Source organism: Gramella sp. MAR_2010_147, assembly GCF_900105135.1.
Lineage (GTDB): Bacteria > Bacteroidota > Bacteroidia > Flavobacteriales > Flavobacteriaceae > Christiangramia.
In genome coordinates this window covers 2,993,239-3,050,909 of record NZ_LT629741.1, presented here as the reverse complement: position 1 = coordinate 3,050,909, position 57,671 = coordinate 2,993,239, and the positions used below count along the sequence as shown (strand labels likewise).

At 38.5% G+C, this 57,671-nt stretch carries 43 protein-coding genes (2 of these 43 only partly in view); 4 read left to right on the top strand and 39 right to left on the bottom strand.

Annotated features, from left to right (window positions below):
* The 8 genes from BLT95_RS14520 to BLT95_RS13710 all read right to left on the bottom strand — a co-directional run.
* Positions 1-148 carry the beginning of a pectinesterase family protein gene (locus tag BLT95_RS14520; RefSeq protein WP_231896375.1) on the bottom strand. It extends 1,742 nt beyond the left edge of the window, so the window shows 148 of its 1,890 coding nt (coding positions 1-148); its start codon is at positions 146-148; its stop codon lies beyond the left edge, outside the window.
* A 20-nt stretch (positions 149-168) separates the two neighbouring features.
* Entirely contained in the window at positions 169-966 is a 798-nt protein-coding gene (locus BLT95_RS13740; RefSeq protein WP_089666711.1) for a rhamnogalacturonan acetylesterase, read from the bottom strand.
* Positions 967-969: 3 nt separating this feature from the next.
* A complete protein-coding gene (locus tag BLT95_RS13735; RefSeq protein ID WP_089666710.1) occupies positions 970-2,196 on the bottom strand; it encodes a right-handed parallel beta-helix repeat-containing protein in 1,227 nt (408 codons plus the stop codon).
* 11 nt (positions 2,197-2,207) lie between these two features.
* Positions 2,208-3,833, bottom strand: a complete 1,626-nt coding sequence (locus tag BLT95_RS13730) for a glycoside hydrolase 43 family protein (RefSeq protein WP_089666709.1) — start codon at positions 3,831-3,833, stop codon at positions 2,208-2,210.
* A gap of 15 nt (positions 3,834-3,848) precedes the next feature.
* Positions 3,849-5,102 (bottom strand): glycoside hydrolase family 88 protein, encoded by a 1,254-nt coding sequence (locus tag BLT95_RS13725; protein WP_172822598.1) that lies wholly within the window; start codon positions 5,100-5,102, stop codon positions 3,849-3,851.
* Positions 5,103-5,107: 5 nt separating this feature from the next.
* The gene (locus BLT95_RS13720) at positions 5,108-6,112 is read right to left on the bottom strand and encodes a DUF4861 family protein (protein ID WP_089666708.1); all 1,005 of its coding nucleotides are present in this window, start codon (positions 6,110-6,112) and stop codon (positions 5,108-5,110) included.
* Between the two features lie 24 nt (positions 6,113-6,136).
* The gene (locus BLT95_RS13715) at positions 6,137-7,504 is read right to left on the bottom strand and encodes a glycoside hydrolase family 28 protein (protein WP_231896434.1); all 1,368 of its coding nucleotides are present in this window, start codon (positions 7,502-7,504) and stop codon (positions 6,137-6,139) included.
* Between the two features lie 207 nt (positions 7,505-7,711).
* The gene (locus BLT95_RS13710; RefSeq protein ID WP_089666706.1) at positions 7,712-8,716 is read right to left on the bottom strand and encodes a pectinesterase family protein; all 1,005 of its coding nucleotides are present in this window, start codon (positions 8,714-8,716) and stop codon (positions 7,712-7,714) included.
* Positions 8,717-8,899: 183 nt separating this feature from the next.
* Here BLT95_RS13710 and BLT95_RS13705 point away from each other — a divergent pair, with 183 nt between their 5' ends.
* On the top strand, positions 8,900-9,949 hold the full coding sequence (locus tag BLT95_RS13705) for a LacI family DNA-binding transcriptional regulator (RefSeq protein WP_089666705.1): 1,050 nt from the start codon (positions 8,900-8,902) through the stop codon (positions 9,947-9,949).
* A 2-nt stretch (positions 9,950-9,951) separates the two neighbouring features.
* Here BLT95_RS13705 and BLT95_RS13700 read toward each other — a convergent pair whose 3' ends face one another.
* From BLT95_RS13700 to BLT95_RS13625, 17 genes are all read right to left on the bottom strand, one after another.
* Positions 9,952-11,127 carry a Gfo/Idh/MocA family oxidoreductase gene (locus BLT95_RS13700; protein WP_089666704.1) on the bottom strand — a complete coding sequence of 392 codons (1,176 nt, stop codon included), beginning with the start codon at positions 11,125-11,127 and terminating at the stop codon, positions 9,952-9,954.
* Between the two features lie 10 nt (positions 11,128-11,137).
* Positions 11,138-12,754 carry an altronate dehydratase family protein gene (locus BLT95_RS13695; protein WP_089666703.1) on the bottom strand — a complete coding sequence of 539 codons (1,617 nt, stop codon included), beginning with the start codon at positions 12,752-12,754 and terminating at the stop codon, positions 11,138-11,140.
* An 11-nt stretch (positions 12,755-12,765) separates the two neighbouring features.
* Positions 12,766-14,235, bottom strand: a complete 1,470-nt coding sequence (locus BLT95_RS13690; protein WP_089666702.1) for a tagaturonate reductase — start codon at positions 14,233-14,235, stop codon at positions 12,766-12,768.
* Between the two features lie 17 nt (positions 14,236-14,252).
* Positions 14,253-15,542, bottom strand: coding sequence for a TRAP transporter large permease (locus BLT95_RS13685; protein ID WP_089666701.1), 1,290 nt, complete (start codon positions 15,540-15,542; stop codon positions 14,253-14,255).
* Positions 15,539-16,006 (bottom strand): TRAP transporter small permease, encoded by a 468-nt coding sequence (locus BLT95_RS13680; RefSeq protein WP_089666700.1) that lies wholly within the window; start codon positions 16,004-16,006, stop codon positions 15,539-15,541. Before BLT95_RS13680 ends, BLT95_RS13685 begins: the two co-directional genes overlap by 4 nt.
* Complete coding sequence (locus BLT95_RS13675) at positions 16,003-16,953, bottom strand: TRAP transporter substrate-binding protein (RefSeq protein ID WP_089666934.1); 951 nt, start codon at positions 16,951-16,953, stop codon at positions 16,003-16,005. The genes BLT95_RS13680 and BLT95_RS13675 overlap by 4 nt, the downstream gene beginning before the upstream one ends.
* 38 nt (positions 16,954-16,991) lie before the next feature.
* On the bottom strand, positions 16,992-17,663 hold the full coding sequence (locus tag BLT95_RS13670) for a bifunctional 4-hydroxy-2-oxoglutarate aldolase/2-dehydro-3-deoxy-phosphogluconate aldolase (RefSeq protein ID WP_089666699.1): 672 nt from the start codon (positions 17,661-17,663) through the stop codon (positions 16,992-16,994).
* A gap of 41 nt (positions 17,664-17,704) precedes the next feature.
* Positions 17,705-18,730: a sugar kinase gene (locus BLT95_RS13665; RefSeq protein ID WP_089666698.1), complete on the bottom strand. Its 1,026-nt coding sequence runs from the start codon at positions 18,728-18,730 to the stop codon at positions 17,705-17,707.
* Positions 18,730-20,133, bottom strand: a complete 1,404-nt coding sequence (gene uxaC / locus BLT95_RS13660; protein ID WP_089666697.1) for a glucuronate isomerase — start codon at positions 20,131-20,133, stop codon at positions 18,730-18,732. Before uxaC ends, BLT95_RS13665 begins: the two co-directional genes overlap by 1 nt.
* 46 nt (positions 20,134-20,179) lie before the next feature.
* Positions 20,180-20,941 carry an SDR family NAD(P)-dependent oxidoreductase gene (locus BLT95_RS13655; protein WP_089666696.1) on the bottom strand — a complete coding sequence of 254 codons (762 nt, stop codon included), beginning with the start codon at positions 20,939-20,941 and terminating at the stop codon, positions 20,180-20,182.
* Between the two features lie 8 nt (positions 20,942-20,949).
* A complete protein-coding gene (kduI, locus tag BLT95_RS13650; RefSeq protein WP_089666695.1) occupies positions 20,950-21,783 on the bottom strand; it encodes a 5-dehydro-4-deoxy-D-glucuronate isomerase in 834 nt (277 codons plus the stop codon).
* Positions 21,784-22,178: 395 nt separating this feature from the next.
* A complete protein-coding gene (locus tag BLT95_RS13645) occupies positions 22,179-24,032 on the bottom strand; it encodes a right-handed parallel beta-helix repeat-containing protein (RefSeq protein ID WP_089666694.1) in 1,854 nt (617 codons plus the stop codon).
* Positions 24,029-28,225: a T9SS type A sorting domain-containing protein gene (locus BLT95_RS14360; RefSeq protein WP_157718069.1), complete on the bottom strand. Its 4,197-nt coding sequence runs from the start codon at positions 28,223-28,225 to the stop codon at positions 24,029-24,031. Before BLT95_RS14360 ends, BLT95_RS13645 begins: the two co-directional genes overlap by 4 nt.
* A gap of 31 nt (positions 28,226-28,256) precedes the next feature.
* The gene (locus BLT95_RS14355; protein WP_157718068.1) at positions 28,257-28,409 is read right to left on the bottom strand and encodes a hypothetical protein; all 153 of its coding nucleotides are present in this window, start codon (positions 28,407-28,409) and stop codon (positions 28,257-28,259) included.
* A gap of 36 nt (positions 28,410-28,445) precedes the next feature.
* Positions 28,446-30,002, bottom strand: a complete 1,557-nt coding sequence (locus BLT95_RS13635) for a DUF5123 domain-containing protein (protein WP_231896374.1) — start codon at positions 30,000-30,002, stop codon at positions 28,446-28,448.
* A gap of 31 nt (positions 30,003-30,033) precedes the next feature.
* Positions 30,034-31,827, bottom strand: a complete 1,794-nt coding sequence (locus tag BLT95_RS13630) for a RagB/SusD family nutrient uptake outer membrane protein (protein WP_089666933.1) — start codon at positions 31,825-31,827, stop codon at positions 30,034-30,036.
* A 13-nt stretch (positions 31,828-31,840) separates the two neighbouring features.
* Positions 31,841-35,095 (bottom strand): TonB-dependent receptor, encoded by a 3,255-nt coding sequence (locus tag BLT95_RS13625; RefSeq protein WP_231896373.1) that lies wholly within the window; start codon positions 35,093-35,095, stop codon positions 31,841-31,843.
* A 420-nt stretch (positions 35,096-35,515) separates the two neighbouring features.
* On the opposite strand from BLT95_RS13625, the gene BLT95_RS13620 reads away from it, so the two are divergent.
* The 3 genes from BLT95_RS13620 (at position 35,516) to BLT95_RS13610 (ending at position 37,837) form a co-directional block, all read left to right on the top strand.
* Complete coding sequence (locus tag BLT95_RS13620) at positions 35,516-36,529, top strand: LacI family DNA-binding transcriptional regulator (RefSeq protein ID WP_089666692.1); 1,014 nt, start codon at positions 35,516-35,518, stop codon at positions 36,527-36,529.
* 417 nt (positions 36,530-36,946) lie between these two features.
* Positions 36,947-37,312, top strand: coding sequence for a single-stranded DNA-binding protein (ssb, locus tag BLT95_RS13615; protein WP_089666691.1), 366 nt, complete (start codon positions 36,947-36,949; stop codon positions 37,310-37,312).
* Positions 37,313-37,387: 75 nt separating this feature from the next.
* On the top strand, positions 37,388-37,837 hold the full coding sequence (locus tag BLT95_RS13610; protein ID WP_089666690.1) for a JAB domain-containing protein: 450 nt from the start codon (positions 37,388-37,390) through the stop codon (positions 37,835-37,837).
* Positions 37,838-38,759: 922 nt separating this feature from the next.
* On the opposite strand, the gene BLT95_RS14575 is transcribed toward BLT95_RS13610, so the two are convergent.
* The 14 genes from BLT95_RS14575 to BLT95_RS13545 form a co-directional block, all read right to left on the bottom strand.
* Positions 38,760-39,092, bottom strand: coding sequence for a hypothetical protein (locus tag BLT95_RS14575; RefSeq protein WP_347584293.1), 333 nt, complete (start codon positions 39,090-39,092; stop codon positions 38,760-38,762).
* A 28-nt stretch (positions 39,093-39,120) separates the two neighbouring features.
* Complete coding sequence (locus tag BLT95_RS14515) at positions 39,121-39,657, bottom strand: type I phosphomannose isomerase catalytic subunit (RefSeq protein WP_231896372.1); 537 nt, start codon at positions 39,655-39,657, stop codon at positions 39,121-39,123.
* A gap of 208 nt (positions 39,658-39,865) precedes the next feature.
* Positions 39,866-40,672 carry an SDR family oxidoreductase gene (locus tag BLT95_RS13600; protein WP_089666689.1) on the bottom strand — a complete coding sequence of 269 codons (807 nt, stop codon included), beginning with the start codon at positions 40,670-40,672 and terminating at the stop codon, positions 39,866-39,868.
* Entirely contained in the window at positions 40,672-41,874 is a 1,203-nt protein-coding gene (gene uxuA / locus BLT95_RS13595) for a mannonate dehydratase (protein ID WP_089666931.1), read from the bottom strand. Before uxuA ends, BLT95_RS13600 begins: the two co-directional genes overlap by 1 nt.
* Before the next feature lie 136 nt (positions 41,875-42,010).
* Positions 42,011-42,784, bottom strand: coding sequence for a rhamnogalacturonan acetylesterase (locus tag BLT95_RS13590; protein ID WP_089666688.1), 774 nt, complete (start codon positions 42,782-42,784; stop codon positions 42,011-42,013).
* Between the two features lie 31 nt (positions 42,785-42,815).
* Positions 42,816-43,754: a DUF6807 family protein gene (locus BLT95_RS13585; protein ID WP_089666687.1), complete on the bottom strand. Its 939-nt coding sequence runs from the start codon at positions 43,752-43,754 to the stop codon at positions 42,816-42,818.
* Positions 43,755-43,762: 8 nt separating this feature from the next.
* Positions 43,763-45,082 carry a sugar MFS transporter gene (locus BLT95_RS13580; protein ID WP_089666686.1) on the bottom strand — a complete coding sequence of 440 codons (1,320 nt, stop codon included), beginning with the start codon at positions 45,080-45,082 and terminating at the stop codon, positions 43,763-43,765.
* A gap of 186 nt (positions 45,083-45,268) precedes the next feature.
* Positions 45,269-47,248: a glycoside hydrolase family 97 protein gene (locus tag BLT95_RS13575; RefSeq protein ID WP_089666685.1), complete on the bottom strand. Its 1,980-nt coding sequence runs from the start codon at positions 47,246-47,248 to the stop codon at positions 45,269-45,271.
* A gap of 87 nt (positions 47,249-47,335) precedes the next feature.
* A complete protein-coding gene (locus BLT95_RS13570) occupies positions 47,336-48,556 on the bottom strand; it encodes a Gfo/Idh/MocA family oxidoreductase (RefSeq protein WP_089666684.1) in 1,221 nt (406 codons plus the stop codon).
* 50 nt (positions 48,557-48,606) lie between these two features.
* Positions 48,607-49,950 (bottom strand): Gfo/Idh/MocA family oxidoreductase, encoded by a 1,344-nt coding sequence (locus BLT95_RS13565; protein ID WP_089666683.1) that lies wholly within the window; start codon positions 49,948-49,950, stop codon positions 48,607-48,609.
* 1 nt (position 49,951) lies between these two features.
* Positions 49,952-51,322, bottom strand: a complete 1,371-nt coding sequence (locus tag BLT95_RS13560; RefSeq protein ID WP_089666682.1) for a DUF1080 domain-containing protein — start codon at positions 51,320-51,322, stop codon at positions 49,952-49,954.
* 74 nt (positions 51,323-51,396) lie between these two features.
* Complete coding sequence (locus BLT95_RS13555) at positions 51,397-52,851, bottom strand: glycoside hydrolase family 28 protein (protein ID WP_089666930.1); 1,455 nt, start codon at positions 52,849-52,851, stop codon at positions 51,397-51,399.
* A gap of 74 nt (positions 52,852-52,925) precedes the next feature.
* Positions 52,926-54,605: a sulfatase gene (locus BLT95_RS13550; protein WP_197676988.1), complete on the bottom strand. Its 1,680-nt coding sequence runs from the start codon at positions 54,603-54,605 to the stop codon at positions 52,926-52,928.
* A gap of 64 nt (positions 54,606-54,669) precedes the next feature.
* Positions 54,670-57,671, bottom strand: partial view of a sugar-binding domain-containing protein gene (locus BLT95_RS13545; protein ID WP_089666680.1) — the 3' portion only. The gene runs 649 nt beyond the window's last position; the window shows 3,002 of its 3,651 coding nt (coding positions 650-3,651); its start codon lies beyond the right edge, outside the window; the stop codon is at positions 54,670-54,672.

Below are 57,671 nucleotides of genomic sequence, written 5' to 3'. Positions count from 1 at the left end.
GTGTTACCGGGTTGATAAAAGGATAATCCTTTTTAAGTTTTTCATAGGTAGTCTCAATTGTATATGGTTTTAGTTCCTGCTTTTCCTGTGCTGAAAGAAGCAGGCAGACCAACAGATTGAGAAAAAACAATATCGATTTAAAGTTCATACCAGGTTTCAATTTTCAAACTAATCCTTTAAAGCCAGTTCCTTCATTCCATCAAATACCAGCTGAGCTACCGCTTTAGCTCCTGCCGGTTGAAAATGGGTATTATCATCCTGCCCTTCCGGATAGGCTTCATATTTACCCGCAGGCAGATTCATAAAATAGTTACTGCTTACATATTCTTTCCCCTTCCTAGAGAAGTGATCCATAGACCGTTTATTAAGATCTATTAGCAATACATCCATTTCTTCGGCTATATCTTTCGCTGCCTGATCGTATTCCCCATGCACATTTTTAAGATTTTCGTCTTCCCAGGGATAATTCCTGGCAACTGGAGTAAGGATTATTGGTTGCGCTCCTTTTTGGCGCGCTTGACTTACAAATAATCTTAGAAATTCCTTATAGCCTTTAATATCCACATAACGTTTTGTTTTATTCTCTGAGGCATCATTATGTCCGAATTGCATCACGACTATGTCGTCTTCTTTCAAACTCCCAAATACAGAACGCCAACGTCCCTCCTGAAAAAAAGTTCTGGTACTTCTTCCTCCGCGGGCCCGGTTATCAACTATAACAGAATCTGTCTTTATGAGTCCGCTTATTTTAGGTAAACTGTCTGAAACCATAAACTGCTGAAATACCTGTCCCCAACCCATTAAAGGATATCTGGTTTTCATATAATTCTTTCCCGGATCATACTCCCCGGAATAATCGGCCATGGTAGAGTCTCCAATCAGGTAAACTGTACCTGGTTCCTCCTGAGATATTAATTCTATAGAGCCGAGAATTATAATTAATAATAAAGCTGCTATGCTTCTCATATTTTATTTTTCAGATTTTTTAGCTTCTAATGCACCTATCTCCGGAGCACTTCCATTATAATCCAGTCCATTTTTAATTCCTGCATCTACTAATTCGCTTGATAGTTTTGGTCTCATAAAACTGATCTCCGGAAGGCTACCATCTCTTTTCCTGGGAGCAGATAGTTCTGAGATATCTACAGACTGAAAATCATTTTTAGTTATTTCAAAATCCATCTGCCAGCTATTATTTTCAACCTTTTCAGTTTCCGCATTATATTTTCCAAACTCCCCTAACACTAGAGTATTTATGATCACGATCTTTTCAAGTCCATTCTTTTCAGAAAAAGCCAGATTTCGGCCATTCCCGGTAGCTGAACAGTTAATGACCGAAACTGTTCCGCGATTGCTGTTATGATCAAAACCGTCATTTAGATTGTTTACAGCAAAACAGCGTGTGTAAGAAGCATTATGCTTTCTATCCTTATCATCACTTCCCCCGGTTTTAAACCCATTCCCATCACCTTTTCCTGCGGAACCATCCTTTAAATATCCATTATTAAAAGCCCAGCAATTTTCATAGATTGTATTCACATTGTTGGCTTCTCTTAAATAACCGTCCCAGCCATCATCGAGATTATTCCAGGCACGGCATCCAATAAATCTGTTTCCAGATCCAACATCCATCTTGACAGCAAAGCCATCAGCATTCTCAAGTTTTGAATCTGCATTGAAAAAGGAATCACAGTTTAGAATAGTATTATTGGAAGCTCCGTCATCCAGTTGAAGTCCGGTATCTGAACATTCTGAAAAGCTACAGAATTCAATAATATTATTATTGCCGCGAATATGAAGACCATTATCACCTGCCTTGTAGAACTGAAGCCCTTTAATATGCCAGTTATCAGCTTTTAAAACTATTCCCTGGTTGGAAGAGTTTTCTTCCATTTCTGAAAAGTCAAGGAGGGGTCTCTCTTCGGAGGTATCACCAATGAGATAAATTTTACTGGAAGCCTCCCCTGAGTCATTGATATATATTCGTTCAGAAAATTTATAGGTTCCAGCATGAATAAAAATAGAGTCTCCTGGCTTTGGTTCATCCAAAGCCAACCTTAATTCTTCAGCATTAAAAACATTTATTATTCGATTTTCAATTCCTGAATTTTCCGCCTCATTTACTTCGCTGGTATTCTTAAGATTTATGCAGGAAACCGAAATTATCGCTGCAATAATATATATGAATACCTTCATGATTTTTTTGATTATTTGCTTATTCTAAAATTTTCTACATCAGCGTAACCGCCACGTTTGGCTTCCTGCGAGCTTACATTAAACAATCCTACTTTAGCACCGATCCATTTTCCCGGCTGGGCTTTAAATGAATTTCCGATCTTACTGAAATCCTTCCCATCCTCACTATAACTGAACTGGCACATAGCCTCGGGAGCGTTCACTTTAACCCTGAAAACCACTTCATTGGAATCGATTCTCTTTTCGGCAATTGTTACCTCTTCCTCCCCATCGATCGCGTCGATCGCCTGAGTCTGCTTTATAATAAACCCATCAGTATCGTGGGTAAGGGTAAGCGTCGCATAATCCATTCCCATTATGATAAGTCCGGCTCTTTTACCTTCTTCTGCTTCCTGTGGAAAAAGGCTGATCCTGGTAGTAGCCGTAAAATCCGGAGCAGGGAATTTCTGAAGTAAAAGATTTGGAGTCATCCACAGATTCTTATAATCATCCTGGAGCTTGATCGAAAATAGTCTAAGGTGATCCTCTCCAGGTAGCTTGGCGTGCCAAACTACATCCGGATTTGCGTGCCATTGCCATTGCAATCCAAGGCTATCTCCCTCAAATTCGGTACTTTCAACAGGAGTACCCACAGGATATTCCTTTCCGATATTGGGTTTCTTATGAGTTTTTACCGGCTCCCCTATTCCATTTCTATCTTTATCCTCTCCCATTACCGGCCAGTTACTCTCCCAGTTCATAGGCTGAAGATGAACAATCCTACCATAAGCTTCCAAATCCTGAAAATGATAGAACCAATCTTCACCTTCGGGAGTTTCAACCCAGGCTCCCTGGTGCGGGCCATTTATATCTGTACTACCCTGTTCCAGAACCACTTTTTCTTCATAGGGACCATAAATATTCTTTGATCTCAAGATCAGCTGCCAGCCCGTTGACACACCGCCGGCCGGAGCAAAAATGTAATAATAACCTTTACGCTTATAAAACTTGGAGCCTTCCACGGTAGGATGATCATCATGACCATCAAAAACATGCCTGCCGGCATCCAAAATCTTAGTCCCTTCAGCATTCATTCTATTTACGGTAAGCAAGCTCTTCACTCCTCTACGACTCCCGGCATAGGCATGAACCAGGTATGCTTTCCCGTCATCATCCCAAAGCGGAGAAGGATCTATAAGTCCTTTACCTTCCATGACCAGTACCGGATCTTCCCAGTTTCCATACGGATCATCGGTTTTTACCATAAAGATGCCATGATCGGGATCGCCCCAGTAGATATAAAGTTGATTGTTATGAGCTCTCATACTTGGCGCCCAAACGCCGTTTCCATGCTGCGGTACCGCAAAAGTTTCTGCAGGCACCTGGATTGGCAAGGCATAGTTGATCAATTTCCAGTTGATCATATCTTTTGAATGTAGAATAGGCAACCCCGGAGCAACATTAAAACTGGAGGCAGTCATATAATAATCTTCTCCTACCCGTACCACATCGGGATCGGAATAATCTGAGTAAAGAATTGGATTGGTATAGGTGCCATCCTCATTATCGGCTGCCCAGACTTCAGATTTATAAATATCTTGATTCTGGGCAGAAAGGTTAATAGAGAGTAATAATATGAAGGTGCTTAAATACCGCAATTCTTTATTTTTAGATTATTTATTTAATTGTAAACTTGCAAGGATAAAAGGCCCGCTTCCTTTAGGATCGTTGCTTCTTATTTCTTCATTTATGTAGTATTCATAAGAAGCATCGCGGTAAGGATCGCCCCCAAGGCCCGCCACAGCGCAAACCTGGTTTAGATTTACCACTCCGTTGTCTTCAACAGTGATGAGATTATTTAGAATTCCTTCATAAGCTTTTCTAGCTACTTCCAGATATTTTTCCGGCAGGTATCCTTTTTTTGCTGCTTTGACAAAAGTATAAGTGAACATGGAAGTACCGGAAGCCTCCAGGTAATTTCCTTCTCTGTCTCCCTGATCCAACACCTGGTACCAGAGTCCAGATTCTTTATCCTGGTATTTCGTAACCGATTCAGCAAACTGATTCAAATAGTTTACGATCTTTTCCCGACCCTCGTGATCATCCGGAAGATAATCTAAAACATCTACCATTGCCATTCCATACCAGCCCATCGCCCTGGACCAGAAATTTGGAGAAGTTCCGGTTTCTTTATCAGCCCATTTTTGCTGTTTGCTGGAATCCCAGCCATGATATAGCAAGCCGGTTTCCTCGTCATAGGCATATTCCTGAATAAGATCGAATTGATGGATTATATCATCATAGGCCTCTTCTGCTTCTTCCCCTTCACTATACATCTTAGTGTAGTGGGCATAAAAAGGATGCGCCATATAAAGTCCGTCAAGCCACATTTGCTCGGTATAACGCTTTTTATGCCAGAATCCCCCTTCTTTAGTTCTTGGCTGAGTATCTATCTGGCTTCGCAATAATTTCAATGCTTCAAGAAAACGATCTTCTTTAGTTTCAGGATAAAGATATAGCAGAGTATTTCCCGAATTAAGCATATCCAGATTCTGATCGCTCAATTTATAGGTCCTTATATCACCCTCATCGGTAACCATAGTATCGGCATAATCGTAGATATACTGGTAATATCTTTCATCTCCTGTTTCCTCATACACTTCTTTTGCTGCCTTTAAAACAAGCCCATTAGTATAGCTCCATTTAGGCTCATCGCGAAAATCAAGTTTAGAAGCTTCTGGAAATCGATGAATTTCTGATAACAGCATCCTTTCAGACCATTTTAAGTTTTCCGGAACTAATTTTTCCTGATCTGCAGAAGCAATTTCCGCACTTTGTTTTTCTTCATTTTCCTTACAACTTAAAAGGGTTCCGGCTATAAAAAGGAAAATCACACAGAAATGAAGTTGATCTTTCAGAATTCTCATTGAAATTATTTTGTAGTATTAGTTGAATTTAAATCCTGAAGCAACTTATCTATATGAGAGATAAAATCTTCCTTATTGGTAATCCCGCCCTTTTCCTGCTCCCAGGCACCAAGGAAATAGTAGGTGATCGTTTGGGTAGTAGGTTTAAAGATCACCAGATGATCGTCTGTCCCTTCAATTTGTTTATCCAGTTGCTCGCTATTATAAAAAAGGGCCATCCCGAGCTTATCAGTATCATTTACCAAAGTCTGTGCGCCGTAAGTTGCTATATAGCCCCATTTTCCATTTTCGGTTTGTTTCTTTATCAGTTCCGGACCATGTTTTACGATACCGGTAGTAAGTCCTTCGATCTCCTTGGAAGGGGTGAGCTCAGCTTTAGTGTATCTTCCTTCCGGAAATATGGAGAGTTTTGCATCCAGATCTATAGTGTCTTTTCCTGTAGTCCAATTGTGATATGAAATCTCTACTGAAGAACTGTTTTCAGAATTTTTAACAGCCGCCTTCGTTTTCTCTACATTCCTGAAATGAGCAACGGTATCGTTCAAATATCTTCCATAACCACCAATACCCATCGATTTTCCGGCTTTCAGAATATCGAGACCCCATGCAGCTTCTTCATGATAAGAGTCAAAGCCATCCTGTCCAACATAAGGCAAAACGAGCGTATCTACTTTTTTTCCGAAGATATCGATAGCATTTCTCCAGTCAAGATAGAGCCTGTAACCAACTTGTTTATTCTCCCAGCCCGGACCCTCATACCTAATATACCATGAATGATCTGTATGCTCTTTAGGAACCTCTAAACTATCCACATTTTCAAATTCACCGTTCATATACTCACGGCCTTCCCATGTGCCTCCTTTTTTCCTGGAAATCTCGGCGTATGTGTTATAAGATGGAGAAGATTCGGTTATATAATCACTTTCTCCAGCAACTTCTGTTTGCTTCTTTCCATCATTACAGGAAATGATAGCCAGAGCTGTTAATACAGGAATAAAATATTTTTTCATAATAAGTTATATAAAATGGAACGCTTAATATTCTTTACCGTTTATAGTAGTATTTACAAAGATCACAGGTTCGCAATTCTCAATGCTTAAAGGAACTTCTGTACTTTTAATGGTTACATTTTTAAGCCTGACATTCTGAACGGGTGATTGTTCCCTTCCTTTTATAAGTAAACCAAATTCACCTCCATTTTCCACCGTCACATTTTCAAGAAAAATATTCCTGATCTCCGGAATATGATCCCCTTCTTGATTGTCATAAATAGCGTAGTAGGTATTTATTTTTAATACCGCTTCCTTAACCTGTCCTACCTGAAGATCTTTCACATAAACTCCATCAACAAAACCTCCACGAATGGTATTGGTCTTGATACGTATTGCACGGTCAAGGTTAGGACTATCCATACGACAGTTTCTCACAAAAACATTTCGAACCCCGGCAGAGATCTCGCTTCCCATCACTACTCCTCCATGGCCATCTGCCATTTCACAATTCTCAATCACGATATTCTCACTGGGAATATTCACGCGACGCCCATCGTTATTACGACCTGATTTAATAGCGATACAATCATCACCCGTATCAAAAATGGAATTTTTGATATGAACATTTTTAGAGTATTCAGGATCACAACCGTCATTATTAGGACCATGACTACGTACAGTCACTCCATCAACCGTTATATTGTTACTTTTGATAGGATGTAGAATCCAGAATGGAGCATTGGTAAAAGTCACCCCTTCAATGAGTATATTTTCGCATTCGAATGATTCAAAAAAGGTTGGCCTTAGCTGATGTCCCTCTCCAAATTTTCTATTCTCCACAGGAACTCCATCAGCTACCATTTTTCTTAAACTTGGTAGGTTCTTGTCATCGTGCTGCTTGGGCTGTCCTTCCTGATATCCATACACATCTTTTCCAGCCCATGGCCACCAGTGATCGTTATCTGCCTGACCATTAAACACACCTTTGCCTGTTACCGCAATATTCTTTTGACCATAAGCATAGATCAAAGGTGAGTAATTCATCAACTCCATACCTTCATAAGAAGTATGCACCATTGGTAGGTATGCTGATTTATTTGTAGTGAAAAGAATCTCAGCACCCTCTTCCAGATGAAAATTCACATTAGATTTCAAGTGTATAGGTCCTGTTAAATATTTACCCGCAGGAACTAAAACTTTCCCTCCTCCCTGTTCATTACAAGCTGCAATGGCTTTTTTAAAAGCCTCGGTATTATCAGTTACTCCATCCGGATTCGCTCCAAAATTTGAAACATTGAAGATCCTGTCTGGAAATTCTGGAACCGTTATATTATTAATTATGTCTTCAGCCTTTTTCCAGGCTTCATCAGAATTGAAATCCTGAGCTCCGGCTTTACATGAAGCCAGCATAAATATCAATCCGAAAACTACTGCGTTGATAATAAAATTAATTACTGAATCTTTTTTCATATTTATTTTGTAATCGATTGCACTAAAATAGTAAAGCTATATCAGTTTACATAATTTTTTCTTTGAAAAATTATTAAAGTGTTATGAATCGATACTATTTAATATTAAATAAATATTAATAGCAACTGTAGATAATCAAATCTTTAGTTATTTAGCTAAACTTTCAGATGGAACCCAGTTGTCTTCCCCGGCTAACACTTTGTTTACGGTGAATTTCTCTATTTCATTCTCAGTTATTTCCTTTGCCCACTCTACCCTGGTATCTGAAGCACCTGGGCCTTTAGAATTAAACTCCGCATAAAAAGTGGTTTCTTCAGCATTAGGCTTATTCCAGTTATGCCAACCTTCAGGTTTGATCAAAGATGCCATTTCTGTATTTATAAAAACGGTTTGAGCGTAATCTCTCCAGGGCCTTCCGAGATAAAAACTGTTTTTTGGTGCATCACCTATGATCTTACAATCGATAAAAACGAAACCATTTTCTGCCTCTTTTTCTGTAGAAGCGGCAGTAATGTAATGGCCTCCTTCCTTGCAATAAATTTCGCAATTCTCAAAAACAGCAGTAGACCATCCGAAGATGAAATCCGTAGTACCCTCTATATAGCAATCTTTATAATACTGGCGGCTATCTCTTCCATGAAGATAAAGCGTATCTTGATTTCCAAGAAAACGACAGTTCAGAAATACTGCCCTATCGCCGTCAACTCTAACCGCAACAGCCTGGCCTACGGAGCCCGCATCATTCTGAAAAGTAAGATTAATTGCTTTAAAATTATCACCAAAAATAAAGAAGGATGTTGAGCCTGTTGTACCCATTTTCTCCTTAAATTGATTCAGTTTTTGAGCATAATCATCGAAAGTGAGAATGGTTTTTATATTATCTTCTCCAATAAAAGTCACATTTGTTTTCGAAGTTGGGAGTACAAGCTTCTCTTTATAAATTCCATTTTTAATGAAAACGCGGGTTTCAATTTCTCTAAAATCGGGGATTGCATTAATCGCCTCCTGAACGGTTTTAAAATTACCTTGGCCATCTTTTGACACAATAAAATGAACGTTCTTAGCATCTACTTTTTCTACATTCTGGCCTGTAATAAGATTGGCAAGTAGGATAGATAAAACAAACAAGTATTTTTTAAAAAATAAGATCATTTTTGTTTTTTTTTGTAATCGATTACTTAATTGAATGAATTTTCACTATTTTCCTAAAATAATTCTGAAGTTATAATAATTATGTAATTGATGAAATATTTTATTAAAGGATGAAAAATCATATTTTTGCCCCCTCTATTCAGAATATTTACTCAATTTACTCCAGGTACTAATCCAGCCTAAATGAAAAATAAAGAAAAAGTCACCATCTATGATATTTCAAAAAAATTAAATATCAGTGCTGCTACTGTTTCACGGGCTTTAAACAATAACCCTAAAATCAGCGAAAAGACCAGAAAACTTGTTGCAAAGACGGCTGCTGAAATGAATTACAAGCAGAACAGGCTTGCTCAGGCTCTTAAAAAAGGAAGAACAAACAACGTAGGGGTAATAGTCCCTTATATTAACCGTAGTTTTTTCTCATCGGTTATTCGTGGAATCGAAGAAGAACTAACCCCTCATGGCTATCACATTATTATTTGCCAGTCTCACGAAGAGGTGGCTAATGAAGCTGAGCAAATAAATGCCCTTTTAAATACACAGATTGATGGTATTTTTATGTCTGTTTCTAAAACTACACAAACTACAGAACACATAAAAAAAATACAGGAAGAAGGTACACCATTGGTGTTTTTTGACAGAAAGATAGATGTTCCCGGAGTTAGTTCTGTTGTGCTAGACGACTTTAAGGCTGGTTATATGGCTACTGAACATTTAATTAATGAGGGTTGCAGTAGGATCGCGCATCTTTCTGGTGATATAAACCTGGAGATCTACAAGAACAGATATGATGGCTATAGAGAGGCTTTAAAAAAGAACAATATCGATTTTAATCCTTCTTATGTGATTCAAACCAGTAGTAAAATCGAGTCGGGTATGCAAGCCATTGATGAACTCTGGCAATTGGAAGACAAACCTGATGCTATATTTTCTGCCGGAGATTATGCTGCACTAGGTGCTATCCAGGAATTAAAAAACAAAAATGTAAAAATTCCGGAGGATGTATGTGTTGTAGGTTTTAGTAATGAACCTTTTACGAAATACATGGAATTACCAATCACTTCTATGGACCAAACACCGCAGATGATGGGGAAAATTGCGGCCCAGGTTTTCCTTGAACAAGTTCAGGAAGATAAAACAATTAGTATAGAGAAAAGAGTGGTTTTGCCCCCTGAACTATTCATCAGGGATTCTTCCAATAGAAAATTAATTGGCCTGGAAAACGCGGTATAAGATTATAGCTGCGGAATTTCAACTTCCAGCCCTTTTCGCTCAGCTGAAAGATAGGCCGCATAGATCGTGCGAGTCACATCTGCAGCGAGAATACTATTACTTTCGGGCTCTGATCTAGAATTTATGCATTCATAGAATGCTTCCATTTCATGCTGATACCCATTAAACCAGGCTTCATCAGGAGAAATATTAGACCATCCCTGTTTGGTTCCGGTCTTTTCAACCACATAAATATCCTTAAAGTTTTCTTCTTCCGTATTGTAGGTTTGCATCGCATTATTAGGAGTGAGATTACATATCGTGCGATGATTATCTGCGTGCACTTCCAGATAATTCTTTACTCCTCCGTGGAGTAATTCGCTGGCGGTAATATCTGCTACCGTATTATCCTCAAAAACTATATGGGTAAAGGCATAATCTTCGACATCTGTATATGAATCCCTTAAATACTCATTATTCTGATAATTAGGTAACCTTGTAATATTATGAACCCGGCAGCTTACCGATTTTGGCCGAATTGGTTTGCCATTTTTAACTTTACCCTCTACCTGTTTAAGGTATAATGCTCCTGCCAGGGGATGGCAACCTTTTCCCATTAAAGTTCCTCCACCCGAAAGTTTCCATTTTCCATAAGCGGAAGAATGAGAACCGGAATGGGATTGCTGTGCCTGCATCCAAAGAATCTGGGACTTTGTTTTCTCAATTACTTCCCTTTCCTTCTGAATAGCAGGGGCATAAATCCAATTCTCGGCATATAAAATTTTTCCCTTGCTTTTGCTTTCAGCCTCCATGATTTTTTTAAGGCTCTCCAATGCTTTTTGAAGGCCGATTTCCCGAGAGAAAGTATCTCCTGAAAATTCCTCACTTTCTTCCCCAAAATAACCTGTTAGCGGTTTTTCAACGATCACATATTTATCTTTTGCCAGGATCTCTACGATCAGGTTCTCATGAGTTACCGGTGGAGTACATACATGAAGTACATCTGCTTCTGCAATTAAATCTTCTAAAGAATTAAAAGCAGTTAAATTTTTCTCATTACAAAAAGGCTCTAGGTTTTCACGGTTTCTGGAGTACGCGCCGATAATATTCAATTTCACCCCGTATACTCTTTTAAGAGATTCGAAGTGAAACCGAGCTGCAAATCCTGATCCTATAATTCCAACCTTTATCGCTTGCATTTAATTAGTTTTATAATGAAACTCCTCTTTTCCAGGGGATAAAATCATTTTGATTTAGCTGGTCCGCTTTAGACTTAATTTCTCCACTAGCCACCTGAATAATATATTCGAAAAGTTCTTCTCCCATTTTCTGAATGGTCTTTTCTCCTCTGATCACCGCTCCGGAGTCTACATCAATAATATCCGGCATTCTGCGAGCAAGCGTTGAGTTAGAGGACATTTTAATGACCGGTGCAATAGGATTTCCGGTTGGTGTGCCCAGCCCGGTGGTAAAGACCACGACGTTTGCTCCAGAACCTACCATCCCAGTGGTACTTTCAACGTCATTGCCCGGAGTACACAATAAATTAAGTCCGGGTTTAGTAACGTATTCTCCATAATCGAGCACCGCTGCTATAGGAGAAGTTCCTCCTTTTTTAGCAGCACCAGCAGATTTCATGGCATCTGTTATTAGGCCGTCCTTAATATTTCCAGGAGAAGGATTCATATCGAAGCCAGAACCTGCCGCCTCAGCTGCATTTTCATAGGATTTCATGAGTTGCATGAATTTTTGTGCTGTCTCGTCATCGGCACATCTATTGACCAGTTCCTGCTCTACTCCACATAATTCAGGGAACTCAGATAATATTGGAGAACCGCCCAGAGCCGAAAGTAGATCTGATGCATATCCCAGTGCCGGATTTGCTGATATCCCGGAAAATCCATCGGAACCTCCACATTCAAGGCCCAGTTTTAGCTTGGATAGTGGCGCCGGTTCACGCTTGATCTCATTGGCCTTTTTTATTCCCTCAAAAGATTCCCTAATGATCGTATTCAACATTTCATCTACCGTCCCCATCTGCTGCTGTTCATAGATAAACACAGGTTTTTTTATCTCAGGATTTATATCGTTCAGGGCGTTTTTAAATATATCTATCTGCAAGTTCTGACAGCCAAGGCTTAACACGGTGGCTCCAGCAACATTCGGATTATTCACATATCCTGCTAAAAGCTTGGAAAGCATTACTGAGTCCTGTCTTATTCCGCCGCAACCACCCTGATGGGTGATAAACTTAACTTCAATATTATCAAAGACTCCCGTTTCTTCTTCATCAAAATCCACGTTGGTATCTTCATCCTTACCGTTGATCAGGTTTCTAAGAAGCTGGCGTTGTTTTGGAGATTTATGAAATGAGAATTCTTTTTCAAATACATCTTTTAAAAGCTCAATATTTCTGTTTTCACAGAAGACTAGCGGAAAAAACAACCAGATATTAGCTGTTCCAACCTGTCCATCTTGCCTGTGATAACCTTGAAAGCTACGGTCTTCCCATTTAGAAATATCAGGCTTTGTCCAGTCTGAGGTCTCTGTTTTTTTGAAAGTCTTGCTGGCTTCATGCTTCACATTATCTACCGTTAATACATCGCCGCGTTTGATTTCACTGGAGGCTTTACCCACAAGTACCCCATACATATAGATCTTAGCCCCTTTGGCAAGATCTACCATGGTGATTTTATGCTTAGCCTTAACATTAGAAAGTATAATTACCTCTTCTCCTTCAAATTCAATTTTATCGCCCTGAAATAGATCTACAAGCGCAATTGCAACATTATCATTCTTATTTACTTTGATCAGTTTATTTTTCATATCCAGTATTTTTAAGACGAAGGGAACTTTTTGGAGAAAAGTTCAAATCCGTCTTTAATTCCTTTAGTATCTATAACCTCCAGGGCAAAAGCTATCTTTTCTTTTAACTGTGGCAACTCATTAAGGTCTAATCCCCAAAAATCCTCTTTCCCCAGAACGTGCTCAGCAATTTCATTGTAACTATGTAATTCCCATATTTTTTTCATAATCGAAATTACCTTTTCATCGTCTTTTACGGGAAGAGCCTGGCCTTTCCATTTACCATCATAGAACCTTATAAGGCAGGCAAAAGCAAAAGTTAATCGCAAGGGTAATCGATTGTATTTTTTATGAAAACCTAATAGACTGGGAAGTACTCTAACCTTAAATTTAGAGATGCTATTAAGAGCTATACTTGCCAGCTGATGTTTTATAAATGGATTTCTAAATCTATCAAATACTTCCGCCGCAAAGGAATTCAGTTCTTCTTCAGACAGTGACAAGGTAGGATTGATCTCTTCAAAAACAGCTTTTTCTATAAATTCTCCCGTAAAATTATGATCAACCGTTTCCTTAACCGTTTCATTTCCAAATAATATTGAAAATGGTACCATCGTAGTATGAGCCCCGTTAAGTATGCGCACCTTCCTGGTACGGTAAGGTTGGAGATCCTTTACTATTAAAACATTTTCATCGATCTTATGAAATGGTATTTTCGATTTTAGTTCCTCTCCACCTTCGATCACCCATAACAAAAATATCTCTGCAGAAACAATCAGTTTATCTTCCAGCTCCAATTGTTCCTCGTATTCCTCTATATCATCTTTTGGAAATCCGGGAACAATTCGGTCTACAAGAGTATTATGGAAACTATTATTTTCGTTGATCCATTTTACAAAATCATCTTCAAGTTTCCATGATTCAGCATATTTTAATATGATTTTCTTAAGATTATCAGCATTATGATTTATAAGCTCACAAGGGATAATAGTTAGTCCTTTCGCTGGATCGGCCTCAAAATATTGAAACCTCTTATATAGGAGCGCGGTTAGCTTGGCAGGAAAACTTTGATGAGGATATTCCTCTAGTTTATCATTTGCATCATAGGCTATCCCGGCTTCAGTAGTATTGGATATAATAAACTCCAGCTCTTCTTCTTTAGCAAGGTTTAAATATGATTCATAATCTTTATAAGGATCATAGGCATTCTGGATGCAAGAGATAGTTTCATTCAACTGGATCTCTTTACCCTGCTTTATCCCTTTCATAAAAAGATTATAAAGCCCATCCTGTTCATTAAGTACACTTATCATTCCTCCGGCAAGAGGCTGGATCACGGCAACACCGGCATTAAAGTCTGCTTCCTTATTCAACTTATTGACCAGGTAATTTACAAAGGCTCTCAGGAAGTTACCTTCCCCATACTGAACTATTTTAATGGGAAGCTTCTCAGTAATCCCCGCATTTTCTCTATTTAGTCTCTTCGTTTTAATATTTTCCATTTTCAGAATATTAAATTTTAATCAAATAATTCTGGTAACCAAAGACTGATTGCCGGAATAAAAGTTACCATTAACAGTACTATTGCCATGACCACATACAATGGCAGTAAGGGTTTTATTACTTTCTGGATCGTCGTTTTTGCCACTCCTACCCCAATGAACAGCACGGAGCCTACTGGTGGCGTACAAAGTCCCACACAAAGGTTCATCACCATAATTATCCCGAAATGAACAGGATCTACTCCCAAGTTTTCCATCACGGGTAAAAATATTGGGGTGAAAATTAGAACAGCAGGAGTCATATCCATGAAGGTTCCTACGAACAACAATAACAGGTTAATGATAAGAAGAATCACATATTTATTGTCACTAAGTGCCAATAAAGCTTCACTAACCGTCTGAGGAATATTTTCATAAGACATCACCCAGGACATACTCATTGAGGTTGCGATAAGCAGCATCACAATGGCTGTTGTGCTTATTGAGCTTAAAAACACTTTATGAAGCATCTTTCGACTCAGTTCTCCATATATCATAGAAAGAACAAAACAATATAGAACGGCAATTCCAGAGGCCTCCGTAGCGGTGAATATTCCTGAGACAATCCCTCCAATAACCACTACTAATAATAATAAACTGGGCAGGGCCTTTAGAAAAGTTGAAATAATCAGCCCGAAACTACTGGTATTTCCTGCTGGATATTTCTTTTTCTTGATCCAAACAGCTGCCACTAACATCAGGGCCAACCCCATCAATATTCCCGGTAAATATCCCGCCAGAAACAATGACGCGATAGAGACTCCTCCACTGGCGAGTGAATATACGATGAGTACATTTGAAGGTGGTATTACCAGCCCAGTGGTAGAGGAAGTTACATTTATAGCTGCCCCAAATTCACGGGAATAATTTTCTTTTTCCATTGGAGGTCCAAGGATCCCCCCAATCGCTGATGCTGCTGCTACAGCTGAACCGGAGATTGCACCGAATAGCATAGCTGCTATCACATTCACATATACCAACCCCCCGGGTAAGGATCCTATAAGAGCTTTTGCAAAATTTATCAAGCGGTTTGCTATCCCTCCCTGGTTCATTATCTGGCCTGCCAGGATAAAGAAAGGGATTGCCAGTAAAGAAAAACTATCCAATCCTGTGGCCATTCTTTGAGAAACAGTCGTAAAGGCGGCTAAAGAATCTATACTTGCTAACATGGTGAACAGACACGATAATCCAATAGACCAGGCTACCGGCACCCCGATAGCAAGAAGAACCACAAAAGAGATTACCAGTATTAAAACTTCAGATATCATACTAAATACTTTTCCGGGTTCATAATTTCATTGAACTTATAGAATACAACCAGAATACCACTAATGGGTACCACCAGGTAAACCAGGTATAACGGAATTTCCAAAGCTGCGGAACTCTGTCCCAGTTCATAATTAACGTAAACCAGGTTTCCTCCACCAATAATAAGAACAGTAAGTCCAAAGAATATTATTAGAATATTAATTAAAATTCTTAGCTTCTTTTTGTTCTTCTTTTCTAATTTTTCTTCAAGTAAATTTATAGCAAGATGCTCCTGCTGGCCGGCAGCATATGCCGCACCGAGAATCCCTATCCAAATAAGTAAATATCTGGCTAACTCCTCTGTAATCGAGCTAGGGGACTGCATTACATATCGTGAAAATACCTGCCATAAAACTGCCATAACCATTATGGTTAACAGGATAACCAGAATGGTTCCTAGTACCTTATCCAATCTTTTTTTCATTTAACCGCTTGTATTTCTTCAATAATATTTTTCATCTCTGGATCCAGTCCAAATTCATCATACATAGGTCTAACCATGCTCCTAAACTGCTCCTTATCAGCTTCTATAACTGTTACCCCGGCCTCCTTAATCTTTTCGAGGGCTTCCAGTTCAGCTTCACGCCATAATTTCTTCTGATATTCAGAAGATTCCATAGCGGCTTCCTTAAGCCATTGTTTTTCTTCCGCTGAAAGTTTATTCCAAACAGGAGTTCCAATCACCAATTCATCTGGCAGTGCAGTATGCTCATCTACCAAGAAATACTTGCATACTTCATAATGCCTGGAAAGATGAAAACTCGGAAGATTATTCTCTGCCCCATCTACGATTCCTTGCTGAAGTGCCGTATATAATTCACCCCAGGCGATAGGGGTTGGCGAACCTCCGAGATTTTTCACCATATTAATAGCGGTTTGACTTTCCATCACCCTGATCTTAAGTCCTTCCAGGTCTTCAGGGGATTCTATAGGGGTTTTGCTATAGAAACTACGGCTCCCGGCATCATAAAAGGTGAGTCCTTTTAATCTTTTATCTAAACTGGAATTAAGAAATGCTTCTCCAATCTCACCTTCCAGAACATTGAATCTATGTTCGCGGTCACGGAATAAAAATGGAAGACCAAATACCTTAAGTCCAGGGGCAAAATTCTCCATTACTCCTGTAGATACTTTTGTCATTCCCAGGCTACCAATTTGGAGCAGCTCAAGACATTCTCTTTCAGAACCCAGTTGCTGATTAGGATAAATATCTATTTGCATTCTTCCTCCAGATTTCTTCTTTACCCTTTCCCCCATAAAGGTCATCGCTTTATGAACCGGATGACTGGTATCCAGACCGTGGCCAAGCTTTATGATACGAGTATCACTGTTCTTTTCACAACCAAATGTTGTAAAAATGAAAAGAAGCATAAGAAATGTTCTTTTAAATATATCCTGTTTTCTCACGCTCATTTTCTTAAACTTTGTACGATCTCAATGGAAGATTTTACCTTCTTTGAAATAGCTTCATAATCATAATCTCCATTTTCTTTCTGAACGAAAAGCTTTGATCCGATCCCTACACAATGAACTCCCGACTCAAACCATGCTTCCAGGTTTTCTTTGGTAGGACTCACGCCTCCTGTGGGCATAATACTACTCCATGAAAATGGACCTTTTACAGCTTTTACAAAGGATGGTCCACCCACCTGACTTCCCGGAAATATCTTTACCACCTCTGCACCTAGCTCTTCGGCATACGAGATTTCAGTTACCGATCCGCAACCCGGCATCCAGGCTATTTTTCTCCGATTACAGGTTCTGGCCATTTCAGCATTTACAATTGGAGAAACTATAAAATTCGCTCCAAGTTGAATATATAATGAAGTGGTTCCCGGATCTATCACAGAACCTACACCCAGCATCATTCCCTCGAAGTTCTTCTGAACATATATATTTAATTCATCAAAAACCTTATGGGCAAAATCACCACGGTTCGTAAACTCAAAAACCCTGGCACCTCCCTGGTAACAGGCCTCAACTACTTTTTTGCAAACCTCGATGTCGGCATCATAAAAAACAGGAACGATTCCCGTTTCTTTCATAGTCTGAGCCACCTCAATTCTAGTATATTTTGCCATTTATGTGATTTCTATCAGGATTTTATCCTGTGATTTGTATTTTATCTTTTGATTCTTCCGCCGGTCTTACCTTCCATTACCTCTAAAACCTCATCTACACTTACCAGGTTAGCATCTCCAAGAATGGTGTGTTTTAAGGCACATGCGGCATTGGCAAATTCAAGTGTTCTTTGATCATCATAATGCTGAAGACCATAAATGATACCTGCGGCATAAGCATCTCCCGTTCCTATTCTATCTACCACAGAGGTTATCTCTAATTCGTTGGTAGCAATATAATTTTCTCCGGTCCAGGCCTGGCCGTATATCTTCTGCCAGGAAGCACTTAAGCCGGTTCTAACTTTGTCGAATACTTTTTCGATGGAAGTACACTCCTCCATTAATCTATTACTGGCTTTGATGAAATTCTCCTTATCAAAAGAAAAATCAGTTCCCAGAATCTCATTGATCTCATTTACCCCACCAATAAATACGGTGGAATAAGACACTAGTTCTTTTAAAATCTTATGGCCATCTTGCCCGTATTTCCACAGATTACTGCGGTAAGCTGGATCTGCCGTCACCACAATCCCCTTTTCTTTAGCGACTTTTAAACCGTCTTTCAAAGTTAAATAAGCACCTTCAGAAATTGCAGGAGTGATGCCGGTCCAGTGAAAATGAGTACAGCCCTCAAAACATTTCTCCCAGTCCACCTGTTCCGGTTTAATATGAGCAAAGGCACCATGCAATCTATTGTAGGCTATCCTGCTGGACCTAAGGCCGGAACCTACTTCAAGAAAATATATTCCTAATGGGTACGCCACTTTATTTACAGCGGTAACATCTATTCCCGCTTTTCGCATTGCTGCGATGGCTGCGTCTCCTACCAGATCATTAGACACATTCGTGATATGTTGTGTTTGCAGATCAAAAAAAGAAAGGGAGGCCGCAACATTCATTTCGGTACCACCGAAGAAAAAATCCATCTGGTGTGCCTGTTGCAGTTTTCGATGCTCGGAAGGCGATAGCCTCATAAGCACTTCCCCGAAAGTGACCACCTTTGCTGTATTTGATTTATCCGGCTCCATTAAAAGTCAAAATATTCTTTAGCATTATGATAGCTAATGTCGGCGATGGTTTTTCCTACTAATTCTAGATCCTCCGGTAATTCACCTTTTTCTATTTCCTCACCAAAAAGATTACATAATACTCTCCTAAAATATTCATGCCGGGGATAAGAAAGAAAACTTCTGGAATCTGTAAGCATCCCAATAAAGCAGCTAACCAGCCCCATATTAGAAAGAGCATTAAGCTGCTTGATGATTCCATCTTTTTGATCCAGGAACCACCAGCCAGAGCCAAACTGTACCTTCCCTTTGATGCTTCCATCATTAAAGTTACCAATCATACTGGCAAAGATCTCATTATCGGCAGGATTCAAATTATATAGAATTGTTTTGGTAAGTTTATCCTTACCATCCAAAGCATCCAGGAATGAAGATAGATTTTCTGCCTGGCTGTAATCTGCGATAGAATCCCAACCAGTATCCGGTCCAAGTTCTTTCAGCATTCTTTTATTATTATTCCTCAGAGCCCCCAGGTGAAATTGTTGCACCCATCCAAATTCATGATAAGTTTCACTCAGGTATAATAAAATAGCCGTATGGAATTTTTCAGCTTCAAGATCGGTCAGATTTTTACCAACAATTTTTTTCTTGAAAATTTCATTGATCTCATCTGCTGAATAATCCTCAAAAGAGATATAATTTAGACCATGATCACAAAGCCTGCAACCATTAGCATGGAAATACTCAATTCGGCTGCGAAGAGCTTTTTTCAGGTCGTCGTAAGAGTTAATGGACACATTGGCCACTTTCCCTAACTGTTCCAGATAATTATTATAAGTTTCAGACTCAATAAATATAGACTTATCTGGTCTAAATGCCGTACTCACTCTTATGCTGAAATCACTATCAGCAAGTTTTTTATGATATTCCAGCGTATCTGTAGGATCTTCGGTAGTACAAAGTGTTTCTACATTCATCTTTTTCAGCAAACCACGACAGGAATTTTCTGGTAGCTGCAACTGTTTATTTACCTCCTCGTAAATTCGCTCTGCAGATTCTTCATTCAGCAATTCATCTATCCCGAAGTATCTTTTTAATTCAAGATGGGTCCAGTGATAAAGAGGGTTTCTAAGAGTATGCGGAACTGTTTTAGCCCAGGCCATAAACTTTTCTTTATCGGAAGCATTTCCTGTAATATATTTTTCATCCACCCCCATAGTTCTCATCGCACGCCACTTATAATGATCGCCCGCTAGCCAGACCTGAGTGATATTTTCAAAATTTCTATCCTCAGCAATATCCTTTGGTGGTAAATGATTGTGGTAATCTATGATAGGCTGCTTCTCGGCGTACTGACGGTATAAACGTTCAGCATAAGTGTTCTGAAGCAAAAAATTATCGGTAATAAAAGTATCTTTTTTCATCTTACTGGTATTCGTGTTATTCGTTATAGGGCCTTTAAAAAATTAATTAGCGCCCCATCCAACCGCCATCTACGGTTAATATTGCTCCACTCATATAATCACTGGCTTTCGAGGCCAGGAAAACAACAGGGCCTTTAAAATCTTCTGGCTTACCCCATCTACCTGCCGGAATTCTCGCCAGGATAGCCCCGCTTCTATCGGGATCCTTTCTTAGGGCTTCCGTATTATCTGTAGCAATATAACCAGGAGCAATTGCATTTACCTGCACTCCCTTTCCTGCCCATTCATTAGACAGAGCCATGGTTAACTGGCCTATAGCTCCTTTAGAAGCGGCATAACCAGGTACCGTTATTCCTCCCTGGAATGTTAATAAAGAGGCGGTAAAGATCACTTTTCCACTTCCACGTTTTATCATTTCCTTACCTAATTCCCTGGAAAGAATGAATTGGGCATTTTGATTTACCTCGATCACCTTATCCCAGTATTCATCTGAATGTTCTGCGGCAGGAGCTCTTAAGATCGTTCCGGCATTATTAACAAGGATATCAATGGTAGGGTTCTCTGACTTAACTTTATCTATGAATTCATGTAAAGACTTCCTGTTGGAAAAATCACACTGATATCCTTTAAATTTTCTTCCTTTTGCAACTACAGCATTTTTAATCTCTGATCCCGAAGTTTCCAGACTAGCCGAAACTCCCAGAATATTTGCACCCGCCTCTGCCAAAGCTTCGGCCATTGCAAAACCAATTCCTCGTTTACAACCGGTAACCAGTGCTGTTTTTCCTTCTAGAGTAAATAAATTCATCTTTTAATTTATTTTAATTCGTCAACAGATACTTTATCCATATCCCCATAATCCAGGTTCTCCCCAGCCATTCCCCAGATAAAGGTATAATTTGAAGTACCTGCCCCGGCGTGTATGGACCATTCTGGTGAAATTATGGCCTGGTGATTTTGAAGAAAAATATGTCTTGTTTCCTGAGGTTGCCCCATAAAATGGCTAACCGTTTGCCCCTCTTCCAGATCGAAATAGAAATAAACTTCCATTCGTCTTTCATGAGTATGTGGCGGCATCGTATTCCAGATATTTCCATCCTGAAGTTCAGTCATCCCCATTTGTAACTGACAGGTTTTTACTACCGAATTCACCAGCAACTTATTGATAACCCTTTTATTTGAATATTTTGAATCTCCCAACTCCACGATCTCTGCTTCCTTCTTGGTTACTTTTTTCGTTGGATAGGATGTATGGGCAGGAGCCGAATTAATATAGAAGAAAGGCTGCTCATCTGTAGCCTCAAAAATCACTTCTTCATTTCCTCTACCTACGTAAAGAGCTTCTCTATGGCCTAGTTCAAAAACTTCCCCGTCTACAGTAACTTTTCCTTTACCTCCAACATTGATAACTCCTAATTCACGACGATCAAGAAAATTTTTAGCTTTTAACTCATCAATGGCTTCAAGTTTCAGAGATTTTGTAACCGGAAAAGCACCACCTGCAATGTAGCGATCGTACATAGTATAGGTCAGTGATATTTGATCTTTAACGAACAAATCTGGTATTAAAAAATGTTCTCTTAATTCGTCTGTTGTATATCTTTTGACATCATTAGGATGATGTGCATATCTAAATTCTGAATGAGTCATAATTATAACTTTTTATTTAAATGCAATCGATTACACGAATATAATGATTTTTTTTAGTTTTTAAAGTATTCACAATTTTTTCATCAAAAAAAAGCAGGATTAGCAAACTAAAAATCAATTCATCATTTGAAATTCAGAGTTCCTAGTATTTCTACTGAACATTATTTTCTATCATGTTCTAATTTGTTTCTACGTATTCCTGATTCTATTATTTTAAAAAAAAGGTGCGACTATTGGCCGCACCTTTAACTAAAACTAATTTAAAAAACACTAAGCATTTTTAAACTTTAACTCCATAATTCACCAGAAAGATTACAGCAATCTTATTCTGAAAATTAATAGGCTACAGGCTGGTAACCAAAGTTAAAATTCATGTTATTCATATAAATTATATTTTAATATTCAAATGCTCCCAGATCTGGTGCAGCACCGTTAAATGGCAAACCTACATCCACTCCTGCATCTATTAGATCACTATCTGCTTCCAAGTGGAAAAAGCTCACATCAGGAAGGCTACCATCTTCTTTTCTAGGTCCGGTTAACTCAGTATAATCTATACTTTCATAGTCCTCTACTGAACTTTCCACTCCTTCTGTATCCCAACTATTATTAGTAACATCAAGTGTCGCAGCATTAATACTGCCAACTTCACCTAGTACATTACTATTCTTAATTATTAGAGAACCTAGCGGATTTGTACTTCCAAAACCATAATTGGTCCCGTTATCATAAGCAGAGCAATTGTAAAGCGTTACCTCGCCTCTATTGCTATTGTGATCAAAGCCATCAAATCTATTACCTACAGCTATTGACCTAATGTAAATAGCATTATGTTTAAGATCCTTGTCATCGCTTCCTCCGGTCTTAAAGCCATTACCATCTCCACCACTCACCGAGCCATCCTTTAGATAACCGTTTTTAATGGACCAGCAATTTTCATGAGTCGTTGTTACATTATCTGCATTCCTTAGATAACCATCCCAGCCATCATCAAGATTTTGCCATGCCCTACACCCAATGAACTTATTACCTGTACCTACATTTAGTTTAGCAGCAAATCCATCAGCATTTTCAAGAGTTGAATCGGCATTAAAGAAAGAATCGCAATTCAGAATGGTGTTATTTGCGGCACCATTATCTAATTGAAGCCCGGTATCTGAACATTCAGAAAAAGTACAGAATTCAATGAGGTTATTATTTCCCTTTATTTGCATACCATTATCACCGGCTTTAAACACATCGACACCTTTAATGTGCCAGTAATCTGCATTTAATTCTATCCCGCGGTTCGATGAATTTTCAGTCATCGAAGAAAAATCGAATTTTGGCCTGGTTTCATCTTCAGGATGTGCTAATAAAGAAATCATACTACCCGCAAGACCACTGGTACCGATATTAATGGTAGCATCAAAAGTATAATCCCCTCCCCTTATATAAATATTTTCACCCGGAACAGCTGCGGCAATAGCCTCTAAAATTTCCTGAGAAGTACTTACTACTTTCCCCTGAATAGAAGAGGTGTTTACCCCTGTCCTGAAGGAAAAAGTATTGCTAATAGCCGTATTTTTCCCGTCCGTAGTTTCCACGTGCCAGTAGTAAACGCTATTAGGTTCTACCTCTATTTCCAGGGAGGTCTCTGTAAGACCTTTCCATTCTTCCGGTGGTTCCTGATTTCCATCTACCGTATCTGCAAATAAAGTATAGGTCAAAGCATCTCCATCAGTATCGGTCGAGGTTGCATCCCATTCAAGGGTCACCTTACCATCAACCGGCGATACCATAGATCCAGAAGCAGGCGCCATAAGAGATGCAGGAAAAGGAACATTATTAGACCCAGGCTCGCCGGCTACATAAAACCGGTAAGCTTCTGAAGCGGTAGTTTCTTCTCCGTCATTCTTTGAAATAACTCTCCAGGTATAGGGGTTTCCCCTTTCCAGTCTAACTATGATTGCAGTTGTATTAAGATTAGGTCGCTGTGTAATTTCCTGGGTAGCCAAATTTGTGATCACAAGATCATAAGTGTCGGCACCACTGGCTTCACTCCATTCAAAAGCTACTTCAGCCATATTGGCTACAATATCGCCTATTTCACATTCGGTATTATCCTGCGGAAGTACCAAACTGGCCACTCCCGGGACTACATCATTAATTACCTCGGCATCATCGTCACTGGAACAGGACACCGTTAAAGCTGCCATGACAAAGATCATGAGAGCTTTGCAACAATGTATATTTATATAGTTTTTCATGATTTAATAACTTTTATGGTTTTATTTACCGTGGCCGATTTCAATAGAAGAAAATATATTCCGTTTCTAAAATTGGTAAGATCAAGTTGAATCACACGGTCCGAAGGAATTTCCTTTTTTTCTGAAATAAATTCCTGTCCGCTAAGGTTAAGCAGGGATACGTCTATATTAGTATCTGTCCCGTTTATATACACCTTTAGGTCTCCCCTGGTTGGATTAGGAAACAGCACGACCTCTTCAGAAAGTAAGACTTCCTTATTGAAAGTACCCTGACATTCTGAATCGGTGAAAATCGAAAACTCATTTTTACCGATTTCCAGGTCTAGAACTATGCTCGACTGTGTGGTAGTTGTAATTTTTCCGTTATGTGAAATTTTATACTCTTCTGCTCCATCCAGTGAAAAGCTTACCGTATTATTCGAATAATTTACCGAAGAATAAGCTGCGAGAGCCGTTGGGCCTTCTATAGTTACATTGAAACACTGCTCATATTCATCCTGACCGTCTACGGTCACACATATATCATAATTTCCTGCTGTAAGATTTTCAATATTAGCTGAAAAACCATTAGAAGAAGATAAAGTGGCAGCACCGCTACCTGTACCAGAAACTGAAACGTTATAAGTGTAATTTGTATCTGCCGCACTAATGCTAATAGCTCCGTCACCGTTCCCATTACAACTTACCTCCTGAACCGATATTGCAAAGTTATCTGCTGCCAGGCTAAAAACCTCACAACCAAATACATCTACAACCGTACCTTCTGGAGTATCCGGGCAATTATCCTCAAAATTGATGATTCCGTCTCCATCATCGTCATCACACACATCTCCAATTCCATTTTCATTAACATCTGCCTGATCTGGATTAGGAGTTGAGACACAATTATCATCAGCATTCAGAACTCCGTCCCCATCAATATCTCCAAATGGCCCATCGGGTTCAGCCTGAAAAACGATATCACTTGTGGTTTCACCTGTTATTTCCAGCGTATTCTCCGGAATAAAATAACCATCTACACCATCACTCTCTATGGTATACTGAACATTTGGTTCAAGTTTTACAGAATAGGTACCCGCATCTGAATCAATTATTGGTTTAGGAACATAAAGTGCATCAGCACCCGGATCTGGAGTAAATGTTAAGGTTAAATCCTCAATATTTCCATCCAGGCCAATAATAGAACCCGTAACAGGATAAATTTCGACTTTTTCTATAGTGATATCAAAAGTGGTTGTACTTTCTGAAACTTCTAATGAAGTCCCGCTAGAAATTACATATCCATCTGCTCCCGCCAGGGAAAGATCGTACTTAAAGCCGATTGGTAACTCAACCTGGTAGGAACCATCTGTTGGCACTGCATTCCAGGTTTTTCCTTCTTCAATAGAAAATACTATCGAATAGTCTTCAGGAATTCCTGGAGCATCAGTAAGATCTACGTTTCCTGATAAGTTAGTATAAGTGGCAGGCGTTCTAATAATTCTGAAATAGCTTGGCTTATCGGCCGTATCATAAATATGATAGTTTCCGTTTGCCTTTGCCACAAAACTTACTTCCTGAAGCTCACCACCCACACTTACCACGTCATTCTGGAGTTCAGGGTTTGCAATATTCTCAAAGTGAAGCTCCCCATTTCCATCCTGACCGAGCACCCAAAGAGTTACTTTATCATCTTCATTTAGCTCCAAACTCATAAAGCGGTCTGTAGCACCTCTGGAATTGATGTAAATTCTCCCTTTAAATTCTTCATATTCGTCTATGTTCTCGTCATATCGGGTCAAATTGGTGTTAGTGGTTCGTAAACGGTCACTTCCGCCTCCAGTAAAGCTAAGATCACCAGCTGTAAAATCTGGTAAAGTATTCCCAGAGCTTCCCGGTGTAATGGATTCATCATACCAGGAATTTATTCTTGCTTCGTTCAGCATATTGTTATACTGAGATTCATCCAGTTGAGTAGCCCCAAAATCCCAAACATCGGCCAGACCCTCCACATAAATTAAATCTTTAACTATACTGATATCAAATGAAGAAGTACTTTCCGTTACTTCAAGACTGGAATTACTCCCTATGGAATAACCTTCAGCTCCGTCCAGTGAAACCTCGTACTGATATCCAACAGGAAGAACTATACTATACGATCCTCCATCGGTAAAAGGAAGTTCCCATGACTTCCCAAGTTCATTTGTGAATACGATATTGAAATCTGATGGGATACCTTCAGCTTCTGCCACGTCCACGCTACCTGTTACTGTAGTATAGCTGGCACTTTTCCGTACGATCCTGAAGTAACTTGGCTTATCAGTATCGTCATAAATGTGGTACGTCCCTGCAGCTTTAGCCATAAAGCTAATTTCTGTAAGCTCCTCGCCCACGGCAATCACGTCATTTTGCAGATCAGAATCGGCTACATATTCAAAATGGATATTTCCGGTCCCATTCTGCGTAAGAGTCCACAGAGTAACCTTATCATCTTCGTTTAATTCAAGGCTGAAATATCTTCCCGTAGCTCCCGAAGAATTGATATATACCCTTCCTTTAAAATCGTCATATTCATCGATATTCTCATCATATCGGGTCAAATTGGTATTGCTGGTTCGCAGGCGGTCACTTCCACCTCCGGTAAAGCTAAGGTCTCCAACAGTAAAATCTGGCAAAGTATTGTCTGCGCTTCCGGGTGTAATTGAGGCATCATACCAGGAGTTGATAATATCTACTGACAATTGATTGTTGAATTGAGATTCCTCCAATTGTGTCGCTCCGAAATCCCAAACATCAGCCAACCCATTTCCTGAAGCTCCATCCTTTTGAATCAATAAATTCAGGGCAGTGTTTTCTATAATTTCTATGTTAGTACTGCCGGTGATTGAATACCCAGCGGCTCCTTCAAGAGAGATGTCATAAGTGTTACCCGCAGGCAGGTCTACCGTATAAGATCCTTCAGAAACGGAAGAACTCCAGGTATCACCACTTTCATTGGTAAAAACTATACTGTAATCACCAGGTATGTCTGAGGCTGCAGTAACATCTACATTACCGCTTACTGTAGCAAAAGTTGCGCTCTTTCTAAGAATCCTGAAGTAACTTGGCTTATCAGTATCATCATAGATACGGTAAGTTCCCGTTGCTTTAGCGGTAAAGTTCAATTTGGTAATTTCTTCTCCAACAGCTACCACATCGTTCTGTATAGAGGAGTCGGAAGCATTTTCGAAATGGATGTTTCCCGTGCCATTTTGGGTAAGTGCAAAAATCGTTACCTCATCATATGCCTCCAGATCAAGACTAAAAAATCTTCCCGTAGCTCCCGAGGAGTTTATATAAACCCTTCCTTTAAAATCGTCATGATCATCAATATTCTCGTCATACCGGGTGAGATTTGTATTGGTGGTTCGCAGGCGGTCACTTCCACCGCCGGTAAAGCTTAGATCTCCAATAGTAAAATCTGGCAAAGTATGTCCTGAAGTTCCTGGCGTTATGGATTCGTCATACCAGGAATTGATAATTTCTACTGATAGCTGATTGTTGTACTGAGACGCATCCAGTTGAGTAGCACCAAAGTCCCATACATCTTCAGCATTATCTGATTCTGCAGAACCGGTGCCGCTTTCTCTCATAATTCTGAAATAGCTCGGCTTATCACTACTATCATAAATACGATAGGTTCCGGCGGCCTGAGCAACGAAATTCAGTTCAGTGAGCTCTTCTCCTACAGCAACTACTTCGTTCTGCAAGGACGGATCGGCAACATACTCAAAATGAATGTTTCCCGTACCATTCTGGGTAAGTGCCCAAATGCTTATTTTATCATTCTCATCTAAATTGAGACTGAAATATCTTCCTGTTGCACCCGAAGAATTTATATATATTCTTCCTTTAAAATCTTCATAATCATCAATATTCTCATCGTAGCGCGTTAATGCAGTATTGGATGTTCTTAGTCTGTCACTTCCACCACCGGTAAAGCTTAGGTCACCCGCAGTAAAATTTGGTAAGGTGTTATCCGAACTTCCAGGAGTAACAGAGGCATCATACCACGAATTGATAATTTCTACCGATAATTGATTGTCATACTGGGTTTCGTCCAGCTGCGTGGCACCAAAATCCCAGACATCAGGCAAAGCTGAAGATTCCTGGGAGTACCCCGTCCCAATTCCCAAAAAAAGGAAGAGGCATAAAAAGTGTAATCGTTTCATCATTCCATAAAAGATTTAAGTTTAAAATTTAATCCTATCCTGGTTTTTGAATTGTTTTAATTTCTAAACAACTTTTAGTAAGCTGGCCAAAAAAAGGCCCCAGGTCATAATCCATTTTTGAACTATGATAAGTATCTAATACCAGTATTTCAGAAATATAAAAAGGGTGTGCTTCTTTACGATGCATACCCTTCTTATATTTAGAATTTACCTAGCATTATTTTTATCTCCAGCGAGGATCTCCTATCTGATTATCTATAAGTGTTTGATTTGTCACTGTAAAGTCTCCTGTAGATGGATCTACAAAACCTGGATCCAGGTTAAAAGGATTATTACTATCAAAAATGTACTGAGAATCATCAAAGAATCCTGGTGCATTAAAATAATTGTTATTGCTAAATGTCGGGGATTCATCTATTCCTTCCCTATCCGCATAACCTTCAGATTCAGTATTCGCAATAATTGTATTTCTAACGGTTACATCATTAGATACAAACCGAACGTATAACAATCTTCTGCTGTCATTATCGGAAACCGCGTATATCGTATTGCTGTCTATAAGAATATTAGCAGTTTGACCACTATCATTAGAAGTACCACTCGCATCCATCCTTATAAAGTCACGTCCCGGAGCAACATTATAAAAAGTATTTTCTATAAGGTTGATATTGAGTACATCTGAATTTCTGAAATCTATAAAATCACCACCTGAAGTGAATATATCGTATATAATGGAATTTTCTACCGTCAGATTTTGTAAGATGGCATCAGTTTCATTACCCGCAATAAAGGAACGTGAATAATTATGGATTACAGATCCGCTAATCAATAAGGAATTGTAATTCCCAGGTCCTGTATATCTTACTACATCAGAAAGGTCTTCTGAACCTTCACCCAGACCTTGTAAATTCAGGTCGATCAATTCAACATCATCTGCTCCGGCGACTAATTCGAAATTAAGTTGTAGAAGTGGTTTGTCGAAACTTCTTAACCCTCTAATGGTTAAAGATTTATCCAAAGTTACCGTTCCAGTTTGAGCTGTATAGTCACCCGGTTCAAGTACAAGAATATCACCTGCGACTGCATCTGTAATCATCTGCAACAGATCATCTTCCGGAGTAACTAGTTTACCATCCCCAATATCGATTCCAGTAGTAAAGGTTTTCACCCCTCTAATCTGACTACCATTGAGCAAGGTGGCGGTATATTCTGTTTCAGACTCGAGCCCGGTTACAGTGGCTATCCCTGCGGCTTTATCTTCAGGAGTAATCGTATAAGTAATATCTCCTGGACTTAAAGTGATTTCTGTAACCTCGCTATCTGGAATCCATCTAAGAATAGCTTCTTTAGCTTTGATGTCACCGTCTTCACCTTCTATAAATATCTGCTCGGTTAAAGTTCTGGCCGTGGTTACAGCCCAGGAAGAATCGTCAAGTCCTCTGTCACTAATAGCTTTTACCCTTATAGAATAAAGGGTTTCACTTTCTAAAGGTACCAGAACCGGTAACTCATTAGGATTCACCTCGACTGTTCTAACAATATTGTCGAATTGCAAAGAATCATTGGCAAACTCGACTATATAACTATTCGCATTTTCATTCACTGTCCAGTTTAACTCTACGTTAATTTGGTTCCTAACAAATGCGCTTAGGTTTACCGGAGCAAATTCCCGGTCTACCGGCAACTCTTCGATAAGCTCTTTATCGTAGTCACAAGCTGTGACCGCAGACGCAACCAGTAGCACTGTGAGCAAACTTTTTAAAATATTTCTTACTTTCATAATTTATAGATTAAATCTGTTTTATTAGACTCTAGTAACCGTAGTCGTTTACTAACTGACCATTACTAGCATCAATAAAGACCTGCCAGATCGGCCAAAATTGTCTATTATCTGGATCCACTCCCGGTTTATAAATGGTATTAATTATTTCATCCAGTGGCTGATCCCATGGGAATGCAGAATATTCAGGTCCAGGGTCAGAGGTCTCCCCTCTTTCTAAACCGTATACATCCAATGTATAACCATCTTCTTCATATTTGAAATAAACAGTAGTTGGTACATTTGCATAGTCCCCAGTTCTATTGTTCAAATCTGATAATTCCTGTTTTTCTTCGTCTAATTTCTCACTAAGTAGATTCCACCGAATAAGATCCATTTTTCTATCCATTTCTCCTGTGTACTCATATTTATATTCTTCAACGATAGCATCGAACATTTGCTCTTTTGAGCCTAAAGCATCAACATAGCTATCCACTTTTTCAGAATGCTGCTCTGAAGGAAATGCTCGACGGCGAATTTCCTTAAGGTAAGGTGCAGCAGCTGCAGGACCTTCTAATTCATTAGCCGCTTCCGCAGCAGTTAGAAGAATTTCAGCATATCTCATATAAATAAAATTCACACCATCATCGTTGGTTGAAGTCACATAGCGGTTCATCCATTCGTAACGGTATTTACCAAAATACCAGGTATCTATTCCTGTTAGTTCCTGCTGGGCAATTCCATCAATTGCAGCACCCCACTGGTAAGGAACACAGGTAACATCCCTTCGGGTATCCTCTTCATCAAAATCATAATACACCGTTGGCGTTGGCCCAGCAGTACCTCCTCTAGGTTGACCAGTAAACTGGTCTGCACTTCGGTGACGAACGGCAAAAGAAAATAAGACACGTCCACGACCATCTGCAAATGGAATTTCCCATAAAGATTCACCACCGGCATTTATATTTTCCTCATTGTACTTTCTCCAAAAACCTTCAAAAGAAGGTTCAAGAGAAGCTGTTCCACTATTGATAACAGCTCTGCACTCCTCCAATGCTAACTGATACATTTGCTGAACAGAAAGATCAGGGTCATTACTTCTTCTTACTCCATCAGGGTACTGCTGAAAACCACTAGCTACCATTGCCAGGCGCGCTCTAAAGCCTTTAACAAATGCTTTATTAATGCGCTCAACAGTTGTGGTTGCAGGACTTGCATTGGGCCAAGCTACCAATGTAGATGCCTCTCCTAGGTCTGAAATAAGTCTTTTATAAATAGTATCACGACTAGTTTTAGGTAAATACAGTGTCTCGGAAGTAATAGGTTCAAAGCGGGCAGGCACATCTCCCCATGCTTTCATAAGATCTGCATAGTATATTGCTCTATAAGTCAGTGCAGCCCCTAAAAGCTGTCCGAATTCTGTACCAGGCTCAGGATTCCCATAAGTTCTTAGACCTCTTATAACTATATTTGCTCGCTCAATACCCTGGTACATCAAAGCCCAGGCATTATTATCGGTGTTCATACGAGAGTTACTTGGTTTTGCATCGTAATATACCAGGTCTGCATCGGAGCCTTCATCCCCCGCACTATAATTGTATTCGACATCCGTATTAAAACCATAATAAGGAATAAAACGTCCTCTGTAAGAATTCGTCTGTCCCACGGGCTCCAATATTCCATCTACAGCTCCCGTCGCTAAATCTACTGTTGAGAATATAGTTGATTCATCTAAACTAGATTTGGCCGGTGCATCTAGAAAGTCTTCATCTAAAAAATCTTCCTCGCAGGATACTACCAAGCATAGTAAAAGAAATGCCGAACAGATTTTTATTAAGTTTTTCATTTTCATCTAATTTTTAAAAATTAAGGTTTAAACCAAATACCACTTGTCTGTTTCTTGGAAACGGAGAATAATCTACTCCCGGAGTAAGAGGGGTATTTCTTCTAGTAGACACTTCAGGATCAAGGCCTGAGTAATCGGTCAAAACAAACACATTATTTGCTGTGGCATAAAATCTTAGTGTTGTAATATTATATTTAGAAACGAGCGAATTTGGAAGGGTATATCCTAATGTAAGAGTGTTTAAGCGAAGAAATGAGCCATCCTCTACGGCCCAATCACTAAATACATAGCTTCGCATAGATGGAGACCACATAGTTGTATTTGCGTTAGCTGCGGCTAGTTCATCAGGATCGGTTATAAGTTGACCCGTTTCAGGATTAAGATTTGTCCATCTTCTTCCATCCTCCATTACACTACTTAAATTACGATACTGGCTATTTTCGTTGGCTGTGGTAAATTGAACTTTATTAGCATTATAAACATCGTTGCCAATACTATAATTAAAGGCTGCAGAAAAATCAAATCCATATGCATAGGAATTGATTACAAATCCACCCGTAACATCTGGATTAGCATCCCCAATAATAGAGTTATCATCGATATTCACTACTCCATCTCCGTTAATATCCTTTAATTTTAAAGATCCCGGCATAACTTCACCAATAACGTCACTATTGTCTACCACATCAGGTTTTAGTGTATAGGTATCTGTTGCAGGGTCAAAGTCAAAATCAGATACTTCATAACGCCCATCATTTTGATAGCCGTACATCGCTCCTACCGGTTGACCTTCCCAAACAGCATAATCACTACCAATTTGAGAGGATGCCCAACCTGAATACTCCTGATAATCTTCTAATGTCCCTAAAGAATTAATCTTATTCTTGTTCGCTGATGCATTGAGGGAAAAACTTATTCCATAATCTTCCTTAGTAATCGCATTAATATTCAGTGAGCCCTCAATTCCTGTATTTTGGATCTCACCTAGGTTTCTATATTGAAATTCGTACCCCGAACCTGGTGTTCGAAAGGCGAGCAATAAATCGGTAGTAGTATTTTTATAGGCCTCAACGGTTCCTCTCAATACCCCATTAAACATTTCAAAATCAATACCAGCATTCTGCGTTACAGTAGTTTCCCATTTAAGGTCTGGATTAGCCAAAACTCTGGAAGCTGACCAATATGTTGGAATTTCATTTAAATAAGTAGTAGTATTAGACTGAAAGGTTTGAACTGTTTGGCCTGCTGGAATATTGTTATTACCAGCCTCACCATAACTCAATCTTAATTTGAGAGCATCAAGCCAATCTACATCTTTTAGAAAATTTTCTTCTTTCATTTTCCATGCTACTGCAGCAGAGGGGAAATATCCCCAACGATTCTCACCAAGAAATTTGCTAGATCCATCAGCACGGTAAGTAGCCGTCACTAAATACTTACTTTTAAAATCATAATTTACCCTTCCAAAGAAGGACAATAGTTTATCATCGGGGCGATAAAAATTATCAACAGTTTGAGGAGTACCCTGAGTCGTTAACCTCCTGGTAGTATCAAAATCAAAATCTTTTGGAAAACCTTGAATTTCTGAAGTTTCTATGTTATCCCGGGTAATGATCATCTCTTCACCTAAAAGTAGTTTTAGGTTGTGATCTTCCGTAAGGAAGTTATTAAAATCATAATTAATGGTATTGGCATTCCTAAAACTTTCCCGCTTCCGATCACGATAAACTAGCGAAGGCAATCCCTGATTATTTGCAGATGGCCTATTACTCGAATAATACGTAGACCGGCCATAATACCTGTAATCCTGTTCAATTCGGTAATCCAGACCAAAATCTGATTGAAACCTAAGATTATCAATAATATTCCATCCAAAACTTCCCAACATATTATAATTCTTTCTAAGCTGTTGTCTTTGGTTATCATCAGTCGCTACAAAAGGATTTACCAAATAACCTGTTAAGGCATCGTCTGTATTTGTAGTAGTAAGACCTGAAATTGGAATTGGGGAGTATTGAACGCTATACTTCAATCGGGAATCTGCAGAAGATATCTCGTTTTGTTCGTTGGCACCTCCTCCATTGATCTCAGTATCTGAATATCTAACGGTAAAAGATAAATCTACCTTCTCCCCAGCCTGACTTTTAAGTGCCAAAGACAAGTTATCCCTTTTAAAGTCTGAGCCAACCATGATGGTATTTACATCGTAATGTGCATAATTAAAATTGAAGCTGGATTTTTCGGAACCACCTCTAATTGCCAAATCGTGGCTCTGAACTTCACCCATGTTACCATAAATTTGTTTTTGCCAGTTATTACCTTCCTTGCCTTCATATAGATCATAATCCTGCCATAGCCCAAAATATCTTTCATAAGAATCCAAATTCTCAGGATCGTCTAATAATGCATATTCATATTGCCATTTTACAAAATCTTCGGGTGAAAGAACATCAATGGTATTTGCTATTTTTTGAAAGCCATAAAATGAATTTACATTTACACTAATTTTACCGCTTACTCCATCTTTAGTGGTAATAATAATAACCCCATTTGCACCTCTCGAACCGTAAATTGCTGTAGAGGAAGCATCTTTCAAAACCGAAATGCTTGCAATATCTGTAGGACTTATATCACTCATACTCCCAACAGGAAAACCATCTACGATTATTAAGGGTGAGCCATCCTGAGTTAGAGAACCGTTACCACGAATTCGAATATTAACTTCGGCATCAGGTGAACCCTCAGTAGAAAGAACCTGTACACCAGGAAGTCTTCCTGTTAAAGCTTCAGCTACACTTGCCCTACCCTGCTCAGCCAATTCGCTTCCTGAAATAGCCACCACAGATCCGGTTAAATCCGATTTTTTCGTTGTACCATATCCAACCACTACAACTTCATCCAATGCATTGGAATCTACAAGTAATTCAATATTAATAGTATTTCTGCCTTCTGCATTAACTTCAAGTGTCTGAAATCCAACATAACTATAAACTAATACAGCATCTTCACCCGATACTTGAATTGAATACTCGCCATCAAAATTAGTTACTACACCATTAGAAGTACCTTTCTCTAATATAGTTACTCCTGCTAGTGGCATTTTCGAATCAGCAGCAAGCACGGTACCGCTAATTTCGGTATTCTGAGCAAAAATCATATTTGTTCCAAGCAGTATGCACACCATGAGAAAAGTATGCAGCTTATACTTAATCCTTTTTTCCTGGTTACCCAGAAAAACCGAAAACGTTTTAGTAAAAACCTGTTCCATAAAATTAGTTCGTTAAATTAATTAGTTAGTGCTCTTTCACTCATTTTTTAAACACTATCGGTTACTTCATCTTAAATAGATCGGATAACTATGTTAAAAATTGATTATCAGTTCCTTTGACAACAATGTATTTAAATATTACACCTTAAACACATTGATCAATTCTTAATTTTTTAACAATGCAATCGATTACGTAAATATATTTATTAATTATCAATTACAAAATTTTTATGGTTAATTTTTGAATTTTTCTAATATCTGAGCTGTAGAAATATAGAATAAGGCCTTTTAAATCCTATATTTTTCAGGAATCGAAAAAAATTCATCGAAAATTAAAGGAAGAGAGGCCAATAACGCTTAAAAATGTAATCGATAACATTTTTGTTGTTATCTTGTGAATCTTAAAGAATCATCGATGCTATGAAACAACATATAACATTGAAGGAACTAGCAAGAGAATTAGACCTTTCTGTAAGTACAGTCTCCAAAGCCCTTAATGACAGTTCGGAGATAAGTTCTTCTACAAAGAAAAGGGTAAGAGAACTAGCAGAAATTCATGAATATTTCCCGAATAGCTTTGCCCAAGGGTTAAAATTTAAAAAAACTAAAACCCTGGGGGTCATTGTCCCTGCTATTTTATCGAACTTTTTTTCAATGGTACTGGATGGTATTGAAGAGAAAGCTTCTCTACTAGGGTATAAAGTAATTATTTGCATATCCAAAGAATCTGTTCACAAAGAAAAACAGGCTATAGAAATGCTTATAAGGTCCCAGGTAGATGGAATATTGATCTCACCATCAAAAGAGACCCAGGCAACTTCAGAAATAAAACACCTGGGCTTTCCTAAACGCTTTGGAATTCCACTCGTAATGTTCGACAGACTGCTTGACGGTATAGAGGCCGATAAAATATCTATTAATGACACTCTGGAAGCAGAACTAGCTACACTTGAACTTATCAACTCCGGTTGCACCCAAGTTTCCTATTTTTCAGGTATTTCAAATACAAGCGTGAACGAAAATAGAATTGACGGATATACAAAAGCCGTGACTAAAAATGGCCTCCAGCAAAAGATCATTGAAGTGGACAGTGACAACTTTCCCTTAGAACAATTAAAAAAAATGCTTCACGAGAAACAATTGGACGGAATATTAACTTCCGATGAACTTACGACCATCCTTACTGCAAGAAATATCCTGAATTGTAATTACAGGATACCACAAGATGTCTCTCTAATTGGATTTACAAATGGAAAAATGGGAGAAACCTTTCTACCTTCTTTAAGCTCAATCGACCAGAAAGCAAACCAGCAAGGTGAGGTAGCAGTACATACATTAATAGATAGGATTGAAGGGAGATTACCAGCTAAAGAATTTGAAATAGTTCTTAAAGCTGATATTATTCATAGAGAATCGACCTTCATTCCTATCTGAAATTTTTATGTTTTTTAAATAAAAGCACGAATGCTATTATAGTAATTTTAAAATTCCTCTCAAGAATTTTTCCCCTCCATATTCCCTTAATACTCCTCTAGGTTATTTAAACTTTTACCCAGGCCTTCACTATACTTCCCTTTTTGGATTGCAAAATACCATGATTTAGAAGTTAGTCCAGACTGCATAACCGGCCGCTAAGCTTTCCCTTTTATAAGTCCTTCCTAATTCTAAATCCTGAAACTGTATCTGCATCAAAAAGGTAACAGTGAAGGCTCTACAGGAAGTAAATTTTAAAACAGCAACCATGAAATCGTATCAAATCAATAAAACTGAAGCGGAAAAAGAAAAAAAACAAAAAAGGAAAACGCTCAGGATACAATAAGTAAATCAATTATTCATTTAAATATTTCAATTATGAAAACGCTTAGAAACAAAGTTCAGTTAATCGGAAACGTGGGGAATGCCCCAGAGATCAAAAATCTTGAAAATGCTAAGAAAGTAGCCTCCTTTTCAATGGCCACCAATGAATTTTATAAAAATGCTAATGGCGAAAAAATACAGGATACCCAATGGCATAGTATCGTTGCATGGGGTAAAACCGCAGAGATTATTGAAAACTATGTTGGAAAGGGAAAAGAAATCGCCATAGAAGGGAAACTCTCCTCCCGCTCCTATGAAACCAATGAAGGTGAGAAACGATATGTTACTGAAGTTATCGCCAGTGAAATTCTTTTACTGGGAGGTAATAATGCCGGTAATGAAAATGGCCCCAGGTCGTAAGGCTTAAAATCAAAGAGGGCGTACTTGCTCAGGGTAACGCCCTCTTATCATATTAACACTTTAACATGATCAATTATGAAAACTAAAGTTAATGAAATCGCGATAAAGTATCAGGGAAATTTTAAAATATCCCAGGCTCCTAAAATAACCTCTTCCCTCTGTGCTACAGAACTTTTATTTAAAACATGGAATAAAGACCAGATAGGACTGCAGGAATGTTTTAAAATCATGCTGCTTAACAATGCTAATAAGGTGAAAGGAATTTTTCAAGTCTCTACCGGAGGAATTACCGGTACTCTTGTGGATCTTAGAATTGTATTTGCAGTTATTCTTAAAAGTCTTACTACCTCTATAATACTTGCACATAACCATCCCAGCGGCACCCTTAGACCTAGTATTGCAGATAAAAGAATCACCGAAAAAATAAAAAATGCAGCGATCCTTTTTGATATAAAAGTCCTCGATCATTTAATCTTAACCCCCGACGGTGACTTTTTTAGTTTTGCTGATGAAGGAATTCTATGAGCTCTTTTTTGTCCTAATTTTCTAAAGGTGGTCTTTTTAAGGTCATCTTTTTTCTTTTATAATATTCTCAATAAAATTTAGATTTCATTGAATTTTAAAAAATTCTTTGGCGCCAGCCATCTTAAAATCAGTTTTCAATCCTATTAAACCAACGCCTTCCAATTAACTTCTAAAAAATTCGGCGAGACCGATAAAAAGGAAAAGCAAGAGGGTAACCTGCGCTGCGAGGTTACGGCTGATTTTTCATTGGAGATACACTCAAATAACTGCTTTTGATAGTAAGGAAAATGTAAAGTAATAAAGGGCTTTTGGTTTTTTACTAAAAAACCCTCGCGGTCCCCATAAAACGGCAAGTTTTTTACTAAAAAATGGATAAAGGATATGAAAAAGAACACTTTACTACCTTAAAAATCAAAAATATGGTGGCAGAAAAAAGCCAATAATCTTTTTAATAATTCGGTCAATTTTTATCAAGAGAAAGACAATTCTCTTAAATAAAAACTCAAAATACTTATAGAGAAAACTTTAAATATTTATTCTTTTAGATACGAAAAATTAGGTTGCTTACTCTTTATTTATTTGTCATTAACTTTATTTTTAAATCTCTAGGATAAGGAGCAGGTTATGGCGTATGGTTTATAAAAATTGTAAAAATGAGAAAGACTTATAAAAAAACATAGCGGTTTCTGCCGTCTGATTAAAACTAAATTTGATAGATTCTTCCAAAATAGGACTTCGTTCAAGTGAAAGAAAAAACCCGATTGTTCTGTGTCATCAAACTTTTGGAAATTTCTAGTTCACCAGAGAATAATTAGTGTAATAATAGATATACGACCAATAATCCAAGTTTTAATAAATTTCCATAATAATCTTAAGGAACTGATATAACTTTTCACCTAAAAACACTAAATATCAAATTGAGTTAAATATAAACTTCAAGTAATTTTGTTTTCTCTTCCGGAAAAAATTCAATGATGTTCGATATCGCTGGTAATAATATACATTCGCCCATCTCCATATTTAAAGTATTACCATGAGCCTCTATATTTATCTTCCCCTCTACACATATATAGATAATAAAGGAATCGAGAAAAGAAAAATTCTTTGTATATCGTTTATCAATAAGGAGAATATTGGTAGTGAAAAACTTACAAGAGATTAATTCTGCAAAATTATCGTTGTTAAAAGAATATGATAAGTTAAAATTATATGAGTTGTCATAATCAATAGCTTGTTTTGCCTCTTCAAGATGCATTTCACGGCTATATCCATTAGAATCAATTCTATCCCCAATCGTAAATACGATATGTTATATCTGATGTTTGTTGAATTTCAGCTAAAACTATCCCGCCTCCAATGGCATGAATTTTTCCTGCTTTGATGAAATATGATTCTCCTCGATGAACTTTTTGGAAATTTAGTAAATCAACTAGGTTGTTATTCTCAATTGCCTGTAGCACTTCCGTTTCTTGAACATTTTTCTTTAATCCTAAATTGAGAAAAGAATCCTGCTCAGTATCCATCAAATACCACATTTCGTTTTTACCAAAAGAGTTATGCCTTTCTCTAGCTAAGTCATCATCCGGATGTAATTGCACAGATAAATTTTCATTAGCATCTATAAACTTGATTAATAAAGGAAATTCTTCTCCATAACGCTGGTAATTTTCTTTCCCTAAAAGTTTACCCTTAAATTGCTTAACCAGATCATTTAGACCCTTATTTTGGTAAATCCCATTTTCAACTTTAGTCACATTATTTTTTACTCCAGAAATCTCCCAACTCTCTCCGATATTATTTTCAGAGACGGGTTTATTCAATAATTATTTTAATTTATTTCCTCCCCATAATTTATGCTTACAAATTGGAGTGAATTTTATAGGATATACTTCCATCTAGAATTTTTTATTAATATGTATTTAAAATTGCGAAGAATTATGAATCCTAGCTCTAGTAATTTTCAACAAACTGTCAGGAGATCTATCCTGTAAAGTCAGGCTTAAATTATAAGGGTGATTTTTGCATCTTTTAAACGCCACTAAAAGCACCAAAACCTCCATCTACGGGGACTACGATCCCTGTCACGAATGAAGATTCTGAACTCGCAAGCCAGTTGGCGACTCCTTGTAATTCTTCCGGTTTCCCAAAGCGTTTCATAGGTGTTTGATTAACAATATTCTCTCCTCTTTCAGTAGGGCTGCCGTCTGCTTTTAATAAAAGCTCTCTGTTCTGATCACCAATAAAAAATCCTGGAGCAATGGCGTTTACGCGAATTCCATCACCATATTTCTGAGTCATTTCAATTGCCAGCCATTTTGTAAAATTATCTATAGCTGCTTTGGCTGTAGAATATCCCATTACTCTTGTAAGAGCTCGCTCCGCTGCCATTGAAGAAATATTAATAATACTTCCTCTTTTCTGCTCGGTCATGGATTTGCCAAAGACGATCGTGGGTAATACGGTTCCTTTTAAATTTAATTGGTTTACCTTATCGAAATCATCAATATCCAGGTCGAAAATAGTCTGTTTTGGAGTAATTGTCGCTCCTTTCATATTTCCACCTGCAGCATTTACCAGAATATCAATTTTATCAAATTCCTTTTCAAGAGCTTCTTTTGCCAATGTGAGCTTTTCTCGGTCTAACACGTTGGCTACCAAAGCCATTGCGGCTCCTCCTTTTTGTTTTATTTCATTAACCCTTTTATTTACAGTTTTCTCGTTCCTTCCCAAAATTCCTACTCGAATACCTTTCTCTGCAAAACCCATCGCTATGGCTCCACCCAGCACTCCATTTCCTCCAGTTATTACCGCTACTTTCCCTTTTAGATCTCTCATTATTTTAACGTTTGCATATAATTTAAAATTCCATATTCAAGTCCACGTATTTCTGCCAAACCCCGAAGACGACCAATTGCTGAATAACCTGGATAAGATTGTTTATCAAGGTCCTGAAGCATTTGATGTCCATGATCAGGCCGCATCGGTATAGGCTCCGTTAAGTATTTTTCTTTCATTTCATAGAAAGTCTTTACCAGACAAAACATCCCAGCACTTCCTTCGAGATGATTTGCTTCATAAAACCGGGCATTTTCCTCTCTTTGTACTGAACGTAGGTGCACAAAATGTATTCTTTTATAAAATTTAGTAATGATTTCGTTAAGATTATTCTCCTCTTTAGCTCCTAGACTTCCACTGCAAAAAGTCAGACCATTCTGTATTGAAGGGACAGTTTTAAAGATATATTCCAGATCTTCTGAAGTGCTTACAACTCTGGGTAGTCCCATTACCGCCCATGGCGGATCATCTGGATGAATAGCCATATTGATTCCGGCCTCTTCTGCAACAGGGATCACTTCTTTTAGAAAGTATATAAGATTCTCCCGCAACTCCTCTGCATTAATATTTTTATATTCTTTTACGCATTTTCTTAGCTTGTCGAGCGTAAAGCCTTTCTCATCACCTGGCAAAGCCATCATTAGACTATTTTTAAGTGTTTCTAATTCCTCATAACTCATTTTAGAGTATTTTGCTTTAGCTTCGGCAACCAAAGCTATTTCATAATCCTTTTCTGCATTTTCTCTTCTCAGAATAAAAAGGTCGAAGATTACAAGATCTTTTTTATCGTGCAGAAGCGCCGTACTTCCATCATCCAGTTTAAACTGAACATTGGTACGTAACCAATCCAAAACCGGCATAAAATTGTAGCATATTCTGGTAATTCCCTCCTTCCCAAGATTCCTCAGGCTTTTCTTATACTTTTCAATCAGTTCATCCCGTTCTGGTCTCCCCTGCTTGATATATTCATGAACTGGCAAACTTTCAACCACATTCCAGTAAAGAGGAAACGGATTTTTTTTATTACTTGTCTCCAGCAAAGTTTTTCGTTTTTGAATTTCTTCAGTAGTCCAAACTTCACCTACAGGAATATGGTGCAGTGCAGTCACCACTCCGTTTGCTCCAGCCTGTTTAATAGTGGAAAGACATACAGGATCATGAGGCCCGTACCACCTCCAGCTTTGTTCAAAAATTTTTGCCATAATCGTGATTAGGTTTTTCTCTCTAAAATTATAAGTATTATTAAACCAGGTTATTCTAAAATGCATATCTATGTTATGCTCTCAAAAAATTAAAGAATGTAACAGAGATATTGCTTCTGTTTTATTGAGTTCTGATTTAATCTTTTTCAAAAGGATTTATCTTCAAGACTTCTGGTCTTATATACCTTTTGAGTTCATGATCCAACCGGACTAATTCCTGAAGAGCCAAGGTAGACACAAGAATAGCTCCCTTCCTCGACAGATGAGTATTGTCCTCCATTCCTTTTGGCACATAGTCATTTTCTCCGGGTTCAATATGAAGGTGTAAACTTTTTGTAGCCTCGGGACCAAAGGCTATTTCCAGCTGCTCAGTAAACAATTGCATGTCTACAAAAGGCACCTCCAGATCCCTAGCGACCATTCTTGTTACCAGAGGATATTCGCCATGTGTATCGATCAATGATCCATCTTCATTGAAGTTCCGGCGAACAATAGAGGTTAGTAAAACAGCATGAGCATTTTTTTGCCGGGTCTCCTTAACGTATCTTTCGAGATTGGCCCTATATTGTGTATAAGGATTGGTAAACTTTTTCGGATCCGCAATTTTCTGATCGTTATGACCAAACTGGATAAATACGAAATCACCGGGTTTCAATTTACTTTTCACCTCTTCCCAACGTCCCTCCAAAATGAAGCTTCGACTACTTCTACCGTTTACCGCATGATTTTCAATTTGAATACCTGTTGTCATAAGCTCAGGAAGCAATTGTCCCCATCCATACTGAGGATTAGTTTCTGGATTTTCTTTATCCGCCATGGTGGAGTCACCAATTAAAAAAAGTGTTGGGCTTTTTTGTGCTGCAACCCCTACAGACATTATGATCAATATAAAAAAGATAAAATTTTTCATTACTTATAATTTACATTGTTTATTAATAATTTTAATTTTCAAGACCCGACCTATTTTTAAAAAACATATCTCCCCTAAATTTTAGGTAATGAACCATTATTTTCTCCCTACTTAAATTACGATGTACCAATAATTGATTGCGAAAAGATATTGTGTCCCCTTTCTTTATGTCAAGAGGAGTTTGGCCTGGAAAAGCCATATTTTGCATACTATTGGCACTTCTAAGAATCCATCCCTGATATCTACTTAGATTTTCTGGTTCTCCCATCATAACCACCTGAGAATTACATATTCCTGAAATATTCATCCAAGGTCCTGCCGTAACCGGTAAATTTTGTGGTTCCACATTACCCCCAACACTATGAAAACTAACATCTTCCGGCAATCTTAACCTGGCTGAAAATCCACCATAACCTTTGTCATCTTCAGATCCTCCAATGGCTACTCCATCTAAAAGGGCTTTCAGTTTAATTTCAAATTCTAACGTATAAGCGTCTTTCTCCACGCGATTGAAAGTAATGGTAAGATTTTCTTTTAGCACTGCTCTGGAGTTCAGGGTATCCATCCACAAGATTTCTGAATTAAGGACGGCTTTCTTACACCTGACCTGCGTTTCGGTTTTAATTACTTTCCATTCGATACCTTCATTAAGCCAAGGATCTCCAATCCTTTTACCTTCAGCATACAATTGATGCCATGACCAGAAAATTCCATGATGATGGGGGTGATCATCGGGAAAATCTTCGGTTAGCAATTCTCCATCAAGTCCGTACAGTGGATGGATATAATTGGCTCTAACAAAACGACTATTAATATCTACCGGAACAGTCCGATAGAAAAATCTGGGATTATCATTTTCTAAAAGCGAAATCCCCTCCTTCGTTTCTAAAAACTCAAATTCCTGTCCGGTTAAAGAGAAAGGACCTAAAATGAATAAAATAATTCCAAAATATCGGATATGAAAAATCATAAATGATACTATCTAATGGTAGCTTCTATTTTATTTGATTTATTTCTATAACCATAGAAGAATATATAAGCATAACATAAAATAACTATGAGAAAAGCCTTGTCAAATCCAAAGGAATCGGTTAAGAATCCAAACAGTGGAGGAATAATGGCTCCTCCAACAATCATAGTACAAAGAACTCCTGAACCCTGAGGTTTATCATTCCCTAGACCATCAAGGGCCAAACTGAATATCGTTGGAAACATAATAGAATTAAAGAGTCCAACGGCAATTAGCGTCCACATGGCTATGAGTCCGGTCGAGAACGAAGAAATCAGGATCATTGTTACCGCACCCAGAGCAAAACCCACCAGCACTTTAGCAGGATTTATAAGTTTGGTCAGGTAAGAACCAATAAATCTTCCGATCATAGCTCCTGTCCAGTAGAAGGTCACAAAAACGCCAACCACCGCCATATCGCTGGAGGCGGTTATTCTGGAATTCAACACCCACTCAGCAATAGTGCCCATAAAAGGCGTATTTCTAACTGTCTCAGCCAAATCCAGGCTTAAAAAATAGTTGACCATATAACTACCTAAGGCTACTTCAGCCCCAACATAGAAAAAAATCCCAAAGGCTCCCATCATCAAATTCCTGTTTTTCAAGACAGGTAAATAATCATTAGAGGCAGCGGTATTTCCAATCTTAGGGAGATTGACGAATACAAAGACTAAAGCAATAACACCTATAAAACCAGCAATTCCAAGAAAGGGCACCTGTACGGCAGCGGCTTCATTAATATAGTAATCAGTTTTGGCAGCCTCGCTCAGAGATTCAATTTCAGCTGTTGCCATTACCCGATCTTTAAGGATAAACAATGCTCCAATCGCCGGAGCTAGAGCGGTACCAAGTGAATTAAATGCCTGAGACAGGTTAAGCCGACTTGATGCTGTTCGCTCAGGACCTAATACTGTGACATATGGATTAGCAGCTACCTGCAATACCGTAATTCCAGCAGCCAGCATAAAATAAGCGAGCATAAAAATACCGAATACCCGCATGGAGGCCGCCGGATAAAAGAGTAAACTTCCCACAGCCATTGTAATAAGCCCTAGAATAATACCTTTCTTATATCCTATTTTTGAAAGAATATATCCAGCCGGGATGGAAAGCACAAAATAGGCGCCAAAAAAGGCAAACTGAACCATGCCAGCTTGAAAATAGCTTAAGGTAAACACTTCCCTTAGCCGGGGTATCAAAGAATCGACGAGAACCGTTATAAACCCCCATAAAAAGAAGAGTATGGTTAGGAAAATAAATGCCGTTCTATAAGTTTTTTTTTGATTCATTAACTATACGATATTTTAAAGTGAATGTATAAGGGCCTCCGTTTAAAGAAGACCTTTAGCTTTTAAGCAGTCTTCCTACTCCATCAATTATTGATATCATTCTTCCTTTTTTCAGTCTAAATGAATATCTGCTTTTAAAAGGATCTAATTCCTAAAAAGCTTATCTTTTTACAGGAAAATTTCTCATTAATCATTTTTTTCAATCACCGCTACAAAACCACCATTTCTTGCCATCTTAATTTTAATAGAGCTTTCGTTATCTAACTGGGCTTCTCCTTTTCTATAATCCATTGCTTGCCTTTCGGCGTTCACACCGTCTTCAAAATAGATCATATTGTATGAATCATCATTTTCCAGAAAATCGAGATTTACTTCAAAAACACGTTCCTTCTCATCGTTATTGGTCATTCCTCCTATATACCATTTATCACCCTTACGTTTAGCAACTATTACATATTCCCCTATTTTGTTATCCAAGGCTCGGGTTTCGTCCCAGGTAACCGGAACCTGAGTAATAAATTCGGTACTCTCTCTTTCCCTATAATAATTTGACGGACTATCTGCTAACATCTGAAGACCGCTTTCAAAGATTATGAAAAGTGCCATCTGATAGACTCTTGTACCTATTCCTGCTGAATTTGGTCTTTGACTATGGTATATTTCGGGTTGCATACTTATCATTGCTCCAGGTGTATAGTCCATAGCACCTACCGCATTCCTCATAAAAGGCAGGTAGATACTATTATCTGGTTTTGCCCGGCTCATTTGCTCCATTCCTAAAACACCCTCATAGGTTAAAATATTGGGATACGCTCTCTCTAAACCTGCAGGTTTAAAAGATCCATGAAAATCTATGAACAATTGATTTTTAGCTGCTTCTTTTGCCACTCTTTCGTAAAAGTTTACCATCCACTGGTCACTACGATCCATGAAATCTACTTTCACCCCGGCAATACCCCATTCATTAAAAGTTTTGAAAAGCTCAAAATTGTGCTCCACTGTTAACCATGGTAGCCAAAGAACTATATCTACATTTCTCTCTTTTCCATATTTTATAAGTTCGAATAAATCTATGTCGGGGTTAGGTGTATAAGGATCGGTTGTACTTTCTGCCCAGCCTTCATCCATAATGATGTAAGAAATTCCAAATTCTGAAGCGAAGTCAATATAGTACTTATAAGTTTCTTCATTGTATCCCGAAACAAAGTCGACATTGTAGGCCGATGCTCCATTCCACCATTCCCAACTCACCTGTCCAGGCCTTATCCATGATGGATCTTCTATTTTATTATTTGGCGCCAGCTTGTAGGTCATGGTATTTTCTAACAAATCCCCATCTTCCTCAGAAATCACGAAGTATCTCCACGGAAAACTTCTTTTGCCCGATGTTTTGGCTATATAATCTGCCCGTTCTATTATTTTCACTCTTCGGTCATTATCTTCTTCAAACTTCACCGGATTTTTGGGAAATATGGATCGCATTCCATTATTATCTGTTCCTTTTAAGAACATTGCCGGATAATCAAATAGATCTGATTCAGATATTAAGATATTATACTGGCTATTAGTTTCAATCAACACTGGTAAAGTTGACATATTACTTTCAGCATTAAAATTTTCAGATTCTAGATGGGTATAGGGATATTCATAATTTGTTTTAAAAGAAGGTGTTTGCTGCAAATGCACCGTATAATTTTCGTGAAAATTGATCACAAATTCTTCATCAATCACCTCTATTTCCTTCCGTTTATCGGTAATGAACCTGTAGGCGAAACCATCATCATAAGCCCTGAACTCTACACTATAACCTCCCTTAAACTTAAGAACCAAGCTTTTATAATGATCTTTAATTGTAGAAAATTTTAGCGGAACCACGGGAGAAGATTTCTTGTTATTCTCTCCAGTTTCTTTAGATTGAAATTTTGGATCAATTCCCAGGGTTTCATCCTTCAGAGTCATGCTCAAATAGTTATTATCCAGCAATTTTTCACCTGAATAGGAAAGGGAGTAATAAATTTTGTCACCTAGAGTTATGGAAGCCTCTAGCTTCTGATTTGGAGAACCAATCTCAAATTCCTGGGCCATTACTGAAGCACTTCCAAGGCAAATAAGGAAACCTAAAAATAAGGTTAGCAGAGTTAGTCGATCGTTTGATTTAATTTTCATTTCTTTTTATTTACTTAAAATTTTAGGCAATATTTACTTCTATCTTGATTGTTGAATCTGATCTTTTCTGGAAAATCAAAAACATTTCTAAGGACACCGAGCCTCTGAAAGCCAGGTATCAAACTCTGATTTCCATTTTACAATCTCATTATTATACATAGCATCCAATGCCATTTGTACGGCAATAGCGGTTTGAGAACCTGTGATAAGATTAGAAAGAGGAACTTTGTTGTTTATAACGCTATCTCTAAAATCCATCAAGGCTTGTTTGCTGGGGTTCGCGTGCTCAACATTTATTGGAATTCCTTTCCCTTCTTCCCATTGAATAGTGGCTCCAGAAACTCCGTCAACATTTCCAATCTCTTTTTCTTTATCCTTAGGAATAACTTCAGGGTAAAACCAGGCTCTCGTGTTATCTAATATAATCGTACCTTTATCACCCATCACTTTTATCTGGTAATCACTCCTTGCATTAGTGGTAAGACAGGTATATTTTGCTTCTACCCCATTAGGATAGCTATAGATTAAATGGGTGTTATCATAGGTTTCCCTGCCGTCCTTCCAGTAATCGATCCCTCCTGTACCCATCACCTGTGTTGGTGTAGATTCTAACAACCACATGGCGAAATCTATTTGGTGAGAAGAGAGTTCGGCGGTGAGTCCCCCTGAATATTCTCTGTACATGCGCCAGTTTATCAATCTTTCCATCTCAGGATCATCCACTGGACGCCGCCAGTCACCAGATCGATTCCATTGACATTCTAGGGCAGCTATTTGTCCAATCTTACCCCCTTGGATTAATTCAATAATATGGGAATACAACCTGGAACTGTGATATTGATGCCCTGTTTGAAAAATTATCTTAGAATTCCTTGCTTTAAGCAAATTCTGAATTCCATCATAACCTTTTGCCAGGGTTTTTTCACCGTAAACATGTTTACCAGCATTCATTGCATCAATGTTCATATTAGAATGCATACTAAACGGAGTTGCCACCAGTACTGCATCCACATCCCTATCATCCAGCAATTTCCGATAATCTGAATATCCCCTGGCACGACCATCGACCTGCTTTAGCGCCATATCCAGATGTGAAGGAATAACATCACAACAAGCCACTATATTCAGGTTTTTTATCTGCTTGACAATAGGTATTAATCCCCTACCTCTTCTACCGGTTCCAATAATCCCAATATTTATAGTATCATTTGCTCCAAGGATAGAATTAACATTCCCTAATAGAGAAGTAGATGCGGTCAAGGCCATAGAAGTTAGGCCTCCTTTTATTACAAACTCTCTTCTTTTCATCTTACTTAATAATTAGATTTGCTTCAATCATACATTCAGGTTTTCCAGGCTTAGTATAATTTCGGTTCCCAGCCATTTTCATACTCTCTGCTCCAGAGGGCCATGGCATCGCGGTCATAAATTCGACCATTCTTTTCGTCAATATCAAAATCTTTTCCTGTACGGTAGGCTATATTTGCATAATGTACCATAGCCATACTAACGGCAGCATCATCTATTGGAGCCTGCAACTTTTCAGTTCCTCGAATAGTATTGAAGAAATTTAAAATATGAGCTGTAGAGGTGTCTCCACCTCCACCCAAGGCTGTACCGGCTTCATTTGAACCTGTTTTTCTTTCTTTAATAATCTCGCCTCCGAGATTGGTCATTTCATATCTATCCCTATCTACAAAAGCAGCACCTTCACTTCCATAAATTAAGGTTCCACGCCCCGCACCATAGGTATTATAGGCGTTACGACTTTTTCCGTCCCACTGGATGATTTTATTATCTGAAAAATTAAAAGTTGCTTCCATACTGTCATACATTTCCCAGCCATCATCCTTAAATTGCCTTTTACCTGCAATCACCCTGGTATGTTCGGGATATCCAACCTGTAAGGCCCATCGCGCAATATCAAGTTCATGAGTTCCATTGTTACCGGCTTCTGCCGTACCATAATTCCAGCCGTACCAGTGCCAGTTATAATCCCAGGTTTCTGAGGTATACTCGCGATGAATAGCCGGTCCCTGCCATAAATCCCAATCAAGTCCCTCCGGGACAAATGCCTTTTTCTGAACAGGAACAGAAGAACGAGAATTAACATAAAAAGCTACAGCCTTATATGGCTTTCCTATTGCTCCGTCATGTATATCTTTAATAAGTTCAATCGTATGATCTGAAGAACGTTGCTGATTCCCCATTTGTACTATCTTATCGTATTTTTTTGCGGCTGCCACCAATAGTTCATTTTCATTCATATTATGACTGCAGGGCTTCTCTACATAAACATGTTTCCCTCCTTGCATCGCCAATATAGAACCGGGAGTGTGCCAATGATCAGGAGTTAGGTTTAGCAATACATCTACATTTTCATCATCGATCACTTTCCTAATATCAACCTCCAACTTTGGCCTATAATCTATATGTTTAGAAAAATTGTTCAAAGCCCTTTCGCGCTGCTTTTTCATCACATCACAAAGATATACCAGCTCAACATTGGCACTCTTTAAGGCAATAGGAGTATAAAATGCTCCTAATCTTCTTCCTAATCCTGCAATGGCCACATTAAGCCTGTCATTGGAACCAACAATTTTCCTGTAACTTTTTGCCGGCATGGACATTAATGATCCAGAAAAAGCAACAGCGGCTCCCCCTAATACAGAATCGGTTATAAATTTTCTTCTTGATGACATATTAAAGTTCTTTTATTTTAATGTTCTTAAATGAAACTCTATCTCCATGATCCTGTAATAAAATTCGACCTTTCTCCAGTTCTCCAAATTTGGCCCATTGCGCATACTTACTTTCAGAAACCATTTTTCTAAATTGTTCATTGCCTCTTTCATATTCCAGTACTTTTTCTCCATTTAGGAGGTGCTCTACGTGGTTGCCTTTAGAAATTATATGGGCTGTATTCCACTCACCTACAGGGCGAACTGGCTTATTAGGATCGGCTTGTATCAAATCGTATAAGGAGGCAATAGTTCTACTACCCTCATGGCTACCTAATTTCGCATCCGGATGGTTATTATCATCTAAAATTTGATATTCCAATCCAATAGAGGAACCGGGGCCTTTATTAATATCTGTATCTACATAATACTTAACTCCACTGTTTGCACCTTTGGTAATTTTAAAATCCACCTTCAATTCAAAATCACCATATAAATTTTCAGTGACTATATCACCACCTGCTGCAGATTCCTCTCCTCCAGTGGAAAGAACGGTTAAAAGTCCATCTTCAATAACCCATCCTTTTTCTGGAAAACTATCTAATCTGGCACCTTTCCAACCGGATGTTGTCTTTCCATCCCATAAAAGCTTCCAACCATTTTCCCTTTCATTCTTAGTCAGGTTATTCTTAGTATTTACTGGTTGAAGATCCATAGACTTTGAATGATCTTTCAAATTTTCTGTTTGTATTCTGATATTCTTCCATCTGATTTTTTTTCCTGGTTCATCCTCAGGTTGAATTCCATGTACCTGAAGTGCAATAAAGCCCTGTGGTGTCTCATCATCTATCAGGAAAGCCGTTGGTGTACCATTTAACCATGTTTTTATGGTGTCCCCCATAGCTTCTACCCGCACATGATTCCACTCATTCTGCTTGAATGCTTGTTGAGCTTTTTGATTATTTTCCAAGGTAAATAGCCAGCCTCTTTTAGCTTCCTCGTAGATTCCTCCACTCCAACTTCTCTCTGAAGGGTCTATTTCTACCTGATACCCATGTACCCTCCCGTTTTTATATTCAGGTTTGCTATTACTTCTAATCTGTATTCCGGAATTCATACTGGGATCAACTTTATATTCCAGTTCTAGGATAAAATCATCATACAACTCGTCGGTTACTACAAAGGAATTAGGGGTATTGGAAACAGTCTCTCCGGTAATCACTCCATCGGCAATTGAATACTTCGCTTCCCCACCTTTTTGCGACCACCCTTCCAGGTTATCATTGTTAATAAGAGCCTTGCCTTGTTGATTGTCATCTGATTTATCAGCACAACTAATTATAGCAGTTGCGCTCAATGCGAGCATTAGTCTTTTAAGGTTTAAGTTTTTCATATATTGAATTTTATATTTTAGTTCTACTTCCTAATTACCAGGGAATCTTCCCTTATATGATGATTTTTACAATTCTACTCTTCATTATAAAAGCTAAGGACATGTTCATGCATGTTTAAGGAATCTTTTACGACACTTGCCGAAACATTCTTAAGTAGAATATTTTCTACAGGTAATTCCTCCTCGCCATCTATCTTTGAGATAAATTTCACTTCTTTGGCTACCACCTCTTCAAGCTGAATATCCCTAATTCTTGTTAATCTCCGTTCATAGGTAGGAACCAGATTTCTCCACTGATAAAGGACATCAGTTTCTATACCCAATATTCCTTTATCAATTTTCCCAGCCTTTATGTTCTTCATGTAAACATTCTTAACATATCCTCCCCGACGCTCATTGGTCTTTATAAATAAAAGATGGTTTAATTTGGCTCCATCTTCAACTTCACAATTTTCTACCAGAACATTTTCAACCCCACCGGAAAGTTCACTTCCTATTGCAACCAGCTGATGTCCGTTTTTAACAAGACAATTCCGTATCACGATATTTTTAGCAGGAGTATTTAAGCGCCAGGCATCTTGATTTCGGCCTGCTTTTATCGCAATGGCATCATCTCCCTGATCAAAAACACAATTCTCTATTAGGATGTTCTGACTCATTTCGGGATCTACCCCATCGTTATTATGGCCATGTGCATAGACATTAATATTACGAATGATCACATTCCTGGACATAAAGGGATGAAGCACCCAAAAAGGACTATTCTTAATGGATACACCCTCTATAAGTATGTTATTGCAACGATTGAATTGAATGAACTGAGGTCGAAAATTTGCACTATCATTAACCATTTGCCTTTGCTCAACCGGGACATCTTTGGCGGCCATATTGTAAAGCCGTTTAAGGTTTTCCATATGGCCAGAAGGACGGTCAAACCATTTTTCCCAGGTGTCCATTTTTGCCCTTAATTCCCCCTTACCAGTTATGGCAACATTCTTAGCTTTAAATGCATAAATCAATGGCGAATAATTATAACATTCCATCCCCTCCCAGGTGCTTCGTACCGGGGGCAAATAATCTTCAGGAACATCGGAAAAAAGTAATACTGCACCTTCGTCCAGATGCAGGTTCACATTGCTCTTCAAATGCACTTTCCCTGTTAACCATTCTCCTTTAGGAATTATAACACTCCCTCCACCAGCACTATTAGCCTTCTCAACAGCCTTCTTTATCGCTCTTGTATTCTTCTCTTTGTTTGCTGCTTCGGCACCAAATTCGGTTATAGGATATCTTGGAGCATTGGTGAAATTAGGTACTATTATTCCTGGCATTTCAAAAGGAGCCTCAACGACTATTTCATTCTCCTCCAGCGAAGGCTTGCTTTCTTGACAGGAAAAGAAAAGCCCTGACAGAACGAACGCCACAATAAGCGAAACAGTGGATTCTGTTTTTATTTTATGTAGTGAAGTCATTCCATCATTAGCAATGACCGGAATTTCCTTAACCGGATAAGCAAAGTATTTTATCATTAAGTTAATTACCCTGTTGTTAATCATAATTTAAGTATTCAGACTCAATGCTGCTGCTCTTTTCACAAGCCAGGTTAATCAAGTTTTCCTGAATTATTAGTTTTATTTAATAGCGGTGGAATATTTGATTCATTTTCATCAAGCCAATCCGGATCAGGAAACTTTCTTATTGCAGAGTATCGCTTATAGGTTTCATAGATATCTCCATTTCCCGTCACTCTGGGATCATTAGTTTGCATCAGGTATCCACCTAAGGCCGTTCTTAACTCTACCAACATTTTTTGAGACTTTGGATCGTCGGCCAGGTTTACCAGGCAGTAAGGATCATTTTTAATATTAAAAAGCTCTTCTGCCGGTCTTTTACTCACCGCTTTTTCAAAAAGTGGTTTTACATCGGGATCATTACGATGTTCTACCATAAAATCAAAGGTTGGACAGGCATCAATGTCATGATAGGCACCATGCATAGGTTCCAGTTTTCCATCTGAACCAACCTTCTGGGGTGCTCCTGCCGGCCATCTTTCCGGTTTAAAATTCCGGATATATAAATAATCATCAGTTCGAATACTTCGCTGAGGGTAGGTGAGGTTATTCCATCTGGAACTGGAATGCCTTTCCCTTGATGTAAAAACTGCTTCCCGGGCACCTTCTTCTTCCTGGTTTTTATTCTTTAGGGTGCTTATAAGACTCTTCCCTTCCATAGCATATTCCTTAAGAATACCTGCAGAATGGGAACCTGCCGCGGCCTCTAGGAAGGTGGGGGCCAGATCTATCAGACTCACGAGGTCTTCCAACGTTCTTCCTCCTTTGACACGATTCCCCCATCTTATGGCTAAAGGAACATGAGTTCCATATTCATAAGCATTAGCCTTGGCAGAGGGAAAGGACATACCATTATCTGAAGTGACTACGATAATCGTATTTTCAAGTTCACCAATTTCTTCAAGCTTCGCAATCATAGTAGCAAGATGCTGGTCAAAATATTCTATCTCTAGAGCATAGTCCAGGAGATCACTTCTCACTTCAGGACTGTCTGGAAGAAAAGCCGGAATTTTAACCTCATCCAGTCTTCTACCAGACTCTAAGCCAGAACCTGTTTCAAATCTTCTATGTGGCTCACGGGAACCGTACCAAAAATAAAATGGCCTATCCTGGTCTCTTTCAGCCAGAAATGCATCAAAATTTCCCGCGTAATCTGTGGTACTTACATGTTCCAACAAAGGCTTAGTATATCGGTCATTATAAAGATCCCCAGCAGGATTACGTTTTCTACCACTTGCTTCCCAGTTTCCCGGACCCCAGCCTTTCCCGGTATAGCCTACTTTGTATCCCATTTTTTCCAAAATATCGGGGAAGACTGTATATTCTGTAGGAAATTCGCTGTCATGAGTTCCTGCCTGCTCAAGTTGCCAGGGATTCATTCCCGTTAAAATTGCTGCTCGACTTGGACTACAGCCAGGAGAAGCAGAAAAAGCATTTGTAAATAATACCCCTTCTCTAGCCACCCGGTCAAAAGCCGGTGTATTAATCCATTCTTCACCATAGATAGAGGCATGCGGAAAAGACTGATCATCAGAAATAGCAAATAATATATTTGGCCTGTTTTTAATTGTTTCCTTTTCTTTGGTTACTCTATCGGTTTCCGTATGATTATTATTACAGGAAATAAAATGGGTAAAGATTAGATAGCACAAAACGGAAATAACCGATTTGACTTTTAGCCCCTTTAATCTTTCATTTATTTTATTCATCATACATATTTTACCAATGAAATACTTTTTCAGCATATTGATTTAACTAACTAGAGATGATCTTATACTAATCTTCCAGTAAATCATTTACTGCAAATTCGGGCAACATCTCATGATTCCCTTCAAATATTATCAAGCTCACATTCCTAAAGCTTTTTTTTAAAAAGATCTCTCTTCCGCCAATCTCACCAAAATCTCCAAGAGAAGACCTCTTCTCCAGAAGGTGCAGTTTTTCATTATCTGAAACATATTTTGATTTATTGGATACCGACATATCGGTCAATAACTTATTGTAAAAGTTGATGGATTGGGTTATTGGAACACTACCCTGTATCCCATCATACACTCCGGCATAAATAACCAGTTCAGAATTCTTTAGTTTCTTTGTGGGTGTATCCCAGTATAACGGAGATTTCTGTTTCGCATTTTCTATATTGAGCACTTCTTCAGAGCCCGTACAGTCCAGAATGTTCTGGGCATATTTGTTCCGTTTTATTTTACTTTCCTTGTACCAGGCCACTAAATCTGTTATTGAGGCCCAGGCCGAAAACTTTTTGATATCATACCGGGATTTCATAAATGTACTTAGGGTTGCATAGCCTCCCCCGCTTACCCCAACCACGAAAATTTTGGAAGTGTCAACATTGGAATTCTTAATAGCATAAGTAATGGCATCATCTATATCTGACAAGGCTAATTCACTGGCACAGGCATTTACCTGTATGTTTTGGCCACGAAAATCAGGATGGATATAGTTCACATTCTTTTGCATACTGATCTCAGCTATTTCATCCCTTTGCGAGTAATCACCACTCCAGGTGTGCAGACTTACAATTAAAGGTTGGGCTTTTTTTGAAGTAGATTTAAGAAAATATGCGTTCTGAATATTATTGTCGGCGCTGGATTGTATCTCCACCCGTTTAAAATCCTTGTCCCAATCAGTTTTTCGAGTATCATCATACTTAACATGGGATTTTCCAAACTGAAAGGTTTTTGTTTGAGGAATAACATTCCAGCCATCAATTACCAACTTCATTGTTTCTGAAGGTATATTCCCCATTGAAAAATCAAGAGACACCGATTTTGATTCCCCCGGAAGCAGGTTGAAAAAATTATCTGAATAAAATGTAGGACTTATACTTCTACCCTTATCATCCTGCAACTTTAATTGAGTGAAAAAGCTTAAAGAAGATGACGGATTGGTGATCTTAACTTTTAATTCTTCCCCTTCAAGCCTGGATTCCATCTCCAAATTTACCTTAGGGAGTTTATTCATATCCTCAAAGCCCGAAATAGCTGGTCCTGAAATTGTCCAGGCACCATCGTAGTTATCCCGAGACCGCCAATAGAAGGAATCACTTACCAGTTTATCTTTATCATCTTTGAGAATAAGCTTGATAAAGTGTACCTGAGATATTGAATCTGGAAACTCAATTTTCATGAGGTCGTTCACAACTCCATCCTGAGGAATGTCAAGAGTAACTTCTTTATTCCAGACTTCCTTAGAATTGATATCGTATATACTAACTTCTACGCTGTAATCTGAAAAGGATTTTCTGAAATCGTTATACACAGATACTGTATTTGTTAGATAATCATACTGAGTATTTAGTGGTTCAAGTGCATCCTGAGAATAATAGAGTGCTGCGGTTGGCTCTAAACTCCAGTCATACATACGACCTGCAGTTTGAGGTACAGGGCTGTTGTGATACCAAAACAGAAACCCACTTGCAAAACGATCCCCATACTTAAATTTGTTCTCATTCCACACTTCCCAGATGGCTCTGAAATTCATTGCTCCAACAAACTGGGCCTTCTTGGCGAATTCCTCAATAGAGTTAGAGGGACCAAACTCATTTACCGCAGCTTTATATTTAGTAGTCATATTATGGAAACCGCCACCATCTAAATAATTCCAAATCGAATCATTTATTGGCCATAGGTCCTCCTCAGGCATCATTAACCGAAGTGATTCCACGGTAGGCAGTATAGGCGTCCCATATTCCGGATTGAATCCATCAATCCTGCTTCCCCTCTTAGAGCCCGTGTTCTCATAATATTGCATTGGATTTTCATAGGAATAGGGGCTCCCATCGTGTACGCCACAACATTCAGACTGCATTTGATAATCACGAGTAGGATCTATAGTTCTGATCAATTGCTCAGCTCCGGGGATTTCCGTAGATTCATTGGAAGAGACATGATAAGCCAGAGAAGGATGATTCCTAATTCTCTTGACAGTAGCTTCTATATTATTAAGATAAAGAGTAGTGTCTACTACAGGTTGTGTATCACCGGTCATCCAGTACTCACTCCATACCAAAAACCCCATCTCGTCACAGAGGTCAAAAAAATAGTCAGATTCTGAAATTCCGCCAGCCCAAAAACGAATAAGGTTGAGTCCGGCTTGTTCAGTATACTTAAGCTCAGCAAGGGTTCTTTTAGCTGAATTTTTTAACATCCCCTCCGGGATCCAATTAGTCCCTCGAATAAAGACTGGATGTCCATTCACCAAAAACCTACGAGAATTATCTGGAGTATTCTGATCTGTAGTAATTTCCCTAATACCAAATCGCACTTTCTTGCTATGACTTATTTGCTCATTCTCCTCGAAGGATAAATAAAGGTTATATAAGTTCTGCTCGCCTTTGTTGATAGGCCACCATAATTTAGGATTCTGAATAATCAACTGCTTATACTCTTCAGGAGTAAACTCGATTTTTCTATGTTCATTTGGGTTAAGGCTTATCTCTTTTTGAACAACAATATCAGTTTCCTCAATCTTTGCATTCAAAACTCCTGAAATCTTTCGGTTAGAAGCATTAAAAGCTTCTACTGAAATGGTTTGTTGAGAAATTGTAGTATCAGGTAAATTCAATTTGGTTTTCACAAATGGATGATCCAATACCACATCACCAGTAGCATACAGTTCAACCTCTTTCCAAATCCCGGTATTACGATCCCTGATACCATCTTGAAAGGTAAAATCCCAACCCACACTCATGAGCATAGTTGTGTTCTTACCAATTATACCGTCTCCACCATTTTGGTTCTCTCCTTTTGCTCCCG

Coding starts and splice junctions, on each gene's coding strand:
- BLT95_RS13740 (WP_089666711.1), bottom strand. CDS start 966: ATGAGAAGCATAGCAGCTTTATTATTAATTATAATTCTCGGCTCTATA.
- BLT95_RS13735 (WP_089666710.1), bottom strand. CDS start 2,196: ATGAAGGTATTCATATATATTATTGCAGCGATAATTTCGGTTTCCTGC.
- BLT95_RS13725 (WP_172822598.1), bottom strand. CDS start 5,102: ATGAGAATTCTGAAAGATCAACTTCATTTCTGTGTGATTTTCCTTTTT.
- BLT95_RS13720 (WP_089666708.1), bottom strand. CDS start 6,112: ATGAAAAAATATTTTATTCCTGTATTAACAGCTCTGGCTATCATTTCC.
- BLT95_RS13715 (WP_231896434.1), bottom strand. CDS start 7,504: ATGCTGGCTTCATGTAAAGCCGGAGCTCAGGATTTCAATTCTGATGAA.
- BLT95_RS13710 (WP_089666706.1), bottom strand. CDS start 8,716: ATGATCTTATTTTTTAAAAAATACTTGTTTGTTTTATCTATCCTACTT.
- BLT95_RS13705 (WP_089666705.1), top strand. CDS start 8,900: ATGAAAAATAAAGAAAAAGTCACCATCTATGATATTTCAAAAAAATTA.
- BLT95_RS13700 (WP_089666704.1), bottom strand. CDS start 11,127: ATGCAAGCGATAAAGGTTGGAATTATAGGATCAGGATTTGCAGCTCGG.
- BLT95_RS13695 (WP_089666703.1), bottom strand. CDS start 12,754: ATGAAAAATAAACTGATCAAAGTAAATAAGAATGATAATGTTGCAATT.
- BLT95_RS13690 (WP_089666702.1), bottom strand. CDS start 14,235: ATGGAAAATATTAAAACGAAGAGACTAAATAGAGAAAATGCGGGGATT.
- BLT95_RS13685 (WP_089666701.1), bottom strand. CDS start 15,542: ATGATATCTGAAGTTTTAATACTGGTAATCTCTTTTGTGGTTCTTCTT.
- BLT95_RS13680 (WP_089666700.1), bottom strand. CDS start 16,006: ATGAAAAAAAGATTGGATAAGGTACTAGGAACCATTCTGGTTATCCTG.
- BLT95_RS13675 (WP_089666934.1), bottom strand. CDS start 16,953: ATGCTTCTTTTCATTTTTACAACATTTGGTTGTGAAAAGAACAGTGAT.
- BLT95_RS13670 (WP_089666699.1), bottom strand. CDS start 17,663: ATGGCAAAATATACTAGAATTGAGGTGGCTCAGACTATGAAAGAAACG.
- BLT95_RS13665 (WP_089666698.1), bottom strand. CDS start 18,730: ATGGAGCCGGATAAATCAAATACAGCAAAGGTGGTCACTTTCGGGGAA.
- uxaC (WP_089666697.1), bottom strand. CDS start 20,133: ATGAAAAAAGATACTTTTATTACCGATAATTTTTTGCTTCAGAACACT.
- BLT95_RS13655 (WP_089666696.1), bottom strand. CDS start 20,941: ATGAATTTATTTACTCTAGAAGGAAAAACAGCACTGGTTACCGGTTGT.
- kduI (WP_089666695.1), bottom strand. CDS start 21,783: ATGACTCATTCAGAATTTAGATATGCACATCATCCTAATGATGTCAAA.
- BLT95_RS13645 (WP_089666694.1), bottom strand. CDS start 24,032: ATGAAAAACTATATAAATATACATTGTTGCAAAGCTCTCATGATCTTT.
- BLT95_RS14360 (WP_157718069.1), bottom strand. CDS start 28,225: ATGATGAAACGATTACACTTTTTATGCCTCTTCCTTTTTTTGGGAATT.
- BLT95_RS14355 (WP_157718068.1), bottom strand. CDS start 28,409: ATGCATCGTAAAGAAGCACACCCTTTTTATATTTCTGAAATACTGGTA.
- BLT95_RS13635 (WP_231896374.1), bottom strand. CDS start 30,002: ATGAAAGTAAGAAATATTTTAAAAAGTTTGCTCACAGTGCTACTGGTT.
- BLT95_RS13630 (WP_089666933.1), bottom strand. CDS start 31,827: ATGAAAAACTTAATAAAAATCTGTTCGGCATTTCTTTTACTATGCTTG.
- BLT95_RS13625 (WP_231896373.1), bottom strand. CDS start 35,095: ATGGAACAGGTTTTTACTAAAACGTTTTCGGTTTTTCTGGGTAACCAG.
- BLT95_RS13620 (WP_089666692.1), top strand. CDS start 35,516: ATGAAACAACATATAACATTGAAGGAACTAGCAAGAGAATTAGACCTT.
- ssb (WP_089666691.1), top strand. CDS start 36,947: ATGAAAACGCTTAGAAACAAAGTTCAGTTAATCGGAAACGTGGGGAAT.
- BLT95_RS13610 (WP_089666690.1), top strand. CDS start 37,388: ATGAAAACTAAAGTTAATGAAATCGCGATAAAGTATCAGGGAAATTTT.
- BLT95_RS14575 (WP_347584293.1), bottom strand. CDS start 39,092: ATGCATCTTGAAGAGGCAAAACAAGCTATTGATTATGACAACTCATAT.
- BLT95_RS13600 (WP_089666689.1), bottom strand. CDS start 40,672: ATGAGAGATCTAAAAGGGAAAGTAGCGGTAATAACTGGAGGAAATGGA.
- uxuA (WP_089666931.1), bottom strand. CDS start 41,874: ATGGCAAAAATTTTTGAACAAAGCTGGAGGTGGTACGGGCCTCATGAT.
- BLT95_RS13590 (WP_089666688.1), bottom strand. CDS start 42,784: ATGAAAAATTTTATCTTTTTTATATTGATCATAATGTCTGTAGGGGTT.
- BLT95_RS13585 (WP_089666687.1), bottom strand. CDS start 43,754: ATGATTTTTCATATCCGATATTTTGGAATTATTTTATTCATTTTAGGT.
- BLT95_RS13580 (WP_089666686.1), bottom strand. CDS start 45,082: ATGAATCAAAAAAAAACTTATAGAACGGCATTTATTTTCCTAACCATA.
- BLT95_RS13575 (WP_089666685.1), bottom strand. CDS start 47,248: ATGAAAATTAAATCAAACGATCGACTAACTCTGCTAACCTTATTTTTA.
- BLT95_RS13570 (WP_089666684.1), bottom strand. CDS start 48,556: ATGAAAAGAAGAGAGTTTGTAATAAAAGGAGGCCTAACTTCTATGGCC.
- BLT95_RS13565 (WP_089666683.1), bottom strand. CDS start 49,950: ATGTCATCAAGAAGAAAATTTATAACCGATTCTGTATTAGGGGGAGCC.
- BLT95_RS13560 (WP_089666682.1), bottom strand. CDS start 51,322: ATGAAAAACTTAAACCTTAAAAGACTAATGCTCGCATTGAGCGCAACT.
- BLT95_RS13555 (WP_089666930.1), bottom strand. CDS start 52,851: ATGATAAAATACTTTGCTTATCCGGTTAAGGAAATTCCGGTCATTGCT.
- BLT95_RS13550 (WP_197676988.1), bottom strand. CDS start 54,605: ATGATGAATAAAATAAATGAAAGATTAAAGGGGCTAAAAGTCAAATCG.